Annotated in this window: 58 protein-coding genes (2 of these 58 only partly in view); 30 read left to right on the top strand and 28 right to left on the bottom strand. The window is 60.9% G+C overall.

What is annotated here, in order from left to right:
- Positions 1–527: the 3' portion of a hypothetical protein gene (locus tag VFO29_02295; protein ID HET9392344.1), read on the top strand. Its footprint begins 247 nt before the window's first position; 527 of the gene's 774 nt are visible here — the last part of the coding sequence; its start codon lies off the left edge, out of view; the stop codon is at positions 525–527.
- Positions 528–726: 199 nt separating this feature from the next.
- On the opposite strand, the gene VFO29_02290 is transcribed toward VFO29_02295, so the two are convergent.
- Positions 727–1,326 (bottom strand): hypothetical protein, encoded by a 600-nt coding sequence (locus VFO29_02290; protein HET9392343.1) that lies wholly within the window; start codon positions 1,324–1,326, stop codon positions 727–729.
- A 160-nt stretch (positions 1,327–1,486) separates the two neighbouring features.
- Positions 1,487–1,831 carry a hypothetical protein gene (locus tag VFO29_02285; GenBank protein HET9392342.1) on the bottom strand — a complete coding sequence of 115 codons (345 nt, stop codon included), beginning with the start codon at positions 1,829–1,831 and terminating at the stop codon, positions 1,487–1,489.
- A 195-nt stretch (positions 1,832–2,026) separates the two neighbouring features.
- Between VFO29_02285 and VFO29_02280 the strand changes: the two genes are divergently transcribed.
- From VFO29_02280 to VFO29_02250, 7 genes are all read left to right on the top strand, one after another.
- A complete protein-coding gene (locus VFO29_02280) occupies positions 2,027–2,683 on the top strand; it encodes a sigma-70 family RNA polymerase sigma factor (protein ID HET9392341.1) in 657 nt (218 codons plus the stop codon).
- Positions 2,670–3,407 carry an MGMT family protein gene (locus VFO29_02275; GenBank protein HET9392340.1) on the top strand — a complete coding sequence of 246 codons (738 nt, stop codon included), beginning with the start codon at positions 2,670–2,672 and terminating at the stop codon, positions 3,405–3,407. The genes VFO29_02280 and VFO29_02275 overlap by 14 nt, the downstream gene beginning before the upstream one ends.
- 213 nt (positions 3,408–3,620) lie before the next feature.
- Positions 3,621–4,286, top strand: a complete 666-nt coding sequence (gene pcp, locus VFO29_02270; protein ID HET9392339.1) for a pyroglutamyl-peptidase I — start codon at positions 3,621–3,623, stop codon at positions 4,284–4,286.
- Between the two features lie 112 nt (positions 4,287–4,398).
- Positions 4,399–5,697, top strand: a complete 1,299-nt coding sequence (locus VFO29_02265; protein ID HET9392338.1) for a hypothetical protein — start codon at positions 4,399–4,401, stop codon at positions 5,695–5,697.
- Positions 5,698–5,718: 21 nt separating this feature from the next.
- A complete protein-coding gene (locus tag VFO29_02260) occupies positions 5,719–7,758 on the top strand; it encodes an elongation factor G (GenBank protein ID HET9392337.1) in 2,040 nt (679 codons plus the stop codon).
- Between the two features lie 4 nt (positions 7,759–7,762).
- Positions 7,763–9,433, top strand: a complete 1,671-nt coding sequence (locus VFO29_02255) for a peptide ABC transporter substrate-binding protein (GenBank protein ID HET9392336.1) — start codon at positions 7,763–7,765, stop codon at positions 9,431–9,433.
- A complete protein-coding gene (locus VFO29_02250) occupies positions 9,421–9,972 on the top strand; it encodes a phosphoribosyltransferase family protein (GenBank protein ID HET9392335.1) in 552 nt (183 codons plus the stop codon). The genes VFO29_02255 and VFO29_02250 overlap by 13 nt, the downstream gene beginning before the upstream one ends.
- 552 nt (positions 9,973–10,524) lie before the next feature.
- On the opposite strand, the gene VFO29_02245 is transcribed toward VFO29_02250, so the two are convergent.
- On the bottom strand, positions 10,525–10,920 hold the full coding sequence (locus VFO29_02245; protein ID HET9392334.1) for a peroxiredoxin: 396 nt from the start codon (positions 10,918–10,920) through the stop codon (positions 10,525–10,527).
- A 48-nt stretch (positions 10,921–10,968) separates the two neighbouring features.
- Positions 10,969–12,564 carry an NAD-binding protein gene (locus tag VFO29_02240; protein ID HET9392333.1) on the bottom strand — a complete coding sequence of 532 codons (1,596 nt, stop codon included), beginning with the start codon at positions 12,562–12,564 and terminating at the stop codon, positions 10,969–10,971.
- Here VFO29_02240 and VFO29_02235 point away from each other — a divergent pair.
- Positions 12,563–13,141, top strand: coding sequence for a class I SAM-dependent methyltransferase (locus tag VFO29_02235; protein ID HET9392332.1), 579 nt, complete (start codon positions 12,563–12,565; stop codon positions 13,139–13,141). The two genes, VFO29_02240 and VFO29_02235, sit on opposite strands and share 2 nt — an antisense overlap.
- A gap of 3 nt (positions 13,142–13,144) precedes the next feature.
- Here VFO29_02235 and VFO29_02230 read toward each other — a convergent pair whose 3' ends face one another.
- Genes VFO29_02230 through VFO29_02220 form a run of 3 tightly spaced genes read right to left on the bottom strand, consistent with a single transcriptional unit; the run spans position 13,145 to position 15,799 of the window.
- Positions 13,145–13,933, bottom strand: a complete 789-nt coding sequence (locus VFO29_02230; GenBank protein ID HET9392331.1) for a thiazole synthase — start codon at positions 13,931–13,933, stop codon at positions 13,145–13,147.
- A 1-nt stretch (position 13,934) separates the two neighbouring features.
- Positions 13,935–14,135, bottom strand: coding sequence for a sulfur carrier protein ThiS (thiS, locus tag VFO29_02225; protein HET9392330.1), 201 nt, complete (start codon positions 14,133–14,135; stop codon positions 13,935–13,937).
- An 11-nt stretch (positions 14,136–14,146) separates the two neighbouring features.
- Positions 14,147–15,799, bottom strand: coding sequence for an electron transfer flavoprotein-ubiquinone oxidoreductase (locus tag VFO29_02220; GenBank protein HET9392329.1), 1,653 nt, complete (start codon positions 15,797–15,799; stop codon positions 14,147–14,149).
- 55 nt (positions 15,800–15,854) lie between these two features.
- Here VFO29_02220 and VFO29_02215 point away from each other — a divergent pair, with 55 nt between their 5' ends.
- Positions 15,855–16,484: a hypothetical protein gene (locus VFO29_02215; GenBank protein HET9392328.1), complete on the top strand. Its 630-nt coding sequence runs from the start codon at positions 15,855–15,857 to the stop codon at positions 16,482–16,484.
- A complete protein-coding gene (locus VFO29_02210) occupies positions 16,477–17,829 on the top strand; it encodes an MBL fold metallo-hydrolase (protein ID HET9392327.1) in 1,353 nt (450 codons plus the stop codon). Before VFO29_02215 ends, VFO29_02210 begins: the two co-directional genes overlap by 8 nt.
- 255 nt (positions 17,830–18,084) lie before the next feature.
- On the opposite strand, the gene sixA is transcribed toward VFO29_02210, so the two are convergent.
- Positions 18,085–18,561, bottom strand: coding sequence for a phosphohistidine phosphatase SixA (gene sixA, locus VFO29_02205; protein HET9392326.1), 477 nt, complete (start codon positions 18,559–18,561; stop codon positions 18,085–18,087).
- Positions 18,562–19,803, bottom strand: coding sequence for an FAD-dependent oxidoreductase (locus tag VFO29_02200; GenBank protein ID HET9392325.1), 1,242 nt, complete (start codon positions 19,801–19,803; stop codon positions 18,562–18,564).
- A gap of 41 nt (positions 19,804–19,844) precedes the next feature.
- On the opposite strand from VFO29_02200, the gene VFO29_02195 reads away from it, so the two are divergent.
- Both VFO29_02195 and VFO29_02190 read left to right on the top strand, forming a co-directional pair.
- On the top strand, positions 19,845–20,177 hold the full coding sequence (locus VFO29_02195) for a hypothetical protein (GenBank protein HET9392324.1): 333 nt from the start codon (positions 19,845–19,847) through the stop codon (positions 20,175–20,177).
- A complete protein-coding gene (locus tag VFO29_02190) occupies positions 20,174–20,359 on the top strand; it encodes a hypothetical protein (protein ID HET9392323.1) in 186 nt (61 codons plus the stop codon). Before VFO29_02195 ends, VFO29_02190 begins: the two co-directional genes overlap by 4 nt.
- A 6-nt stretch (positions 20,360–20,365) precedes the next feature.
- Here VFO29_02190 and VFO29_02185 read toward each other — a convergent pair whose 3' ends face one another.
- Complete coding sequence (locus VFO29_02185; protein ID HET9392322.1) at positions 20,366–21,193, bottom strand: energy transducer TonB; 828 nt, start codon at positions 21,191–21,193, stop codon at positions 20,366–20,368.
- Positions 21,190–21,999 carry an energy transducer TonB gene (locus VFO29_02180; GenBank protein ID HET9392321.1) on the bottom strand — a complete coding sequence of 270 codons (810 nt, stop codon included), beginning with the start codon at positions 21,997–21,999 and terminating at the stop codon, positions 21,190–21,192. The genes VFO29_02185 and VFO29_02180 overlap by 4 nt, the downstream gene beginning before the upstream one ends.
- Before the next feature lie 63 nt (positions 22,000–22,062).
- Between VFO29_02180 and VFO29_02175 the strand changes: the two genes are divergently transcribed.
- From VFO29_02175 to VFO29_02150, 6 genes are read left to right on the top strand one after another with little or no spacing between them, the layout of a single operon-like run.
- Positions 22,063–23,088 (top strand): thiamine pyrophosphate-dependent dehydrogenase E1 component subunit alpha, encoded by a 1,026-nt coding sequence (locus VFO29_02175; GenBank protein ID HET9392320.1) that lies wholly within the window; start codon positions 22,063–22,065, stop codon positions 23,086–23,088.
- A gap of 11 nt (positions 23,089–23,099) precedes the next feature.
- On the top strand, positions 23,100–24,128 hold the full coding sequence (locus VFO29_02170; GenBank protein ID HET9392319.1) for a thiamine pyrophosphate-dependent dehydrogenase E1 component subunit alpha: 1,029 nt from the start codon (positions 23,100–23,102) through the stop codon (positions 24,126–24,128).
- Positions 24,119–25,123 (top strand): alpha-ketoacid dehydrogenase subunit beta, encoded by a 1,005-nt coding sequence (locus VFO29_02165; protein ID HET9392318.1) that lies wholly within the window; start codon positions 24,119–24,121, stop codon positions 25,121–25,123. Before VFO29_02170 ends, VFO29_02165 begins: the two co-directional genes overlap by 10 nt.
- A 2-nt stretch (positions 25,124–25,125) precedes the next feature.
- On the top strand, positions 25,126–26,508 hold the full coding sequence (locus VFO29_02160; GenBank protein HET9392317.1) for a dihydrolipoamide acetyltransferase family protein: 1,383 nt from the start codon (positions 25,126–25,128) through the stop codon (positions 26,506–26,508).
- 1 nt (position 26,509) lies between these two features.
- Positions 26,510–26,926, top strand: a complete 417-nt coding sequence (locus VFO29_02155) for a VOC family protein (protein HET9392316.1) — start codon at positions 26,510–26,512, stop codon at positions 26,924–26,926.
- Entirely contained in the window at positions 26,908–27,408 is a 501-nt protein-coding gene (locus tag VFO29_02150) for a GNAT family N-acetyltransferase (GenBank protein ID HET9392315.1), read from the top strand. Before VFO29_02155 ends, VFO29_02150 begins: the two co-directional genes overlap by 19 nt.
- Before the next feature lie 2 nt (positions 27,409–27,410).
- On the opposite strand, the gene VFO29_02145 is transcribed toward VFO29_02150, so the two are convergent.
- Together VFO29_02145 and VFO29_02140 are read right to left on the bottom strand one after the other, a co-directional pair.
- Positions 27,411–28,871, bottom strand: a complete 1,461-nt coding sequence (locus VFO29_02145) for a hypothetical protein (protein HET9392314.1) — start codon at positions 28,869–28,871, stop codon at positions 27,411–27,413.
- A gap of 81 nt (positions 28,872–28,952) precedes the next feature.
- Positions 28,953–29,549, bottom strand: coding sequence for a hypothetical protein (locus tag VFO29_02140; GenBank protein ID HET9392313.1), 597 nt, complete (start codon positions 29,547–29,549; stop codon positions 28,953–28,955).
- 288 nt (positions 29,550–29,837) lie between these two features.
- Here VFO29_02140 and queD point away from each other — a divergent pair, with 288 nt between their 5' ends.
- The 9 genes from queD to VFO29_02095 are packed head-to-tail and all read left to right on the top strand — an operon-like array spanning position 29,838 to position 37,454.
- On the top strand, positions 29,838–30,203 hold the full coding sequence (queD, locus tag VFO29_02135) for a 6-carboxytetrahydropterin synthase QueD (GenBank protein HET9392312.1): 366 nt from the start codon (positions 29,838–29,840) through the stop codon (positions 30,201–30,203).
- The gene (locus VFO29_02130; protein HET9392311.1) at positions 30,204–30,779 is read left to right on the top strand and encodes a 7-carboxy-7-deazaguanine synthase QueE; all 576 of its coding nucleotides are present in this window, start codon (positions 30,204–30,206) and stop codon (positions 30,777–30,779) included. It abuts the gene before it with no gap.
- Entirely contained in the window at positions 30,776–31,384 is a 609-nt protein-coding gene (gene mqnB / locus VFO29_02125) for a futalosine hydrolase (protein ID HET9392310.1), read from the top strand. Before VFO29_02130 ends, mqnB begins: the two co-directional genes overlap by 4 nt.
- Entirely contained in the window at positions 31,377–32,213 is an 837-nt protein-coding gene (locus VFO29_02120; GenBank protein ID HET9392309.1) for a 1,4-dihydroxy-6-naphthoate synthase, read from the top strand. Before mqnB ends, VFO29_02120 begins: the two co-directional genes overlap by 8 nt.
- A complete protein-coding gene (locus VFO29_02115) occupies positions 32,206–33,411 on the top strand; it encodes a DUF1343 domain-containing protein (GenBank protein HET9392308.1) in 1,206 nt (401 codons plus the stop codon). Before VFO29_02120 ends, VFO29_02115 begins: the two co-directional genes overlap by 8 nt.
- Before the next feature lie 11 nt (positions 33,412–33,422).
- Positions 33,423–34,802: an FAD-linked oxidase C-terminal domain-containing protein gene (locus VFO29_02110; GenBank protein HET9392307.1), complete on the top strand. Its 1,380-nt coding sequence runs from the start codon at positions 33,423–33,425 to the stop codon at positions 34,800–34,802.
- Positions 34,799–36,001, top strand: coding sequence for an FAD-binding oxidoreductase (locus VFO29_02105; protein HET9392306.1), 1,203 nt, complete (start codon positions 34,799–34,801; stop codon positions 35,999–36,001). Before VFO29_02110 ends, VFO29_02105 begins: the two co-directional genes overlap by 4 nt.
- A complete protein-coding gene (locus tag VFO29_02100) occupies positions 36,001–36,846 on the top strand; it encodes a TIGR01777 family oxidoreductase (protein HET9392305.1) in 846 nt (281 codons plus the stop codon). The genes VFO29_02105 and VFO29_02100 overlap by 1 nt, the downstream gene beginning before the upstream one ends.
- Positions 36,847–36,896: 50 nt before the next feature.
- On the top strand, positions 36,897–37,454 hold the full coding sequence (locus VFO29_02095) for a hypothetical protein (protein HET9392304.1): 558 nt from the start codon (positions 36,897–36,899) through the stop codon (positions 37,452–37,454).
- A gap of 126 nt (positions 37,455–37,580) precedes the next feature.
- Here VFO29_02095 and trxB read toward each other — a convergent pair whose 3' ends face one another.
- Positions 37,581–38,519 (bottom strand): thioredoxin-disulfide reductase, encoded by a 939-nt coding sequence (trxB, locus tag VFO29_02090; protein ID HET9392303.1) that lies wholly within the window; start codon positions 38,517–38,519, stop codon positions 37,581–37,583.
- Between the two features lie 77 nt (positions 38,520–38,596).
- Between trxB and VFO29_02085 the strand changes: the two genes are divergently transcribed.
- Positions 38,597–39,424: an MBL fold metallo-hydrolase gene (locus VFO29_02085; protein HET9392302.1), complete on the top strand. Its 828-nt coding sequence runs from the start codon at positions 38,597–38,599 to the stop codon at positions 39,422–39,424.
- Position 39,425: 1 nt separating this feature from the next.
- The gene (locus VFO29_02080; protein HET9392301.1) at positions 39,426–40,163 is read left to right on the top strand and encodes a hypothetical protein; all 738 of its coding nucleotides are present in this window, start codon (positions 39,426–39,428) and stop codon (positions 40,161–40,163) included.
- 473 nt (positions 40,164–40,636) lie between these two features.
- Here VFO29_02080 and VFO29_02075 read toward each other — a convergent pair whose 3' ends face one another.
- The 14 genes from VFO29_02075 to VFO29_02010 all read right to left on the bottom strand — a co-directional run.
- Positions 40,637–41,398, bottom strand: a complete 762-nt coding sequence (locus VFO29_02075; GenBank protein HET9392300.1) for an ABC transporter permease — start codon at positions 41,396–41,398, stop codon at positions 40,637–40,639.
- Positions 41,395–42,156: an ABC transporter ATP-binding protein gene (locus VFO29_02070; GenBank protein ID HET9392299.1), complete on the bottom strand. Its 762-nt coding sequence runs from the start codon at positions 42,154–42,156 to the stop codon at positions 41,395–41,397. The genes VFO29_02075 and VFO29_02070 overlap by 4 nt, the downstream gene beginning before the upstream one ends.
- Positions 42,153–42,902, bottom strand: a complete 750-nt coding sequence (locus tag VFO29_02065; GenBank protein ID HET9392298.1) for a metallophosphoesterase family protein — start codon at positions 42,900–42,902, stop codon at positions 42,153–42,155. The genes VFO29_02070 and VFO29_02065 overlap by 4 nt, the downstream gene beginning before the upstream one ends.
- Positions 42,895–43,722 carry a hypothetical protein gene (locus VFO29_02060; GenBank protein HET9392297.1) on the bottom strand — a complete coding sequence of 276 codons (828 nt, stop codon included), beginning with the start codon at positions 43,720–43,722 and terminating at the stop codon, positions 42,895–42,897. The genes VFO29_02065 and VFO29_02060 overlap by 8 nt, the downstream gene beginning before the upstream one ends.
- Positions 43,719–46,499: a bifunctional YncE family protein/alkaline phosphatase family protein gene (locus tag VFO29_02055; protein ID HET9392296.1), complete on the bottom strand. Its 2,781-nt coding sequence runs from the start codon at positions 46,497–46,499 to the stop codon at positions 43,719–43,721. Before VFO29_02055 ends, VFO29_02060 begins: the two co-directional genes overlap by 4 nt.
- Positions 46,500–46,542: 43 nt before the next feature.
- Positions 46,543–48,006 (bottom strand): PLP-dependent aminotransferase family protein, encoded by a 1,464-nt coding sequence (locus VFO29_02050; GenBank protein HET9392295.1) that lies wholly within the window; start codon positions 48,004–48,006, stop codon positions 46,543–46,545.
- A complete protein-coding gene (locus VFO29_02045; GenBank protein ID HET9392294.1) occupies positions 47,981–48,673 on the bottom strand; it encodes a response regulator transcription factor in 693 nt (230 codons plus the stop codon). The genes VFO29_02050 and VFO29_02045 overlap by 26 nt, the downstream gene beginning before the upstream one ends.
- Entirely contained in the window at positions 48,664–50,091 is a 1,428-nt protein-coding gene (locus tag VFO29_02040; GenBank protein HET9392293.1) for an NAD-dependent malic enzyme, read from the bottom strand. The genes VFO29_02045 and VFO29_02040 overlap by 10 nt, the downstream gene beginning before the upstream one ends.
- A 36-nt stretch (positions 50,092–50,127) precedes the next feature.
- Positions 50,128–51,594: a D-alanyl-D-alanine carboxypeptidase/D-alanyl-D-alanine-endopeptidase gene (gene dacB / locus VFO29_02035; GenBank protein HET9392292.1), complete on the bottom strand. Its 1,467-nt coding sequence runs from the start codon at positions 51,592–51,594 to the stop codon at positions 50,128–50,130.
- Positions 51,542–54,034 (bottom strand): M1 family metallopeptidase, encoded by a 2,493-nt coding sequence (locus tag VFO29_02030; protein HET9392291.1) that lies wholly within the window; start codon positions 54,032–54,034, stop codon positions 51,542–51,544. Before VFO29_02030 ends, dacB begins: the two co-directional genes overlap by 53 nt.
- Positions 54,031–54,780: an SDR family oxidoreductase gene (locus tag VFO29_02025; GenBank protein HET9392290.1), complete on the bottom strand. Its 750-nt coding sequence runs from the start codon at positions 54,778–54,780 to the stop codon at positions 54,031–54,033. Before VFO29_02025 ends, VFO29_02030 begins: the two co-directional genes overlap by 4 nt.
- Positions 54,781–54,845: 65 nt before the next feature.
- Positions 54,846–55,886, bottom strand: coding sequence for a stalk domain-containing protein (locus tag VFO29_02020; GenBank protein HET9392289.1), 1,041 nt, complete (start codon positions 55,884–55,886; stop codon positions 54,846–54,848).
- A gap of 39 nt (positions 55,887–55,925) precedes the next feature.
- On the bottom strand, positions 55,926–56,693 hold the full coding sequence (locus VFO29_02015) for a copper amine oxidase N-terminal domain-containing protein (GenBank protein HET9392288.1): 768 nt from the start codon (positions 56,691–56,693) through the stop codon (positions 55,926–55,928).
- A 78-nt stretch (positions 56,694–56,771) separates the two neighbouring features.
- On the bottom strand, positions 56,772–57,346 hold the end of the coding sequence (locus tag VFO29_02010) for an efflux RND transporter permease subunit (protein HET9392287.1). The gene runs 2,938 nt beyond the window's last position; the window shows 575 of its 3,513 coding nt (coding positions 2,939–3,513); its start codon lies off the right edge, out of view — the gene reads right to left on this strand; the stop codon is at positions 56,772–56,774.

The following is a 57,346-nucleotide window of genomic DNA, read 5'->3' as shown; positions in this document are numbered from 1 at the left end:
AGAGCGGGAGCGTTCCGGTACACGCAACGTTCGCCCAGATCATGACGCCGCAAGGCGAGTTGCAAGATCTCAGCAACGGGGATCCGGACTATCTGACCGTCCTAAATCAGCCCTTCGCGATCGAGTTAGACCAGCAAACCTTGCGCGACCTGACGCGGCTAAACGGCCGCGTGCCCTTCGAATTTCCGGCACCCGTTATGGGTGGCACGTTACACGGCTACCTGCAGCGCGGCGGCAACAGTCTGGTCGCCGCCCAGCCAGCACTGGCAGTTAACTTTGACGCAACCGGACCGATGTCGGGCCCGCTGCCCGATCGCACTGCGATGACTATGCGCGGAACCATGCGCATGCGCGGCACAGCCTACTACGCGTTGCAAGGCGCGCCCATTCTCCTCGCTTTGCAAGAAACGCTTACAATTTCCGGAACGCTGCAAACCGGGGGCCGACGCTCGCCGGTAACGATCACCTACGAGCGCTCGATCAAAGCCGAGCCGCTACCTTCGTCGACCGAAGCCGACTCCCACTAACACTCGTGCGCGTGTGCGGCATTTAGGCGTCATGGCGCGCTCCAATGTGTCGTGGCGAGCCCAATGTGTCATGGTGAGCCCAATGTGTCATGGTGAGCCTGTCGAACCACGACCGAGCAGCGCGCTGTAGGCGCGCGTGACGAGGTCCGCGCGAGAAGCAGGACCGCCAAGTTTCACTGGGGCCCCGCCAATCGAACTCCTAAATGGGCAGTGGATCGAAAAGCAATTTCTGCATGAACGGTCTTGGAGTTCGAGAAACAAACCGTTTTGGCGCCTTTTCAATCATTCTACGGAGATCCTGAAATAGCTTTGCTGCTGCCGGGTCAATTAGGTCAGGCAGATTGGTGTTGTAAATCATTACTCTGGTTACAACCGCGCAACGTTTTACAGAAATAACGGCTTGGGACGAATCCGTGGGCATTAGATCCATCGGCGCGACACCAAAAAACCGATCCTTGCGCAGAAGTTCCTGGACGCTTGAGAGTGAGACCTCGATTTTATACGTTCCAATCTGACCGTCCAAGTCATATTGTACGTAGTCATTCAGAAGTTGCATCTGCTTGCCGTTTGGGCCCGAAAGCTCCCAAACAACCGCGTAGAATGACGAGCAATCGAATCTTGAAACGGTCATGGCGTTGCGTCGCAACGGATGGAGCGTGCTGCCGCAGCCATTTTGATTAAACATCACCGCCTGAATGTCCCTATAATCCGGCGGCAGACCCGAACCGCACTTGGCTGATGCCGCTGCTCCTATAGAAAATGCCAACGTGAGGGCTAAACTGGCGATTCTTAGTTGCATGAAATCCAAGCGCCCTCTCGGAAGGCTTCGTGACGGCGGCGCAACTGGCAACCACGCTGCCCTGCGGGTCTCGACTACGCTCGACCGCCCTTCGACTTCGCATTTCGCCAAGGCGAAATGCTACGCTCAGGATGACACTACTTCAAACGAAAGCGCGAACTTAGACGGCCGCTAGCAACTCCACTGTCATCGGGTGCGTAAACGGCACTTCGCGCATGTGCACGAGCGGCGTGAACGCTAGATGGTTTTGGTGACAGTCGATGAGCATCTCGATTCCGCGTTTAACGGAGCCGGTCTCTTCAATATATTTGTTGAGCTTCTTGACGATGTATCCGCACGGGTCGCGCAAGACTTTCGCGTAGTACGGATCGTCGGTGAGGCCTTGGCAGCTCACGCCTTCTTTGGGGACGAGCCACACGAACCACGGGTCTTCGTTTTTTCGGTAGCCGATCAGGACCAAAGGTACGGCTCGCGAGGAGTCGAGCGCCGGGAGGAAACTGCACATCGTATATGCATCGAATGAAACTTCCCGTGGCTCGATCGCTTCCATCAATCTCTCCCCCAACAAGCAAAAACCGCTCGCCGCGACACGCGACGAACGGTTAAGTTTTCTCTATGAACGCTTGAGGCGCCATGGCGGACGGGTTCGCCCAGCCCTATGTGAAACCTTCGCGGCAGGCCGCGGTGTTGGGACGCGTATATGAGCGCTCTCGCCCCGCTCCTGAGGGAGTACTACGTGCCGCCTCCGGCACAGAAAAAGGCGATCAAGCGCGTCGGCGCCCCGGGCACCGACCGTTTCGACACCATCGTTGACGAATACGAGCGCCGGCTCTACGGCTTCGCCTTGCGCATGACGGGCAATCGCGAAGACGCCGAAGAGATCGTGCAAGACGCGTTCGTCCGAGCGTACCGCGCCCTCGCGAAGATGTCGCCCGAACAGCGCGCCGAGCTGCGCCTGCAGCCCTGGCTGTACACGATTACCCTCAACGTCACTCGCAACCGGCTACGCGGAAAGCGGCCAACCAACGTCGCGCTCGACGCGCTGGCCGACCCCGACGCGCTGCTGCGCGGGTCGCGCCACGACGGGCCGGCCCAACCTGAGAACATCCTCGAGCGAAACGCCGACATGGCGCTGGTCGAGCGAGCGCTCCTCCAGCTCCCGATGCACCTGCGCGCCGCGGCCACGCTGCGGTTCATCGAAGGCCGCAGCCATCCGGAGATCGCCGAAATCCTCAACCAGCCGATTGGAACCGTGAAATCGCACGTGCATCGTGCCGTGCGCATTCTTCGGCGTATCCTCGGCCCGCAAATCGGCAGAGCCGTGCCGGAAGGAGACACTGTCCATGCGATGTCGTGAAGTTGAAGCGCTGTGGGACGATATCCGTGAGGGTATGCCACCGATGCGCGCCGCCGTCCACGATCATCTGCGCGCTTGCCAGCGATGCCAAGACCTCTACGAACAATACGAAGGCGTCGCGTACTGCCTCTCCTGTCTGCCCCAACCCGAGCCCTCGTGCAATCTAGCGAAGCGCGTAATCGAACACATCGCGACGCTGCAAAACAAGTACCGCAGCGATCCAATCATGCTGACCTGGGTGAACACGCGCATCGGCCGCGTCTACGTCGGCTACAAAGGGACGCGCATCGCCTTCATCGGCCTCGATCGAGGCGAAGGTCCCGAAAAAGTGCGCGAGCAGATCGAGCGCCGGCTGCACCGCCACGTCGATCAGGGGCAGACGCCGGACTGGCTGCGGAAGATTTTTGACGATTACTTCAAGACGTGGCACGTGGACGAAGACAAGATGGACATCAGCGATCTGACGCCCTTCGAGCAAGAAGCGCTCAAAGCTGCCTACAGCATCCCGCCCGGACAGGTTCGTTCCTACGCTTGGGTTGCGCAAGCGATTGGGCGGCCGAAGGCTGCGCGCGCGGTCGGCCAGGTTATGGCGCGCAATCCGCTGCCGCTCTTCTTCCCCTGCCATCGCGTCGTGGACTCGACCGGCGCGCTGCACAATTACGGCTACGGGATCGAGATGAAGGCGCGCTTGCTCACGATGGAGGGCTATCGCCCGCAGCGCTGAACGTCGATCAGCAAATTAGTCCGCAAGTTCCCTCAGATTACAGACCAGCGAGGGCTAACAGCCGGACGGAGGAGGTGGTCATCGTAAGCATCGATTGTAATAGGTTTTCTAAAGTTACGATGAACGGAGGTGCCGCCCCGTAAGGCGGCAATCACATGCCACTAATCCAGCCGGCTCAAGGAGCCGGCTTTTTTTCACCTAACCTTTTTAACGGTGTCTAATCCGGTTCTGGTAACGGGGTTCGAAGCGTTCGGCGGCAGGGACGTCAACCCGAGCGAACTCGTCGCACGCAGTCTCGAAGGGCGCCTCATCGCGGGGCGTCGCGTCGTCGTACGGATCTTTCCGGTCGAAACCTCGGGCGTCCCCGAGCGTCTGCAGCAAGCGATCGACGAAGAGCACCCGGACTTGGTCCTCTGTACGGGTCTGGCGCCGGGCCAGACCGCGGTCTCGCTGGAGCGCGTGGCGGTCAATATGCTCGACTTCGAGCATCCCGACAACGCCGGCGTCGTCCGCAAGAACGAACCGATCCTGCGCGGTGGCCCCGATGCGCGGCTCTCGCCCATGCCGATTGCCGAAATCGTCGACGCCTGGCAGCGCAACGGCGTCCCCGGTTATGTGTCGAACTCAGCCGGAACATTCTTGTGCAACCAAACCTTGTATGAAGCGCTGGGCATCGCCGAGTCGGTTTCTCCCCCGGTGACGGCGGGCTTTATTCACCTGCCCTATCTGCCGGAGCAAGCCATTGAGGCCGGAGCGGGAAATAGCCCATCGATGTCCCTGGAATTGATGAAACACGCCGTCGAACTGGCGATCGCCGCAACGGTCCCATGGATCGAAAGGCGCAACGCCGGCAGGCAAGCTGCGGCGGCCGGAGTCTAAGGAGCAGCATCTGAGCGACCCACGTACCGCCGCCATCCCCGACGTCCACGGGCACGCCAAAGGCGAGCACAAACCATTCGCCGAGGAGCGTCCCATCGCGTACTCCGCACGCATGCTCTTCTTGTGGTTCTATCATGCGTGCCAGCGCGGCTCACCGCGCTTCATGATGGTCTCCGACCATATCAACTATCTGACGTTCGAAGATCCCGGCGCCGTAAACACCGTCAGGCGCGCGCTCAAGCTCGCTGAAGCGGGCGATCTGTACGGCGCAGCCGAGACCGCCGGCGTTGACGTCGCGCACGCCGCCACAGTCTCCGAAGGCTTGCGCCGCGGGATGCGCTTTTCGATCGGCGCCGAGATCGACAACGATCCGCGCGCCAGACCCGACGCCCAAAACATCGTCGATGCAATGCGCCCCGACGGCATGATTCGCTCCGTACACTTCTTGACGATCGAGCATCCGGAAAAGGGTCCGGACTGGCAGTGGCCGTTTGACAATCCCGAGTTCAAGGATCTCTTCGCGGTCGTGGGCACGCAAAAAACGTGGGAGATGTACATTGCGAAGCTGATCGACGACATCGAAAAACTTCCGGGACAGATCGTCGGGCACATCTACGCGCCGGCCACATTCGGAAACTGGCCGGACATGAAGCGTCTCGAGCAATATGAGAACCGCGTGCTGGACGCATGCGCCGCGCGCGGCCTGGCGATCGAGATCAACACGCGCTTCCTCTACCGCGATCACCCGCACGATCAAAAACAAAAGTACCGCGAGTCGCTCGTGCGCCTGCTCAAGAAAGCCAAAGCCAAGGGCGTCGGAGTTGCAGTCGGCTCCGACGCGCACAGCCCCAAAGATCAGGGCGCCGGCTTTGAGATCGTCCTCAAATTGCTGGACGAAGCGAAGATCAACGAGCTCGTCTTTCCGGTCGCCGGTAGACTGGCGCGCGTTGCGCTCCGCGCCACCAAAGAGCATTTACAAAAAGTCATGTCGCGCGAGCCCAGCGTTCAGGCCGGCAGCAGCATCACCGGATATAGCCGCGCCGAATTGGGTTTGCCCGAACGCGACGAAGCCGAAGAGCGCGCGCTGCGCCGCAAACCGCGCCGTACCGCCGCCGCGAGCAAACGCGTCAGCCCGCCGGCCCGCGCAACAAAACGCCCCGTCAAACCGCCGCGCAAACTCGTCGCCGCCAAAGCCGCCAAGCCGCCGAAGCCGGCCAAAAAAGCCGTGCCGAAAAAGAAAGCTGTAAAGAAACCCGTTAAGCCCATCAAGAAAGCAAAAGTTACCAAGAAGCCTGCGCCAAAGATTGCGAAGGCCGCTCCCAAGAAGAAAGCTGCTGCTCCCAAGAAAGCGGCGCCAAAAAAAGCGGCGCCCAAAGGCAAGAAAAAAGCTCCCGCACGTAAACGACGTTAAGCTCCGAAGGAGACCTTCCCCATGACGGACATTTCGCGCGTTCGTAATATCGCCGTCGTCGGAACCCACCACGCCGGCAAAACTACGCTGGTCGAAGCCATTCTTTCGCACTGCGGCGCGATCGGCCGCAAGGGAGCCGTAACCGACGGAACCAGCACGACCGACCACGAGCCGGAGTGCATCGGTCACGCGCAGTCAACCACGGTCGGTTTCGCGCACTGCACGGCCGATGGCATCGACATGACGCTCGTCGACTGTCCCGGCTTCATCGATTTCTTCGAAGAAACGAAACTGGCGATCTCCGGCTGCGACGCCGCGGTCATCGTGCTGGACGGCGAACCGTTGCGCGTCCCGCAGACGCAGGCGCTGGTTGATTTCATCGAGTCGCGCAAGATGCCGCATCTGTTCGTCGTCAACAAGTTGGACCGCCCCGGTTCGGATTTCGCGCGCACGCTGGAGGCGCTGCAAAACGCTTATGGCCGCCACGTAGTTGCGGAGCAACTGCCGATCGGGACTGCGGAAAACTTCAAAGGCTACGTGGACTTGGCGGCGAGCAAGGCGTTCGCTTATGACGGAGCCGCCGAAAAGGACAGCGAGATCCCGCCCGACATGCAAGATCGCGTCGCGCAAGCGCACGTGCAGTTACTGGAAGCGATCGCCGACTTCGACGACCATTTGATGGAAGAGCTGCTCGAAGGCGTCGAGCCGCCGCTCGAAGAGGTCGAGAAAGACCTCTGCGTCGAGTGCGCGCACGATCAAATCATTCCGGTGCTGGTTGCGGCCGGACTTCCCGGCTACGGCGTTTCGGCGCTGGTGCGTGCGCTGGAAAAATGGTTCCCGTCGCCGGCCGATGCGCCGGTACTCGACGCCGAGGGACGTCCGATCGAACCAAAAGCCGACGGTCCGGTCATCGCACAAGTGTTTAAGACCTCGATCCATCCGCAGTCGGGCAAACTTTCGATCGTGCGAGTCGTTTCGGGCACGCTCAAATCCGATGCGACGCTGACGAACATCAGCAAGGGCAGCGAGAAAGTGCGCTCCGGCGGACTCTATCGGTTGCAAGGTAAAAAGGCGGAAGCCGTTCCCGAAGCGGGCCCGGGAAGCATCGTCGCGATCGCGCGCATGGAAAGCGTCGCCACCGGCGACACCCTGACGGAAAACAATTTCAAAGTGCTCTTGCCGCGCGTGCAAGCCGGCGAGCCGGTCTTCGCCGTTGCGATCCGTCCCAAAGAACGCATGGACGAAGCCAAGATCTCGCAGATGCTCGCGCGCATCGTGGACGAGGATCCGTCGCTGCGTTTGGATCGCGCTCCCATCACGAACGAACTCTTGCTGATGGGCAACGGCGAACAGCACGTCTCGATTGCGGTCGAGCGCCTTACGCGCAAGTACAAAGTCGAAGTGGTCACCGCACCCCCGATGATCCCGTACCAAGAGACGATTACGGCGGGTACTGAGGTGCACGCGCGCTACAAGCATCAGACCGGCGGACACGGACAGTTCGGCGACGTCTGGCTGCGCTTTGCGAACCAAGACCGCGGCCACGGCGTTACCTTCGAAGTGAAGATCGTCGGCGGCGTCGTTCCGCGCCAATTCTTCGGCGCGGTTGAAAAAGGCGTGCGCGAAGCGCTCATGCACGGCAGCGTGGGCGGCTATCCGGTCACGGATGTGCACGTCGTCTTATTCGATGGCGCGTACCACGACGTCGACTCGAGCGAACAGGCCTTTAAGACCGCGGCCGGCATGGGCGTACGCGACGCGCTGCCCAAATGCAACCCCGTGGTGCTCGAGCCGATCGTGCACGTCGCGGTAACCGTTCCATCGAACTACACGTCGTCGGTCATGCAGCAGCTGACCGGCAAACGTGGTCAAATTCTCGGAATGAATCCGGCCGACAAGCCGGGCTACGATACAGTTGAGGCCTACGTGCCGCAGGTCGAACTTGCGCGGTACATCACCGAATTGCGTACGGCGACCCAGGGTTTGGGAACATACTCCTGGCGCCACGAGCGCTTCGACCCCGTCCCAGGGAAGTGGACTGCTCCGAAAGCTGCGGTATAAACATATGAAACACTTTGTCGCCGGTCTTCTCGTTGTGGCGATGCTCGCCGGGTGCACGAAAACCAGCACCGGCGTCACTGCTAACAATTCGCTATCGTGCGGTGCGCCCGCCGATCCGCCCGCGCCCACCGCGACCCGCGGGACGCTGCGCATCTCGATTCAGCAAGACATCAAGAACCTCAACCCGCTGCTGAGTTCGAACACGACCGACGGCATGATTATGTTCCTGGCGTTTCTGCCGCTCTTGCACGCAAACCCGAAAGGGGAACCGGTCGCAACCGCGGGGCTGGCGTCGGAAGTGCCAACGCTCGAAAACGGCGGCATCAGCAAAGACGGCCTGACGATCACCTATCATCTGCGCAAGAACATCAAATGGACTGACGGCGTTCCGGTCACGAGTAAGGACGTCAAGTGGTCGTGGCAAGCGATCATGGACAACAATAACAACATCATCTCGCGCCACGGCTATGATTTCGTCAAGAGCGTCGACACGCCCGACGACTACACGGTCGTCGTGCACCTCAAGCGGAAATTTGCTCCGATCATCAATACGTTTTTCGCCGACAGCGACCAGCCGTATCCGGTCGTGCCCGCGCACGTGCTTTCGAAGTACCCGAATATCAATACGATTCCGTTTAATTCGGCTCCGACCGTCAGTGACGGACCGTTCAAGTTTGTACAGTGGGCGCACGGCGATCACATCACCTATGCGGCCAACGACAACTTCTTTGCAGGCAAACCCGGGCTGGCAAAGATCATCATAAGAGTGGTGCCCGACGAAAACACGATGCGGTCGATGCTGCAGACGCACGCGCTCGACTGGATGTTCGAGGCATCGCTCTCCAACTATCCGGAAGTCAAGAACATTCCCGGCGTCTGTTTGGCCTGGGTTGATGTGAACGGCTATGAAGACGTGCAGCTCAACGTCGAGAAAGGCAAGACGCTGAACGACATGCACGTCCGTCGCGCGGTCGCCTATGCGATCGACAAGCAGCGCATCGTCGACACGCTGACTTTTGGTCAGACGCGCGTCGCCGTGGAAGATCAGCCATTCTGGATGTGGTCCTACTATCCGGACGTGCAGAAATATCCGCCCAACGTCGACGCCGCCCGCAAAGAGCTCTTGGCTGCCGGCTATAAGCCGCGCGCCGACGGCATCATGATGAAAGGCGGGCAACCTCTACAGTTAACGCTGGTCAGCAACAACAGCAACGTCACCCGCCGCAAGAATAGTATCGAGATGCAGCAGATGCTGCGCAACGTCGGCATCGACGTCCAAATCAAGTACTATCCGGGCGACGTGCTCTTTGCGCCCGTCGGCGAAGGCGGCATCCTGCAAGGCGGCAAGTTCGACTTGAGTCTCGCGGGCTGGTATGCGGGAATCGATCCGGACGATGCCTCACAATACGCTTGCGCCAACGTGGCGCCGCTCGGGTACAACTATTCCCGCTACTGCAACCCGGATATGGAAGCCGCGCAAAAGATCGCGCTGAACAACTACGACCGGCCGACGCGTAAGAAGGCGTATGACTTGATTCAAACCTACCTGGCGCGCGATCTTCCGGAGATCTTCCTCTACGATCAGCGCGCCATGCATCCCATCAGCATCAACTTCAAAGGTTTTGCACCCAATCCGGTGACCGAATCCTGGAACGCCTGGCAGTGGAGTATCTAGGCTCCAGCGACTCGCTGGGGCGTCTCCCTGATCTCAACTGGCTGCGCAAGATCATCGTCGAGCGCGCGCTGACCCGCGGGGATTACCAGCTTTCGGGCGGCACGCGCAGCGACTACTACATCGACAAATTCCGCCTCTTCTCCGACCCGCACGTCCTGCGGCGGATCGCGCGGCTCTTCGTGCCGGTCATCGCTGACGTCAATCCGGATTTGATCGGCGGCACGGAACTGGGCGGCGTTGTGATTGCCACTGCGGTGTCGCAACTGGCGAATCTGCCGATGATCGCCGTACGCAAGAAACCAAAGGGCTACGGCGCGTTTGCCGGCGAGTATGTTGAAGGCGCATGGGAGCCGGGACAAAAGGTGCTGCTACTCGAGGACGTGGTCACAAGCGCGCGCGAGTTGCTAGCGGCCAAGGATCGCCTGGAAGAACTCAAACTGCAAGTGACCTGTTGCGCTGTCGTAAGCCGCGGCCTCGCTCCGGTGCGTGCATTATTGCAATTCTCACTTCCGCGGAGCGACGCTAAGACCGAGAACTAACGCCCCGGCGCAGCGAACGCATCGCTTGTCATCGTGAGGTATCGAACGACCCTGAGGTATCGAAGGGCGAGGGCTTCTTCATTTGCATATTTCGCCCGGTAGGCGCATACTCAGGGCTTGCTATACGCACTTTTATTCGCGATAGGCGCGATCGCCACAACCCTTCCGGTTGCTCACTACGGCTCGCAGTGTCCCGTTACGGGGCGCGACAGCATGTTCGTCGGGCAAGGCCTCGCTCAAGCAGGCCCGCGTATAGGCATCGTAGCCGATCTCAAATGGATTTCTCCCGCTGGCACATATCCTTCGCTCGTAGCGATGATCGGAACGCTCAAAACCGGCCAAACCTATGTCTTTCCTTACGAGGGGCAAATCATCTTCACGGTTCCGGGGTCGAGAGCGGGGGACATATTTGGTTATCTCGGCCAAAATGTTTCGACGTCAGTTGCTGTCACGCGCGCGATTCGGCGGCTTCAGATATTGAAGCCGGCTTATAAGAACGCGGCGTTCATTGTTCACAAGTGCTTCGACAAACCTTGGGACGGCAAGACGTACCTAAGGTAAAGAGTTGTAAACGTCCTCGGCGTGGCCGGCAACGCTAACCTTCGGCCACACTTTGCGGATCGTGCCGTCCGCGTTGATCAGAAACGTCGTGCGCGCGTCCACGCCAAACGCATCGTACATCTTGTGGTCCGTGTCTGCGATGAGCGGAAACGGCAACGAGTATTTGGCCTTGAATTTTTGATGGCTGGCGACGGAGTCTTTACTAACTCCGACAATCTGCGCGTTCTTCGCCTTGAACCGGTCGATGGCGTCGCGAAACTGCGAGCCCTCGCTCGTTCAACCCGGTGTGTCGTCTTTGGGATAAAACCATAAGACGAGCGGCTTGCCGAGCAGCTCGCGGGTGTTGAATTTTCTGCCCTCGTCGTCAACGACGTCGAGCTCCGGCATTTTGGCGCCTTCAGTTAGCATGGAGGAGATATTCCCAATTGCCAGCGGCTAGTCCGCCTTGAACTGCGAGAGGGGCACGATGTAGAGCAGCCGGTCGTCGGGCTCCATCTCGGCAAAGTCCCGAATCGGGCGCAGCCTTCCGGCTCCCCACGCGTATAGCGGAACTGTCCCTTCGGCGCGCGGAAGGCGGTCCGACGCGCTGCGCACACCGACGTTGAAGCTCTCGCCTGCAAAAGCCACGCGACCCCGCGTCCCAGGGAAACGCGCCAGGCCCGCGATCATCGGAGCCGTGAGTTCGCTCGCCGAGAACGATTTGGCAATATTGAAGTTTCGTTCGATGAGGCGCGAGAAATCCGGATCGTTAATTCGCACAACGACCGGAATCTGCGGATTTTGCACGAGCGCTCCGAGGGCAGCCTCGAGATTCGAAGTATCGCTGTCCGTAACGGCCACAAAACTCAGCGCCGAATCGAGGTCGCAGAACTCCAGGGTGTCGTCGCTTGTCGCATCGCCGGTAAGCAAGTCGATACGCCGCGTGCGAGCCAGTTCGAGCACCAGCGTATTCGGGCTTTGTTCGAGCACGACAACGCGCTGCTGCATGCCGAGCAAGAAGTCGACCACGCGCGTCCCTGTGTTGCCCGCACCGCACACAACGACGTGATCCTCGGCGCGAACGCGGCGCAAACCTTGCAGCGCGGTTTCCTGTGCGCGGCTGAACGCAGATGCGATCGATGCGATAAACACGCCGGCGATTGTGACGCCGCCGAGCATTACCGCCATCGCAACAAAGAGCGAGAGGGTTCCGCCGTGCCGATTATAGGGCGTGATGTCGCCATAGCCCACCGTGAACATCGTTGATGCCGTAAAGTACATCGCCTCGATGAACGAGAGGTGCAGTTGGAACGTGAAATATAGCGAGCCGGCCAGAAAGAGCAGAAAGGCAAACGCAAACGTGTAGATGAGCAGCGGCTCGTAGCGCGCCGCCGCGCGGAGCATGTCTGCGAGCCAAGCGCGCCGCCGGCGGAATTGCGGACGAGCGCTGCGCCGCCGCCGCCATGCGTGCTGGAGCGTCTCCATCGGACCGAAGGCCACGATGCGATCGTCGCGCGAGATCGCGACCGAGCGCTCCGGCGCGACGACGTCGTTCACCGTTACGACGCGCACTCCTAAGCGGCGCTCGACTTCGCCCACGGTCGTGTCGCGCAAGCCGAAGTCGCGCGCGAATCGCTCCGAAAACCCGAGCAGCGGTCCGTCCACGTCCGGAAACTGTAATGCGTAAACGCAAGCGGGATCGACCGACGCGCCCGCATACGTCGCGGCGGCGTGGGCCGCCGGGGATATCGCCGAGCAATCCGCAAGGTTCTGCTCGATCTTGTGCCCCAGCGCGCGATTGAACTGGCGCAGCACGATGCGGATCTTCGGGTTGATCTCGCGGGCCTTGAGCGCAATCTGCAAATTCAGCCGGTCGTCGCTGGAGACCGGGATAATACACACCGCTTCCGGCACGCCCGCCTCGCGCAGCGCATCGTCGCCGGCGGGCCAGAGCTGAACGACGTCGTGGCCGCGCGTCGCGCGCAGTTCGTCGCAGACGCGCAGGGCAAGGTCATCGCCGCCAACGACAATAATCAAAGGCAGCTCACGCATGAGCGAATCTTCGGCAGGCGACGAGAAGCTCCGCCGCGCACATCCGCTCGCGATCTCGCTGATCGCGCGACTGCGCACCGTTCCGCACGCGCGGATTTTGGAGATCGGCGCGGGCAGCGGCCGCAATACCGAAGCGTTACAGGCGGCCGGTTTTGAAGTCGAAGCCCTGGCCGACGACGCGCCGCTTACGGCTCGCGAGGAATACTACGACGGCGCGCTCAGCACCCACGCGCTGCTGCACGGAACTCCCGGGACTGTCGCCGCCACGCTCGATTCGGTGGCGCGCAGCCTAAAACGCGCCGCGCCCCTTCATGCCACGTTCGCCTCAACGCGCGACGCGCGATTCGGCAAGGGCATCCGAATCTCGAAACACGTCTTTGCCGCCGAGGACGGCGATGAGGCCGGCGTCCCGCACGTCTATTTTACAAACGAGGAATTACGCGCGCTTTTGGGGGGACGATTTAGCGTCGAATCCATTCAGGAAACTGCCGCCGATGACATCATCGGCCAATGGGCACACGCTCAGCCACTTCACGGCGTGATGCATTGGTTCGTGCGAGCTATTCGCAGTTCTTGAAACTTACGAGCTAGGTTCTACGCTGATTAAATCGCGCATCGGGCTCGACGCGTTGGCGTAGAGCCGCTTCTCCATCCGGCCGGCGAGAAATGCCAAGCGTCCCGCTTCAATTGCGCGTTTCATTGCTTCAGCCATGAGCACCGGCTCTTTGGCGGCGGCAATTCCGGTGTTCATGAGCACCGCATCGACGCCTAACTCCATCGCAATCGCCGCATCGCTGGCTGTTCCGACGCCGGCGTCCACGATTACCGGCACCTTCGCGCGCTCTTTGATGATGCGAATCGAATACGGATTGCAAACTCCAAGGCCGCTGCCGATCGGCGCTGCCAGCGGCATCACGGCGGCGCAGCCTTCTTCTTCAAGTTGCTTGCATGCGACCGGATCGTCGATCACGTACGGCAGCACGGTGAATCCGTCGCGGACGAGTTCTGCTGCGGCCGCGAGTGTTTCGCGTGTGTCGGGATAGAGTGTGTCGGCGTCGCCGATCACTTCAAGTTTAATCAAATCCGTTTCGACGAGCTCGCGCGCCAATTGGGCCGTCAGCACGGCCTCTTTCGCGCTATAACATCCCGCCGTATTCGGCAAGATTGTGTAACGCGTACGGTCGATGTAATCCAAAAGGGTCTTGCCGCTCTTGTCATCGAGGTTGATGCGGCGGATCGCAACGGTCACCATTTGCGTGCCGCTGGCGGCGTGCGCGGCCTGCATCACGTCCAGCGACGGGTACTTTCCCGAGCCGACAATGAGCCGCGACGTAAATTCGTGCTTTCCGATTCGCAGGATGTCTTGCATGCTATCCACCGGCCACCGCCCGGATGATCTCGATGCGATCGCCGTCTTGCACGACTTCTTCCGGAAACTCGGCGCGCCGCACGACGCGATCGTTCTTGGCAACCGCGATGCCGCGCTCCGGCGCCGAGATGTGCGCCAGCAAGGCCTTCACCGTCAGTCCGTCGGGAAGGTCGCGCGGCTCGCCGTTAATCGTCGCCTTCATCACTCGACCGTTTACATATTGGTGTAGACTGGGCCCTCCCCGCCTTGTGGGGGAACCCAAGTGATGATTTGGTACGGGTCCATAATGTCGCATGTCTTGCAGTGCACGCAATTCGTAAAGTTAATCTGCAGGCGGCCTTCAACGTGCCCGTCCTTCTTTTCGTAAAACGGCTCGTAGACTTGCGCCGGGCAGAAATACTGGCATGGATTCCCGTATTCGACCGTGCAGCGATCGCGGCAGATATCGAAATCCGCGACCTTCAAATGGCTGGGCTGATTCTCGTCGTGCGTTACGCCGCTGTTGTAGACGTCCGTCAGTTTTCCAAACGTCACAACGTTATCGATCTTCGCGCGCGGCGTCTCCTTAGGTTTGTAGCCGGCTTTTTCCATGCGCGCGTAGCCGGCAGTTCCGTGCAATTGGTTCTTGACGCCGAACCCGCGTCCGCCGGTCACCATGCCGAGGCTCACGTTCAGCATACCCGCAATCAGGCCGCCCTCGAAGCCTTGATGGAAATTGCGCGCGGCGAAGAGTTCTTTGTAGGCCCACGAGTCTTTGAATTTGCTTTCGATCGTAGAGAGCTGCTGAGCACTGTAATTTCCGGCTTGCACGGCCTCAAAGATCGTTTCGGCCGCAAGCATCCCCGATTTCATCGCCAAATGGATGCCCTTCAGTCGCATGCCGTTCAAGAACCCGGCCGAGTCGCCGATAATCAGCAGCCCGTCGCCGTACATACGCGGCATCGCAAAGAGTCCGCCCTCGGGAATTGCTTTGGCGCCGTAACGAACGAGTTTGGCGTCTTGCAGCAGCGCGCGAACCGCAGGGTGCAGTTTGAAACGCTGCAGTTCGTTTTGCGGGTCGGTGGTCGGGTTGCGGTAATCAAGTCCCGTCACGAAGCCGACGTCGAGAATGTCGTTCTGCATGCCGTAGATGAAGCCGCCGCCGAATGTCTCGGACGGCAGCGGGTAGCCCAGCGTATGAATCACGCTGCCGGGCTGCACGCGGCCGGGCGGACATTGCCAGAGTTCTTTGATACCAGCGGCGTACACTTGCGGTTCTTTTCCGGCATCGAGCTTCAAACGCGGCGTCGCCTGTTTTACCAACGTCCCGCGCGGACCTTCGCCCAGCACGACGATCTTCGCAAGGATGTCCGCGCCAGGTTCGTAGTTTGGTTTCGGATTGCCGTCCTTGTCCAAACCCTTGTCTCCGATGCGCACGCCGATCACGCGATCGCCGTCCCACAACAACTCTTGACCCGGAAACGCCGGAAAGACTTGTGCGCCGGCCGTTTCAGCCTTTGCGCCCAACCACTTGACCATCTTCTGCAGCGATGCAACGTACTTGCCGCGATTGTTGAGCATCGGCGGATTGATCGGCGCTCTGATCTTCGACTTTTCGGTAAGGAACCAGAGTTGATCGCTCGTGACTTCGGATTCAACCGGTGCTTCGCCGCGCCAATCCGGCAAAAGCTCGTCGAGCGCTTTCGGATCCATTACAGCGCCGGAGATCCCGTGACTGCCGATCTCGCCGCCCTTGTCGATTACGAGAACTTCCAACTCGCGGCCGGCAGCTTTCGCCAGCTGCATCAATCGAATCGCCCCCGCCAGACTGGCCGGGCCGGCGCCCACGAAGAGCACGTCTACTTCGAGCGATTCACGTTCCGGCATGGAATCGCGTTTCGCGGGCGGACGAGTCCATACCTTAGCCGAATCTGCGCGTCACGTGAAAATACAGATTGGCGTGATGGGGTCCGCCGGAGGCTCCATTACCGACGCCGAGCTGGCGCTTGCAGCCCGGCTCGGACGGCGAATCGCCGAACGCGACTGCACGATCGTCACGGGCGCCTGCCCGGGCTTGCCGCACGCAGCCGTGCTGGGCGCACATGAAGCCAACGGGATCAGCATGGGCGTTTCGCCGGCGCTCTCGCCCGAGGAGCACGTGAACGTCTACGGCTCGCCGCTGCAGCCGTACACCACGATCGTCTTCACCGGTTCGGGTTTGATGGGCCGTGAAACGCACAACATCCACAGCTCCGACTTTGTGCTTTTTGTCGGCGGCCGCAGCGGAACGCTCGGCGAGTTCTGCATCGCCTACGACGAAGGCAAACTCATCGGTGTGCTCACCAACTCCGGCGGCATCTCGAATGAATTCTTGCGCATCGCCGCTTTGGTGCAAAAAGACACCGGCTCGATTCTCATGTCCGACGACAATCCGGAGACGCTGGTCGACCGCTGCCTCGACCGGTATCGCAGCGAACCGATTCCGAGCGCGCAAGCCTTCGACCGCAACGCGCAAGTCGTCATGCCGCCGCCGCGTCCGCGTCTGCGCATCGTGCAGGAAACCAATGGCTGAGCTCACGTTTGTCGGCGCGGCGGGAACCGTTACCGGCAGCAAACATCTGCTCAGCAGCAATGGCAAAAGAATCTTCATCGACTGCGGCCTCTTCCAAGGGGCCTCCGACGTCGTCGCCCTCAACAGCGTGCCCCTGCCGGTTCCGCCGGCGCAACTCGACGCGGTCATCATCACGCACGGGCACATCGACCACGTCGGCTACCTGCCGAAGCTCGTACGCGACGGTTTCAGAGGGCCAATCTTTGCGGCCACGCCGACGCGGGCGCTGATGCGCATCGTCCTCGAAGACGCCGCGCATCTTCAGCGCCATTTGCACAAACGCGGTTTTCACCAAGAGCCGTACGCGCCGCCGCCGTTTTACGACGACTCAAACGTGCAGCAAACGATTCAGCAAACAAAAACGATGGAGATTGAAACGCCGTTTCAAGTCGCGGGCTTTAATGCGCTTTACAAAAATGCGGCGCACATCATCGGCTCGGCATTCGTCACCGTCGAGGTCGAAGGCAAGCGCGTGATCTTCTCAGGCGACATCGGGCGCTACAACCGAACGTTGCTGTACGATCCGGCGCCGATGGGCGCGGCCGACGTGCTGGTGTGCGAGTCCACCTACGGCGATCGCGTTCATCCGCCCGACGCGCTCGAACAGCTGGGGCAAATGCTTGTCGCGGGCGTCGCGCGCGGCGGGGCGATCGTCATTCCGGCTTTTGCCGTCGAGCGGTCGCAAGAAATCTTGCTTTCGATCGGACAACTGCAGCGCACAAACCCGCCGCTTGCCAAGGTGCCCGTCTTTCTCGATAGCCCGATGGCCGCAAAAGTGGATAAGCTCTTCGATGACTACCCGACGTGGCACAAACCGGTCGCGTTTGAAACGGATGGGAAGCCTTTTGGCTGTGACAATCTCACGGTCGCGGTGGAAACCGAGCAATCCAAAGCGATTAACGCCGTGAAGGGCCCGCATATCATCGTTTCAGCCAGCGGCATGGCCGCCGGCGGACGCGTGTTGCATCATCTGCACAACCACGTCTCCGATCCGAAGGCCACCGTGCTGTTCGTGGGATTTCAAAGCCCGGGCACACTTGGTTTCTTGATCACCAACGGCGCGAAGACGGTGAAAATTTACGGCGACGTGCTGCCGGTCTGCGCAACGACCGGCATCATTTCCGGCTACAGCGCGCACGCGGATCGCAACGAAATCCAACAATGGCTCGACACATGCACGAGTAAGCCAACTTACTACGCCGTCCACGGCGATCCGGTCTCCGCGCAGTCGCTAGCCGATCTGGTGAAAATGAAATACGGTTGGGATTCGCACGTGGCCGCCCGCGGCACAACAGTGCAGATTTAACGGAGCGCGCGAGCGCTCCCAGTTTGTACGAGCACCTTAAAGGTGTCATCCTGAGCGGCGTTCGCATCGCGAACGCCCGGTCGAAGGGCGCCCGAGCGCAGTCGAGGGCAAGCATGCGGGCTTCGACTACGCTCAGCCGTGGTTCGACAGGCTCACCATGACACTATTAGCGCTCACCATCACACTACTAGCGCTCACCATCACACTACTAGCGCTCACCATGACACTATTGGTGCGCGGCACCACAGTAAAGATTTAGAGCAGCAGTACTTTCGGAGGAATCAGCGCCAGCAATTCACCGACCATGGTTGAGCAGTCCGGCAGCTCGACGCATGCCAAACCACCCTTTTTGAGATTTACCCTGGCTTCACCGATTAACCGGCCAATCGTCGCGCTCATGCTCGGCTCGTGCCCAACAAGCATCAAAGCCTTTGCATCGGCGTGATCTTGCAGAATTTCGGCCAAGCTCGAAATGTCGAAATCGCCGGCGATTCGCTCGTCCTCTTTAATTGTCGTAATCTTGAGCGCGCTCGCCACGATTTCGGCCGTCGCTCTCGCACGAGCGAGCGGGCTCGTAACGATTGCGTCCAGATCCAGATCCAGCTCTCGAATCGCCTTGGCCTCGCGTCCCATCCGTTTGCGGCCATCGTCGGTCAGCGGCCGGTCGTAATCGGTGCCCTTCCAGTCGGCAGGCTCCGCAGCGATCCCGTGGCGTAAGAAATATACTTTCATTTAGTCGTGCGTCCATTCGAGCATCGGCGCCCACTCCGGTTTTGGATAACGCTTCTTGCCTTTAATTGCCTCGACGTACTTGCGCTTGCCGCTGCGGTTGCCTTTGCCAAGAAACAGGCCGCCGACCAAACGGTCTTCCCAGAAGTACAGCGCACGGTACCACTTCTTTTCTTCATCGACCGTGAAGACGGTTTCGATGTCGTCGCGATATTCCGGCGATAGGCCGAACTGCGTGATGGTCTGCCCTTTGAAAAGCAGGCTTGAGTACTCGGGAACGTCGTGGTATTTTTCGCTGCCGCCCATCATGTTTTGCGCCACGACCTTGCCGTGCGCGCCCGCGTTGTTCCAGGTTCCCATGCGATAGCGCATCTCCAGAATCGGATCGTAGAAATCGGCGATATCGCCGGCGGCGAAGATGCCTTTGACGTTTGTCTCCAGCCCGTCGTCGCAGAGGATCCCGTTCGCGCTCGTCTCCACGCCGCTGCCGTCGAGCACTTCGGTGTTCATGCGCAAACCTAGCCCGACTCCGTAGCACTGCGCCTCGATCTCCACGCCTTTTTTCGTGCGAATCTTCTTCACCACGCCGTTGTCGCGGACGAATTCCGAAATCTCGTCGCCGTAGTGCATGTGCACGCCGTCGGTCTTGGCCGCCTCGTCGATCAAGTTGCCTGCGATCCCATCGAGGATGCGCGACAGCGCGTAGGGGCCGCGCATGATCCAATGCGTCTCGACCTTGCGCGAAACGAACGCCTCAGCAAGTTCGTAGGCGATGAACGAGCCGCCGATCGCCACGCCCGCCTTGGCCGTCTCGAGCTCTTGCGAGATCGCCTTGGTGTCGGACATGTACTGAAAGTTGTAGACGTTGGCGCCGTCGTTTCCGGGCGCGGGATGCGGATTGGGGCGCCCGCCTGTCGCGACCAGCAACGCATCATACGGATACGATTTTCCGGCGGCCTCCACGACGTGCTCTTCTGAAACGACCCGCTCGACGCGGGTCTCCAGGTGCAATTCGATCTGGTGTTTTTCATGCCACTCGAGATCGCGCATGATCACTTTCTGCTCGGTGACCTGTTTGCGCAGCATCGGCGGCAGCGCGATGCGGTTGTAGAGCGTGTACGGCTCGTCGGTGAACAACGTGATAGAACACGACGGATCGTGTTTGCGCAGCTGCTCTGCCGCCGTTGTCCCGGCAAAACCGTTGCCGACGATCACGTAGCGTCGAAAATCTCCAACCGAACTCACTAAAGGCCGCCTTTCGCCCCTGAACGAAATCGCTCCCGTAGATGGAAGTGCGGCTCGTGCAGTTGCTGGCTTCATTTATAAGTGTAAGCGCGGACTACGCGCTGGCGCGCCTCGAATTCGCCATGCGCGAACCGGCCGCGCCCTCGCCGCCAATCATCGAACGGCTGCCCGATGCCTCCGAGGAGTCGCTCCGCAGCCGCTGGCCCGAGATCGAAGCCCAATTGGAAACAGCCCTGGCCTACACGAAACACCTTCCCCCCTCACGCAGTAACGACGATGAGAAAGGCGCAACCGGCTGGCTGCGGCGGACGGTCCGGGAATTGGACCAATACGCCCGCGCCATTCGTTGGGTGCTTACGGTGACGGAACGATGAACGACGAGACTCTGGAAAAAGCCAAGCAAAAAGTGAAAGAAGCGCTCGATCAGACGAAGCCGCAGCTCGAAGAAGCTGCCGATCAGCTGACCAAGCTCTTCAAGAAAGGCATCGTCAAAGCCAAGGAAGCTGCGGACGCCGCTTCGCAGTCGATCCGCGACGACATCAACAAACGTCCCTAGCGGACGCTACTGCACAAAGGTCGAGCGCAAGACGAAATAACCCGGCACGTTCTCGCAGAACGCCTTGCCGGGGGCGTATTTCGCTTTGCGCGCTTCGTCCACCACCGCCTGATCGAGCATCGGCGTGCCGATCGGTTCCCATACCCACGCGTCGACGACGCTGCCGTCTCGATCGACTGCGACCACAACGACCGTCGTTCCGGTCGGTCGCGCGGACGGATCGTCGCGTCCGAGAATCGCCGGATAGTGAAACGCTCCAGCTTTAATTGTAACCACGTCGCTGAACGGCTCGGCGCACGTCGCCAGCACCGGCGTGGCAACGGGCGTTGCGGTCAACACGATTGGATCCTTCGAAAGCGGCGGCATCGGCCGCGCCGGATTACGCTTGTCTTTCGGCGAGAAGGGCGTCGGCGAACACGCGACCGTTCCGTACCGGTCCCAATTCAAAAGTGTATCGCCTTTGGCTTCGGCCTGTACCACATACGAGTAGAGCACCGATGCAGCGGGCGGAAACTTAACGATAATATCGTTCGACAAGTAATCTTCGTGGCTGAACGTTGCGCCTTGGTCGCTGTAGTCTTGCTTCAATAGTGTCAGCGCAACGTCGTTAAACGAGATCGCGAACCAGCCTTTGGTGGTTTGCACGCGAATCACGCCGCTCACCGTGCGCGGGCCGATAGCGCCAAGTTTAAAGCGGTACGAAGTCGCGTCAACTTGCGCCGGTTCGCCGACGAGTGTTGCCGGACAGAACTCGGCCGCAGCTTGAGCTCGGGCCTCCGCGACCACGAAAAACGCCGCGAGCACGGCGCCGACGAGCAAGCCGCGGAGCGTCACGGCACTACCTCATAACCAAAATCGATGTCCACCGTACCTACGACGGGAACGCACCGGAAGATAGCCGGCGCATATTGCGCTTTGCTAGCGCTTACTACCGCAGCGGTATCCACCGCCGCGCTCCCGCTGGATTGAGTTACCCGGACATCCGCCACCTTGCCGTCGCTGTCAAGAGAAACGCGCAGCAGTAACTTTGCCTTCAGGCCCTGACTTGTGTCGAAATAGTCCGTCTCCTTGGGTCCCGACTTCGTCTGCCTCGCCCGGCGGTACGGTGTGGCGCAATCTGTTGGCGGTAGATTCATCTTGAAGGTTGCCGGTATGACGTTAATGAGATTCAGCGCAGCTGGAACTGAGGGAAATGGAATCGGAGCGAGGTTTCCGTTTCCGAAGACTGCATCGAATGGGTTGGTCGGGCAAGCGTGCGGCGCGGCGCCGTTCATTCCGATATCGTCGACCCACGCGTACGTAACGTTTAGCGGTTGCGAGAATCCGATCAACAGCGGTTTGGTGATGTTCGGCTGCCCCGCGGACTGCGATTTAGCCGCTACAACGTTTTCAAAATGCACGTTGTAAGCCGCGTCCGGCGTTAAGAGGATTACGTCCCCATTCAATGTTCCCGCGTCGTTCGACCCTAAGATTAGCGCCAATCGCGGCTGGGCGACACGAGGATTCTCCGGCCTGACTGCATCCAGCGAGGCGACGCCTACAATATCCGCATCGCAGAACACCGACGCCGCTGCTTTTCCGTGCGCAAGCATTCCCAGCAAAATACACGCCAGCGCCGCGAGAAGTGCCCTCCCGTTCATTCGCAAACCGTTCGCAGCACCGCGCAGGATTTCCCTAGCGACGCAGGCGAGTACGACCCGTCCATGACTGCGAAAACGGGCGCCGAATCGAAATTCGAACGGCACGGGTTGACCGACGAACAGCTCGTCGCGATGCTGCGTGTGATGATTTTACATCGCACGCTGGAGAATCGCGGCTTCGCGCTCAACCGGCAAGGAAAAATTCCGTTCGCTTCGGCCAGCGAAGGGCACGAAGCAGTGCAAGCGGGCGCGGCGATGGCGTTCGTGCGCGGCAAGGACATTCTGGTTCCGTACTATCGCGATCTCGGGCTGGATCTCGGCATCGGCTTAACGTCATACGAAGTGATGCTCTCGCTCTTCGCGCGCGTCGAAGACCACAGCGCCGGGCGGCAGTTTCCGCACCATTACGCAAGCCGGAAGCTCGGCCTGTATACGATTAGTTCGGTGATTGCGGCGCAAACGTCGCATGCGGTCGGCGCTGCTTACGCCTTGAAGTTAGAAAAAGAACACGGCCGCGCGGTTCTCACTACGTTCGGCGACGGCGCAACCAGCGAAGGCGAGTGGCACGAGTCGGTCAATTTCGCGGCGGTGCACAAACTGCCGATCGTTTTCCTGTGCGAAAATAACGAGTGGGCGATCAGCACGCCGCTTTCGGCGCAAATGGGTCAGCCCGACGTTTGGAAGCGCGCCGCCGGCTACGGCATGCCAGGCGTTAAGGTTGACGGCTTCGACCCCATCGCATGTTATGCGGTCACGAAGGAAGCGCTGGATCGCGCGCGGCACGGCGGCGGCCCGACGCTGATCGAGGCCAAATGCTACCGCTTTCTCTCGCACACCACCGACGACGACGACCGCGCCTACCGCACGCGCGAGGAGGTCGAAGAGCGGCGCAAGGACGACCCGGTTCCGAAGTTCGAGCGGCTGCTGGTCGAGCAGGACGTGCTCACACCGCAGGGCCTCGAGGACCTCAAAGCCTCGATTCTGGCGGAAACCAACGAAGCAACCGACCGGGCCGAGGCCGTCGCCTACCCCCGCCCTGAGGACCTGCTCAGCCGGGTTTACGAGGGTCCGTGGGAGCCGTGGCAATAACTTAAGGTGTGATGGCCAACACCCCAACGCAGACGCGCAAATCGCTGGAACGCCACGGGCTTTCCGACGAGCAACTGAAGACCATCTTCCGCACGATGCTGTTGCAGCGGCAGCTCGACAATCGCGGTTTTCAGCTGAACCGTCAGGGCAAGGTGCCGTTCGCGCTCGGCAGCGAGGGCCACGAAGCGCTGCAAGCCGGCGCGGCCATGGCATTCGCGCGCGGCAAAGATATTCTGGCGCCGTATTATCGCGATCTCGGTTTGTCGATCGGCATCGGCTTAACGCCGTACGAAATCATGCTTTCGATCTTCGCGCGCGCAGCCGATCATAACGGCGGCCGGCAGTTTCCGAATCACTATTCTTCCAAGCGCGCGGGGCTGATGTCGTTCTCGTCGATTTTGGCCGCGCACATTCCGCATGCCGTTGGTGCGGCGTATGCATTGCAATATCGCAAGGAAAACGGACGCGCCGTTCTAGTGACGTTCGGCGACGGCACTACCAGCGAAGGCGAGTGGCACGAGTCGATGAACTTCGCGGCCGTGCACAAACTGCCGATCGTCTTTTTGTGCGAGAACAATCAGTGGGCGATCTCGACGCCGCTTTCGCTGCAGATGGGCCAACCCGACATCTACAAACGCGCCGAAGGCTACGGCATGCCGGGCGAGCAGTTCGACGGATTCGATCCGCTGGCGACTTACGACGCGGTCAAGCGCGCAATGGACCGGGCGCGCAACGGCGGCGGCCCGACGTTGCTCGAAGGCGTCTGCTATCGCTTCCTCGCGCACTCAACCGACGACAACGACTTAACCTATCGCACGCGCGAGGACGTCGACGAGCATCGCAAGGACGATCCGCTGCCGCGCTTTGAGAACTTGCTGCTGGATTCCGGCGTGATTACGGCCGACGAAGTCGCCGCGTTCAAGAAAGACGTGCTGCGCGAAACCAACGAAGCGACCGACAAAGCCGAAGCGATGCCGTTTCCGACGGCCGACGATCTTTACAAACATGTTTACGAAGGGGCCTGGGAACCGTGGCAGTAGCGACTTCTTCCTCGAAGGTGCTCAACAACGTTGAGGCCGTGCGCGACACGCTCTATGAAGCGCTAAAGAACGACGATCGGGTTGTCATTTTGGGCGAAGACGTCGGCGCGCGCGGCAACGTCTTTTTGATTACCAAAGATTTCGCCAAAGAATTCGGCACAGAACGCATCATCGACACGCCGATTGCCGAGGCGTCGATCGTCGGCATCGCGGTCGGCATGGCCATGGAAGGCCTGCGCCCGATCGCCGAGATTCAGTTCGCCGACTTCATCTATCCGTCGTTCAATCAGATCGTCGGTGAAGCCGCCAAGACGCGCTATCGTTCCAACGGGGAGTACACGTGTCCGATGGTCATCCGCACGCCGTACGGCGGCGGCGTGCGCGGCGCGCTTTCGCACTCGGTTTCGGTCGAAGCCCTCTTTTATCACGTCCCCGGCTTAAAAATTGTTGTGCCGTCATTTCCGGCCGACGTCAAAGGCTTGCTCAACGCGGCGATCGACGACCCCGATCCAGTGTTGTTCCTCGAGCACAAGAAAACGTATCGCTTGATCAAGGGCGAGGTGCCCGATGGGCATTACGTCATTCCGATCGGCAAAGCGGACGTGAAGAAAGAGGGCTCGCAGCTGACGGTCGTGTCGTACGGATTGTACGTACACTGGGCGCTCGAAGCCGCGAATCAGCTCGAAAGTGAAGGCATGTCGGTCGAAGTGATCGATCTGCGTTCGGTCCGTCCGATGGATCGGACGTTGATTTTGCAGAGCGTGCGCAAGACGCGCAAGCTGCTGGTCATTCACGAGGACAACAAATTCGGCGGCATCGGCGCGGAGATCAGCGCGATGGTTGCCGAGGAAGCGCTCTTCGATTTGGATGCGCCGATTCGCCGGCTAGCCGCGCCCGACGTTCCCGCGATGGGCTACGCCATGCCGCTCGAGGAAGCGTACATGAGTTCGCCCGCGAAAATGGCCGACGCGATGCGCGACATGGTGAAGTTCTAACGATGCCGACGACGATCACGATGCCCCAACTCGGCGAGACGGTCACCGAAGGTACCGTCGAGCGCTGGCTCAAGAAAGCCGGCGAGCCCGTTGAAAAATACGAAGCGTTTCTGGAAGTTTCGACCGACAAGGTGAACTCCGAAGTTCCCTCACCGATTACCGGGACGATTCGCGAACTGTTGGTGCAAGAAGGCACGACCGTTGCGGTAGGCACGCCGATTGCGGTTATCGACGACGTCGGAGCAGCAAGTAAAGCTGCGCCGGCCACAAAGCCGCCGGAGACGAAGGAAGACCGCGACACCGCGCCGCCCAAGTCGCGCGACGCGATGGCGGAAAGCGCCAACCAAGAACCCGTGCCCGGCTTCAACATTCCGCAACTCGAGGTGAAGTCGGCCGCCGCTTCATCCGGCGCGCCAGCGATGGTCCCACCGCGCAGCAACGGCCAGCGCGAAGAAGCCGCTTTGCGCGGCGTCTCGCCGGCTGTTCGCCGTTTGGCGCGCGAGCATCATATCGACGTTCGCAACGTGCGCGGCTCGGGCGCGAACGGGCGTGTTACTGCGGACGACGTATTAGCAGCTGCGAAGCTCGTTCCGAGCGGTGCCGTTTCCGCGCCGCCGGCCGAAACGCCGCGAACGCCCGCCAAACCGGGCCCCGGCAACACCAGCACGTACGCGGATCCGATTCCGGGAACGACGATTCACCTCAGCAGCATGCGCCGCATCATCGCCGAGCGCATGGTCGAATCGCGCCGTACGGCGCCGCATGCGTGGTCGATGGTCGAGGTTGACGTCACCAATGTCTGGGAGTGGCGCAAGCGCGAGAAAGATCGCTTCGAACGCGACACCGGCGTCAAGCTGACGCTTCTTCCGTTCTTCATCCGCGCGGTAGTCGAATCGCTCGCCGTCTTTCCGTTGATGAATGCAAAGTTCGTGAGCGAAGGCCCGTCGATTTACGTCGAAAAGGACGTCAACATCGGTATCGCAATCGGCTTGCCGGCCAATCTCGTCGTGCCGGTCATCAAGCACGCGGACAAGCTTTCGATCAAGGGCATTGCGCTGGCCGCCGGCGATCTCATCGAGCGCGCGCGAAAGAATAAACTTTCGACCGACGATCTTAAAGAGGGAACGTTCACGGTCAACAACACCGGGGCCAATGGGTCGGTGGCCTCTGCGCCGATCATTAATGCGGGCCAAGCCGGGATCGTTACGATGGAAACCGTCGTAAAGCGCCCCATGGTGCAGGACGATGATTCGATCGCTATCCGCTACATGATGAACTCTTGCTTATCGTTGGATCATCGGGTTGTGGACGGTTACGTCGCGAGCGGCTTCTTAGCGGATCTCAAGAAGCGCCTCGAATCAATGGGACCGCGCGGCGCCCTCTAACATGGCGGCTCCGCCATTTACCATTGAGCGGATCGATCACGTACTGCTCCATGTTAACGGCATGACCGATTCGCTGAAATTCTACGAAACGGTGCTAGGTTGCGCTTTAGAGGGGCGCATGCCGCAGTTCGGCATGGCCGAATTGCGCGCAGGCGCGTCTCATATCGGCCTTGTTGATGTCGACTCAAGTGAGGGAGCGTGGGCCAAAGAGTCCGCAGGCAAAGGACGCAACGTCGATCATGTTGCGCTCGCGGTTGCGCCTAGCGACGTGCGCGCGCTGCGTGAGCACCTCGCCTCAAACAATGTTTCGATCGTCGAAGAGCGCGACGAGGATGGCCCGCAAGGCAAGTCACTGTCGCTCTACGTGCGCGACCCCTCAGGGAATACTATCGAGCTCCTTTGCCAAGCGGCTCGATAGCGTTAAGCGTCTTAAGCGCCGACGACTGGCGCTTATGGCGCGACCTTCGCTTAGAAGCGCTGCGCGAGGCGCCTTATGCGTTCGGTGCGCCACTAAGCGACTGGCAAGGAGCGGGTGACACCGAAGCCCGCTGGAGAGAACGCTTCACTAACGTTCCGCTTAACATAATCGCGCTACTTGATAGCACGCCGGCAGGGATGGTCGGCGCTTTAGTTGCCGATGGGAATACTGTCGAACTTATATCGATGTGGGTTGCGCCGTTTGCGCGGGGACGCGGTGTCGGCGACGCGCTAATTCAAGCAATAGTCCCGTGGGCGGAAAAACAGCACGCCGACCGGCTCGTACTCTCTGTCAGGAATGACAACGCGCGCGCAATCGCGCTTTATGCTCGCCATGGATTCATCGACGCCGGCCCGGATCCGACTATCGCCGGAGGCGAGCCGCCGGAGCGGCGAATGATCAAGTCTCTAACTTTGGGCTAAGCCTAATATCCGACAACGACCGACGCGACCGCAGCGCCGTCAATGCCGAAATGCGAATTCGGCGTCACGTCGCCCTCTATCGGTTTGTAGTTACAGGAAACATAGCCCGTCGTAGAAATCGACGTCTCCTGCAAGTACCGGATAGGGGCTCCATGAAGCCCTTCGATTGCATCGCCCGTTGCGCGCAATAGTGCGGCATCTGTAGCATGCCGGCAGTCATCTCGGCTGTAGTAGAATTGCAAGCCAGGATGCTTTCCCACTCGTGCAGCTAACCGCGTTATGTATTCCTGAAACTCGGAGACGCGTTTCTGAAGTTTTGCCGTGGTTGCCGCGCGCAGCACGACGGCCGGTTGCAACGGATCCGTTACAAGGCTCACGGACGTCCTGTAGTGAGAATTCCGCAATGCACCGTAAGCCCAATCCGGAGTCAGAATCGTCACGCGATCGGGAACGATTCCATCCGGCGGAGATACCGCATCCGCATGCGCCCGCTGACCGTCCGCGAGAAATGCCGGTCCCTGAGCAGTTCCATCCCACAACCCGTTGAAGTCTGGCTGCTCGTTCCACGGCTGCCCCGCGGGATTTGGCGGTAATCTTAGCCGCCACGCAACGTGGACTGAACGAACGACCGTCGCCCCTAATCCCCCATTGGCAAACCGAACGTCCGGGGAAGCATTCACGATATCTGCAAGCTGCTTCGCCGATGCATCAGCGCCCAGGTCGCACCTCGCGTCAAGAACATAGCCGCCCGGATCGACGACGCCCAGAGGCGTGCCCAGCGCAGTCCGCGCAGCTCGCGCCATAAGGCTCGCCCGGTCGCGCGCTACGCCGAGAGCGAGGCCGGTCAGCGTGGCGATTTTATCGTCGCAATTCCGGACAAATGCCGTTTTCGTTCTGACGTAGGAGTTTATAGGGCTCTGCCGGGCAATTCGCGCAATCTTCAACACCTGCGCAATGTTTAGCGGGCGAACACGGATGTATAACGCTCCCTCATCCGAACGCTCGGCTACCATGTCGTTACGAGAGATCCCCGCGTTCTCAAGAGCGAAGGCAGCCGGCAACGGATTGTTTGTTGGAATTTCAAGCAGGAGCGCGTCGGTTTTTACCCATGCAACTATTTCGCCGGAAGTGGAAACCCACGGAATGTCGGCCGGCACTCGAAACGTTGTTGCGATGGTCGGCGGAGAAAACGATCGCGGCTCCGCAATACTGTAGCCGATCAGAGTAGGTACCGACGCCGCGAGAGGCGCATGCGCTCCGTAGAGCGTCGCGCGCGCCGTACCTCCCATGCACGTTACGCGAGCTTGCGAAAAACCCAACCCTTGCGCGATGCGATTCGCGTTCTGCTGCGCGACTGCGCAATCAATCTTCAGAATCACCACGCCCGACGCATCCACCGGCAGCACTTGCGGGAATACGGGCATAGACGCCACCACGAGCAGCGCCAGGAGGAATTCGCGCATGACGCCCTAGCGTTTCGCCAGCTCTCGACGTGACCCCGCACTCCTAACTAAAGGAGCGCAAGCTCGCTGCCGACGATTGGATCATGCGCCGGCCATGACGACCGTAGTCCATTGAGTTCTGGTCGCGACCAGCCAGCGGCCTATAAGCAGCGCTGCACACAGGCCGGGTATCAACACCAGAGCGGGAGATGGGTGTTCTTGCTCGGCCAAGTACCATAGCGATACGATAGCCGACGCAGCAAGCGCCAGATGCAGGCTTATCGTAACCGGGTGCATTCCAATTGGGAAATATCCTTCGCGAACATAACGCAACGGCCCGGCGCAGATTGCGGCAAGCGCGAATGTGAGTATGATAAGGAAGTCGCCGTACGTCGAGATAAACCGCGGCAGGTCAGGTTCAACGAGCACCGTTGACGGCTGCGTTAAGCCGAGTGAGTTGTGGTAAGCATAAAGCTTATTCCAGTCTCGGCCATAAATGTCAATGCGTCGCTCGATCCGATAGCTAACTTGTAACGTTTTCGGGTTGACAAGCCGCGTAAGACTGATTCCAGTGATGCGTACCTTGCTTGCATATAACGGATGCCGAGCCATAAATTGTTGGGTAAACGCCCAGGAGTTCTTAAACTGCGCTCGAGCAGCAGTCAAATTGGGGTCGTAGCCAAGGACGTGAATGCTCAAACTCGAATTTTCCGAGTGAAAGAGATATTTTCTATTCACGCCCACGACAGCCACGAGAATAATCAGAGCGCTAGTTGCGATTATGATCGTCGCTCGTATCACCCGAACTGAACTTGGGGTCAATCCCGCTTGCACTCGAGGGCCTTGCTAGGCACCTTCGCTAACCCCTTTGATTCCGAATCTGCGGCCCTCGACAAGCTCGGGCGCCCTTCGACGGGGCGTTCGCCTTGCGAACGCTGCTCAGGATGACACGTGAGGGCGCATAGCCAAGCCCACGATTCCTGTATTATGCAAATCCGGAAGAGTTTTAGATTTGAGGCTGCGCACACGCTGCCGTTCCACTTGGGAAAATGCGCACGGCCGCACGGCCATTCGTACCGGCTTGAGGTAGCCGTGCGCGGGCCGCTGCAGACCGAGGGCGCAGCTCGCGGAATGATTGAGGATTTCGACGTGCTCGAGGCCATCGTCAACCGGCACGTCATCGACGCGCTCGACCATACGTCGCTCAACGACACGATCGAAAACCCAACGTGCGAGCATATCATCATGTGGATTTGGAAGCGCCTGCATCCCGTACTACCGGCGCTCGACGAACTCGTTCTATGGGAAACCGACACGGCGCGCGCCATCTTGCGCAAGAGCGACTTTTCATAAATGCTGCAACTCGCGGAGATCTTCTACAGCATTCAAGGCGAAGGCGAGTTCACCGGAACGCCCGCCGTTTTCGTACGCCTGGCGGGTTGCAATCTCTCATGCGATTTCTGCGATACGGATTATTCGCTCAAGTTCTTCGCGAGCGTCGACGAAGTCGTCGCGAAGGTGCGCGAGCTGGGCAAAGATTGTCCGATGGTCGTACTCACGGGCGGTGAACCGCTCGCGCAGCGCGAGGCAGCCAATCTAATCGAAGCGCTCCGGCGTGACGGACGCCGCGTGCACATAGAATCGAACGGAACGATAGCGACAGAACTTCCGGCCGACGTCTGGCTCTGCGTCTCCCCCAAGGAACGGGTTGATGCGCGCATGGCCAAACGCGCAAACGAGGTAAAGCTTATCGTAGACGGCGGCGTGCCGGAACAGTGGCTCGAACTTTTTGCCGACAAGCCGCGCGTGTTATTGCAGCCCGAAGGCAACAAGCCGAAAAATGTCGCGCTTGCGCTCGAATACGCGAAAGCGCACCCAGGCCGCTTCCGCCTCTCCCTCCAGACGCATAAGTTCATCGGTGTTCCGTGATCCTGGTAACCTGCGCGGTCAATAAAGAGCTGGCGTTCTTCGAGTCGCGGCCGCACGTCGAGATGCTGGTGACCGGCGTCGGACCGGTTGAAGCCGCCGCATCGGTCTCGCGCGCGCTCGCGCAAAGCCGCCCGGAGCTCGTCATCAACGCCGGCATTGCGGGCGCATTCAAGGACTGCGCGGAGATCGGCGAGGGTGTCGTCGTTTCGGACGACTCGCTCGCCTTGTGTTTGGAAACCGGCGCGCCAATCGGTTTGCCCGACGGCGCCAGTGTCGTCGATCGCGCGAGTTCGGATTTAGCGCTCGTCGATCGCCTCGTCGAACTCGGATTTCGCAGCGTGCGGGGCGTGACGGTCACGCAAGTAACCGCGATCGACGGAACGGCAGCTCGCCTTGCTTCGCAAGGCGTCGCCATCGAAACGATGGAGGGTTTTGCCGTGCTGCGCGCCGCTGAAATCGCAGGCGTGCCGGCCATCGAAGTTCGGGGTATATCCAATATTGCCGGCGATCGCAGCCGTAGCGGCTGGGATTTTGATGCCGGCGTGCTCGGGCTGCAGCGCGTTTTAAACGCGTTGCTTTCGCTGGTAGGAACGAAGGATGGATAACAAACCGCTTACACTTGCCTACTCGCCATGCCCGAACGATACCTACATCTTTGCCGCGCTGACGAATGGGCTCCTAAAAGACGTGCCCGAGGTTCGCGTGGCACTCGAAGATATCGAGAATCTCAACAATTCTGCGATGCAAGGCGACTACGAATTGACGAAGGTCAGCTACGGCGCTGTTCCCGATCTTTACGACAAGTATCGCGTACTGCGCGCCGGCGGCGCGCTCGGTCATGGCTGCGGCCCACTCTTGGTGGCGCGTCCCGGGACGGGCAAAACGCTGGAAGATTTCAAAGACAAGATCATCGCCATTCCGGGTGAACGCACGACCGCGTTCATGCTGCTGAACCTCGCGATGGGAGCTCGTCCGCAAACGCTCTCGATGCGTTTCGATAAGATCATCGAGTCGGTTGCCAGCGGCACGGCAGACGCGGGCCTCATCATTCACGAATCGCGCTTCACGTACAAAGAATCGGACCTGGTGAGCATCGCCGATTTGGGCGAATGGTGGGAGGCCGAAACGCAATTGCCGGTACCACTGGGCGCGATCTTGATACGCGAAGATCTCGCCGAGCGCGCGCCCGAGCTCAATGAGGCCATCCGGCGCAGTCTCGGCTACGCCCGCGAGAACGAAAAAGACGTCATGAAATACGTTCGCGAACACGCCGACGAGATGGACGAGACGATCATGCGCAAGCACATCGAACTCTATGTGAACGAATTCACCGACGAGGTCGGCGACGAAGGCATCGCGGCCGTCAGCGAGCTTTTTAAGCGCGCTCGAGCACAAAAAATAATCCCCGAGGCCGCCGAGGCCCGTTTTGTTTAAGGCGCTCGGCGGCGCACTGCTCGCCTCCGTTTTACTCGGCGCATCACTACCGCCCGCGCGCGTGACGCTCGGCGACGAAGTCTTCCTGCAATCGGCCTGGCATGACCTGAACGGCCGCTGCGTCGGCGTAGTCACGAATCAAACCGGCGTGACGTCGCGCCTAGTACACATCGTCGACGCGATTCGCGAGAATCCGGGCATTTGCATAAAAGCGCTCTACTCGCCGGAGCACGGCTTGCGCGGCGATCGGCCGGCCGGAGCGTACGTGGCGTCGTACACCGACTCGCGCACCGGCTTGCCGGTCTACAGTTTATACGGCCCGCAACGTCATCCGACCGCGGCGATGCTGGCGGGCGTTGACGTGCTGCTTTTCGACATCCAAGACGTCGGCGCGCGGCCGTACACCTACGTCTCCACGATGGCGTACGCCATGCAAGCTGCCAAACAATTCGGCAAAGAGATCTGGGTGCTCGACCGCCCGAATCCGATCGGCGGCGCGATGGTCGAGGGTCCGGTGCTCGATCCGAAATTCAAATCGTTTATCGGCCTCTATCCGATACCAATGCGCCACGGCATGACCGTCGGCGAACTTGCGCGCCTCTTCAACAATCAGTTCGGCATCGGCGCGAACTTGCGCGTCATTAAAATGGTCGGCTGGAAGCGTTCGATGGTGTGGCCGGACACCGGCCTGCAGTGGGTGCAAACCTCGCCGAATATTCCGGAGTGGAGCACGACCGTCGTCTATCCGTGCACGGGACTGCTTGACAGTATCGGATTGAACGGCGGGATCGGAACGACTAAGCCCTTCAAATATGTCGGCGGACAAAACGTCGACGCCTACGGCCTGGCGGACGAATTAAACGGGCGCAACATTCCCGGCGTGTACTTCCGGCCCGCGTATTGGACGCCGTTTTTCGGCGGCCTATCGGGCGACCAATTGTCAGGCGTCGAGCTCGACGTCTTCGATCCGAAAGCATTCCCGTCGGTGCGAACCGCAGTCGAGATTGCCACCGCTGTGCGCATGGTTTCACCGCGCACGTTGAAATTGTCCGAAAAAACCACGGCCACCGATTGGGGAACCGACACATTCGCGAACGCGCTGCAAGCCGGCCGTTCCGCACAGCAGATCGAGGCGCAATGGGCGCCCGCGGTACAGCGCTTTCTGGCCATCCGGCAGAAGTATTTGCTCTATCGTTGAAAGTCCAGCCGATGCTGCAGCAACGGCTGATTGAGGCCCTCGGCACGGATGCCGTCAAAACCGCGCCCGAAGATCTCGCCGTCTACGCCTTCGACGCATACTCGCAGGGCGTGATGCCGGCCGCTGTTGTACTGCCGGCTTCGACGCGAGAAGTCGCTGCGGCCGTGAAAATCGCCAACGATTGCGGCGAACCGGTTATTCCGCGCGGCGCCGGCACCGGTTTGTGCGGCGGCGCGATTCCCGCGCGCGGTGGCGTCATCTTCAGCTTTGCGCGAATGAATCGCGTCCTTGAAGTGGACGCGCGTAATCGCCGCGCCCGCGTGCAGCCGGGTCTCATCAACCTTGACCTTTCAAAACATGTTGCGAAGGCCGGCATGTTCTACGCGCCCGATCCGTCCTCGCAAAAAGTCTCAACGATCGGCGGCAACATCGGCACGAACGCCGGCGGTCCGCACTGTCTTTCGTACGGCACAACCGTAAATCACGTCCTCGAGCTCGAGATTGTCGACGAAAACGGCGATGTGATTCTCACGTCGCTGGATGACATCGGCTACGACCTCACCGGCGTGCTGGTCGGCAGCGAAGGTACGCTCGGCATCGTGACGTCCGCCTGGGTGCGTTTGCTGCGCCAGCCGGAAACCGTCCGTGTGTGGCTCGCCGCCTTCGACGACGTCCACGCCGCCTCGGCCGCCGTCACGGGAATCATCGGAGCCGGCATTATTCCGACTGCGCTCGAGATGATGGATCAAGTCATGCTGCCCGCGATCGAAGCTGCCTTTCACGCCGGCTATCCCACGGACGCGGCCGCGGTTCTGTTAATTGAAAGCGCCGGCTTCGAAGACGAGATGAACTTACACGAGAGTGAGATTAGCCGCGTCGTGAAGGAGCATCACGCAACCACGTGGCGCGCCGCAAAATCCGAAGCCGAGCGAGACGCGCTTTGGGCCGGGCGCAAGGGCGCGTTGGGCGCAACCGGGCGCATTGCGCCGAACTACTACATTCAAGACGTCGTCGTGCCGCGCACCAAACTGCCGCAGGCGCTGCAAGCGGTCGCGGATGCCTGCGAACCGCAAGGGATTATCGCCGGCAACGTCTTCCACGCCGGCGACGGCAACCTGCATCCGCTCCTGATGTACGATCGTGGCGATCCCAAGCAAGTCGCGGCGGTAATCGAGGCGGGCAATCAGATATTGGGAGCGGCGGTCGACCTCGGCGGCACCATTAGTGGCGAGCACGGCATCGGCTACGAGAAACGCGATACGCTGCGGCGCATCTTCTCCACCGACGATCTCGCGACAATGTCGCGCGTGCGCGAAGTCTTCGATCCCAAGCGGCGGCTCAATCCTGAGAAGATCTTCCCGGCCGGTATCGGCTGCGCGGAGGTCCAATGATCGTCAAATCGATTGACGCCTTGCGCGAAACGCTCGAGCGTTGCGATCGCGAGGGATTGAAAGTTCTGATCGAGGGCGGCAAGACGCTGGCAGGAATGGGACCTGCCTTGCCGCGCGCGGACGTCTCTATCGCTACCACCGGACTCAACAAAATGCTTGCGCACGAATCCGCCGACCTTACCTGTTCGGCGCAAAGCGGAATGCGCGTCGCGCATCTCAACGAGGCGCTAGCCAAGCACGGTCAGTTTGTTCCGATCGACGTTCCGCTGCGTAAGAAAGCGACCATTGGCGGATCGCTCGCCGCAGGCTGGCCCGGGCCGCGCCGCCATTTCTATGGACGCGCGCGTGACTTCGTAATCGGTTCGCAAGTCTGCCTCGCGGACGGCACGCTGGCATCCGCAGGCGGCATGGTCGTGAAAAACGTCAGCGGCTACAACATGGACAAACTCTACATCGGTTCGTTCGGAACACTTGCGGTCTTCACGCACCTGAATTTTAAGACGCTTCCCATTCCAAAGAAGCGGCGCGCTCTCATCGCCCCGCTGCCTGAAGCCACGCGCCCGCGCGCGATTGCCCAGATCGCGTCGATGGCCGTTGTACCTGCCGCAGCGTTCTGTGTGGAAGGCTTCGGAAAAAACGTCGATGGGTCCGACGACATCGACGGTCGCGTCCTTCTGTACTTCGAAGGAACCGAAGAGCTGCTGGAGCGCGCCACGCTCGACGCGCGTTCGGCGCTCGGAAAAGCCGGCGTGCCCGAAACCACGATCATCGATACCGGCGCGTCTGAGAGTTTCGACCGTACACTGGACGCATGCATCGCCAATAAACGCGGACGCTCCATCACCTACCGGCTCTTCGGTTTGCCCGGCACGGTTGAGGAGCGCGCCGTCAGACTGCGCGACGCATGCAACCGCCACGAGCTCTTCACCGACGTGTTGTTCGACGTGATGAACGGCGACGTGTTCGTGCGAGCGAGCGAGCGCGACGCGACCCGCTTCAGCGAAAAGATTGCTACGTGCCATGCCGAGCTGCGCGAACTCGAGCCGCGCTGCGCCATCGTGGCCGGCGACTCGGCGGCGCGTGCTTCGTTCGAACCGTGGGGCGCCGTCCCGCCGGGTATCGAAAAAATGCGCGCGTTGAAGGCGCGCTTCGACCCTCATGGAACGCTTAATCCCGGGAGATTTATAGGCGGTATTTGATGCGCATCGCCGTCTTCGGCGCTAGCGGCTTCATCGGCAGCCACTTGGTGGCCGCCTTACGAGCGCGCGGCGACGACGTGCGGGCGGCATCAATGCGCGAGCCGCATGCCGCCGCGGCGGCGGCGGGCGGGATGGACGCGATCGTCAACCTGGCGGGTGAACCGATCGCACAGCGCTGGAATTCCGACGTCAAACGCAAGATCCGCGAGAGCCGCACCACGCTTCCTTCGAAATTCTTCGATGCGCTCGAGCACGTCGAACCAAAGCCCCAAGCCTACATTTCGGCCTCCGCCATCGGCTATTACGGAACGAGCGAGGACGGTACGTTCACCGAAAGCAGCCCGTGCGGCATGGATTTTCTGGCGCAGGTCTGCGAAGAGTGGGAGAGTGTGGCGAAACGCGGTCGGGATTACGGAATGCGCGTGGCCTGCGTTCGCAACGGCCTGGCGCTCGGGCGCGACGGCGGTGTGTTCGCGAAGATTCTGCCGATCTTCAAGAGCGGGACCGGCGGGCGCTTGGGAAGCGGCAACCAATGGTACTCGTGGATTCATATCGACGATCTCGTCGGTATCTATCTGCTTGCCATCGACAAACTCGACGGCGCGGCCAACGGAACCGCACCCAATCCCGTGCGCAATAAGGACTTCACCGAGGCTCTCGGAAGTGGGCTGCACCGTCCGGCCGCTCTGCCGGTGCCGAATTTTGCGTTGAAAATGATGCTGGGGGAAGGTGCCGAGGTAGCGCTTCAGGGCCAGCGCGTGCTTCCCGAACGCGCGCAGGCAGAAGGCTTTACTTTCAAGTATCCGACACTCGAATCAGCGCTTAAGGAATTATTGTCATCCTGAGGTATCGAAGGACCCCGAGGTAACGAGGGGACGCACTAAGAGGAAATCGCATGAAATACGTACTCGCGGCCGCAATCGTTCTTGTAGTAGCGCTCCTGGCGTTTCACCTCGCCGGCGCCTCGCCGGCAAAAACGCAGATGATAACTTATAAAGCCGCCGGCATGAAGGCCTCAGGCAAAGCCGTTAATGGTTATTGCTGGACCGGGTCAATCGCGTCGTCGAGCGCGAACGCGTATCGCTGCATGGTCGGCAACAACATCATGGATCCGTGTTTCTTTGTCTCGAACAAAGTCGTGAACTGTCCGCAAGATCTTGCGGCCAATACCGGCACGGTCATTAACCTGACCAAACCCTTACCCATGAACAAAGGGTGGAAGGGCAACAAGCCGTGGCGCTATCAGGTCGCGGGCGGCAGCGGAATCATGTGCAGCGCCGGTACCGGAACGGTCATCGCGAATTACCCGTACTACTGCGACGGCAACATCGTGTGCTCGGCACCGCAGCCTTCAAAATTGCCGGGAGCCTACGTCGTGCAGTGCGGTACGCCGACCGGCCCAATGAGCGTCAAGAACAAGCGCACGTTTTTTGTCATGACAGCCTGGAACTAACCAACTGTCATCGTGAGGCAACGTGTCATCCTGAGGCAACGTGTCATCGTGAGGCAACGTGTCATCCTGAGGTATCGAAGGACCGCGAGCGTAAGCGAGCGGCCCTGAGGCGCAGCCGAAGGGCTCTTAGGCGATCGCTTCTTCTATCGGAAACTCGAGCGCTTCCAGGTATTTCTCGGCGTCCATGGCCGCGCGGCATCCGGCACCCGCCGCGGTGACGGCCTGTTTGTAGCGGATATCGTTGACATCGCCCGCTACAAAGACGCCTTCGACGTTAGTTGATACGCCGTCGGCCGCGACGATGTAGCCCATTTTGTCGAGATCGAGCTGACCCTTGAAAATCTCGGTATTCGGATCGTGTCCGATCGCGATGAACAGCGCGTCCGCCTCGAGTTCGGTGCGCGTTCCGTCCACTAGGTTCTTCAGTTTCAGCGCACGTAATTTTTCGTCGCCAATCGCTTCCTCTACCGCCGTGTTCCAAATGAACGAAATCTTATCGTGCCCGAAAGCGCGATCGGCCATGATTTTGCTCGCACGCAGCGTGTCGCGCCGATGGATGACGGTGACTTTGTAACCGAAGCGCGTTAGGAACAGCGCTTCTTCCATCGCCGAGTCGCCGCCGCCGACCACAACGATATGCTTCTCGCGAAAGAAAGCGCCGTCACACGTGGCGCATGTGGATATCCCGCGCCCGCGCAGTTTTTCTTCGCCCGGAATGTTCAGCCAGCGCGCGTTCGCGCCGGTCGCGACGATAACGCTCTTGGCTTTGAATTCGGCCTCCGCGGTGCGCACGATGAGCGGACGCGACTGAAAATCGACCGAAATCACGTCGACGTTTTCGATCCGCGCGCCAAAGCGTTCGGCCTGTTCGCGGAACTTGATCATCAAGTCCGGACCCATGATGCCGTCGGGGAAGCCTGGATAATTCTCGACGTCGGTCGTCAGCATCAGCTGGCCGCCGTACATGCCGCCCGCGAGCACCAGCGGGCGCAGATTCGCGCGCGCCGCGTAAATGGCGGCCGTGAGCCCGGCCGGGCCCGATCCGATGATGATGACGCGTTCCATGCCGCTCGTTTCGACCGCCCGCTTGTGGCCTCCGGTTGCGACGGGCGCCGGGCCCCGGCGCGCAGAAGCCGATTTCCATGCCGCTCGAGGACGAATTCTGCGACGTCCTGACCAAGGCGATGCGCGGAACGCGAGCCAGCGCCTCCGGATTGGCCCGCGCGACGGGCTTGCAGGCCGCCGAGATTGACGCATGGCGCCGCGGGCAGGGCGTGCCCACCGACGAGCAAGCCCGCGCGCTGGCGGCACCTTTAAAGCTCGATCCCGGAAAGCTGGCCGACGCGGCGGCGGTGCGCTGGCACCCCGATCCCATCATGCTGCCGGACGTGCGTCACCATCCGCAGCACCCGCATCCCAGCAATGGCTACGTCTTCTTTTTGGACGGCGGAAAGCGCGCTGCGCTGGTCGACCCGGCCGGCTTGCCGGCAAACCTGCTCCGCATTCTGCGCGACGGCGCGTACCATTTGGAATACATTTTCGTCACGCACAAGCACGCGGATCATTGCGACGCGACCGCCGACGTCGCCGCAAGTTTTCCGCGCGCAAAAATCGTCATGCACAAAGCGGACGTCCACGCGATCGGCTCGCTCGCGAGCACGGCGCTGTTAGTGAAGGACGGCGAGGAGTTGCCCTTCGGCGACGTGCGTATTCGGCTACTCCACACGCCGGGCCATACCGACGGCTCGTCGTCGTATCTCTTCAAATCGACGCTCTTCACGGGAGACACACTTTTTGCGGGTAGCGTCGGCGGCGCGTACGGCGACGCTTCGACCTACGAGGACATCCTCAACAGCGTGCGCTCGAAGATCTTTACGCTACCGGATGACACCGTCCTCATGCCGGGACACGGGCCGCCGAGCAAAGTGCAATGGGAGAAAGCGCACAACCCGTTTTTCGAAAATACCTAGAATGCGTACTACGGCTCTATTGTTGATCGTACTGTCATTGTCTAGTGGTCACGCGAGAGGCGCGGCAGTAGCGAGCGAGCCATTAGCGCATCTGGTTCTTTCTTTCTCGTGTTCATTTCCAGCGAACACTACCGTCAAGCTGAACGTCTCGGGGCATCAGGTTGACGGCCCTGGGGTTTTTTCTGTTTCCGTAAGCGGCTCATCCGCAGCTATTGCCAAGCGCAAGTTTCATTTCGATATTCCCAACGGTGCATATCATTACGGGGTTAGCATCTCCGATATGCGACGCGCCACCTGTGGGTGGAATTCCTACGTGGTTCTTTTGCCGGGTCTCCAACGACAACTCCATGACGACCTCCAAATGGTGATTGGCGACCCGCTCACACCCATGCTCGTCGCCGGGTTTAAACCAAAAGGCTTTGCTGTCACATTTTTCCGCGTTGTAGGCTCACTGAACTGCGGCGCTGCTGTTGACCTCCAAAAGGTTGAAGCGACGACAACTACCGTCGAAGATGATGGGACAGCATACTACGCTAGCAATTACGAGTACGAAAACCCTAATCCGCCAAATCTGTTAAAGGTGGTTTGGCCTTCGGGTGCCGCACGTTTCGTCCAAGTTACGTTGCGGGTTCCGGAGGAAACGCTTTCCGGAGACCCGACCTACTTGCGTCTGGACCTCACGCCTCAGGTTCTCGCTAAGTTACTGCTAGCCGCACCTGATAGCCTAAACTGTATCTGAGCGATTCAGCTCAGCGTGAGGCGTGTGCGACGGCTCGGTTATTCGCCCGAATCGTAACCTTCGTGTGAGGCGGAGCCTTTCGATCCGAGCGGACGAGGTCGAATTGCAGGCGTGCCGATCCATGGCTGTCAAGCACTAACGTTTTTCTAAACGGTGCGCATAGGGTTGGCGTACAAAAAGCAGCGATCCAGCCTTTCGAAACGCCATCGGCTCGCAAGTCAACTCGCTCGTTAGGAACGCCATGGACGCTCATAGACCATGACGCAACATAATTGCCGATCGGGGCGGAAGGCAACGCGGGGCCATGCCAGGCTGAGAGCAAGACGGTAATAAGCGCAAATAGCATTTAGTGGTTTCCCTTCGCTTCGCTCAGGGCCGCTCGCTGCGGCTCGCGCCCCTTCGACCCGGGCTCAGGACTCGATACCTCACGATGACAATCATATTCACGATGACAATCATATTCACGATGACAACTATGTTCGTAGTTTGTACCCAACAAGTGCCATCCGTAATGCAATCGATAGCGCAAGAACTGCCAGGCCCGTTATAACCGTGAGGGAGAGCCACAGCGGCAAGTAGCCCGCATTCGTATAGCTGTAACGGAACGCATCGATCGCGTAAAACATCGGATTGAAGTATTCGAAGCGCAAGATGCTCGGCGGCAAGAACTGCGCCGGCGTGAACGCGCTTCCCACAAAGACGAGCGGCGTAATCGCAAACGTCGTTAGCACGGCCAGATGGTCGAACTTCTCGGCCATGAGTCCGAAGATCACTCCGAGCGCCGAGAACAACAACCCTACGTCGATAATCACGCCGAAATACAGCGGCCAGTCATGCGGCAGCGTGTGCACTAACGCAAACCCGAGCCCCATAATGAGGCACGCGATCAACAACGCGCGCACGATGCTGCCCAAGATATAGCCGAAGACGATCTCATACGCCGACATCGGCGCGATGAGCATCTCCTGGATCCAATTCATGAATCGCGCTTGGAAGACCGAACTGCTGCACTCGCCGTAAGACGAGTCGATGACTTGCAGCATGATGAGCCCCGGAATAAGGAAGACCGAATACGACATGCCATGCGGCGCCTTCACGCGGCTGCCCAGCGCCACGCCGAACACGAAAACGTAGAGCGCCGTGGTGATCATCGGCGGCCAAATTACCTGATTGATGATCTTGAGGCTGCGCACCATCTCGCGCTTCATCAGCGTGAACATCCCGACGGTGTTCATAGCACGGGCTCCGTCGAGCCGGATCGTGTCAGATCCAGGAAAACCTCTTGCAAGCCCTTGCCCTTACGGGCGAGCAGCTCGTGCGTCGGCTCCAGCGCAACCAGTTTTCCTGCGCGAATGATCCCGACGTCGCGGCAGAGCGCTTCGGCCTCCTCCAAGTAATGCGTCGTCAGGAAAACCGTCATGCCCTCGCCGTTGAGCTTGCGCAAGAGGTCCCAGAGCTCCAAACGCAACTCGACGTCGACGCCCGCGGTAGGTTCGTCTAAAATCAGCAGCCGCGGCGAATTGATCAGCGCTCGCGCCAGCGTCAGGCGTCGCTTCTGACCGCCCGAGAGCTTCATGTAATCCAGTTTCGCCTTGGAAGCGAGGCCGAACCGATCGAGCAGCTCGTCCGCACGCTCCGTAACCTCTCGCGCGCGAATGCCGAAATACCCCGCTTGGTATATCAAAATATCGCGAATCGAGAGATAGCGATCGAAGTTGTATTCCTGCGGAGCAAGGCCGATACAGCGCCGCGCTTCGCGCCACTGCGTGGCGTTGTCGTAGCCGAAGACGCGAATCGAGCCGGCGTTCAGCCGCGCCAATCCGACGATTGCGTTGATCGTCGTCGTCTTGCCGGCGCCGTTCGGGCCCAAGAATCCAAAGAAATCGCCGGCGCGCACCTGCAGCGACACGCCGTCGACGGCGGTGAAGTCCCCATAGCGCTTGACGATGCCCGAAATCTCGAGCGCGAATTCTTGGTTAGGCGCGCCGTTCAAGGAATCAGCGATTTTAACCGTTTGTAACGGTGGCGGCGCAAAGTCGAGATTAAATCCGAACTCCCGGGAATGCCGCAGTCAGCCAGCGCCGTCGCGACTTTCTTCACATCAAACGCGGCGCGACGGTGCCGCACTTCCCAGCCTCCGGTGCGTTCGGTGAGAATGGCGTAACCCGCGCGCGGATCGCCGTCTTTCGGCAAACCCGCGGACGAAACGTTTACGAGCGTCTTGCCGCGCCACGCCCGCACGTACGGAATGTGCAGATGGCCGAACGCAATGGTTCCCGCGCCTTCCTTGCCGATGAGCCGTTTAAGAACGTCATCCTCGGCGCCGGGCCAGAGATGTTCGTCGTCGTTGGTCGGATTCGCGTGCACGACCAGCAGTTGGTTGTGTTTCTCTCCAAAGCGAAGCGAAAACGGCAACTCGCGCAGCCATGAGACCCATTTTTCGCCGATCTCTTTGCGCTGCCACTCGACTTGCTTGCGATCCGCCGGGTCGGCGCCGTGCATGTCTTCTTCCGTTTGCGCGCCGATGTAACGATCGGTGTTACCGCGCACGCACTGCGCACCGATCTCTTGGAGCCGCTGCAACACCTTCTTCGGCTTCGGGCCGTCCATGCACAAATCGCCCGCGGCTACATGAATGTCGGCGCCGCCCTGCGCTTGCAGATCGGCCAAGCATGCATCGAGCCCCGCGAGGTTCCCGTGGATGTCCGAAAAGATCGCGATCCGCAGTTGCTTAGACACGTTTGAGATCGACCGCCAGCGTTGAGGGAGTGAGTCCGATGCGTTCGAAATCGTAGACATCGATCGCTTCGACGCGCGTGCCCGAGTCGCGCAGCGCGTTGATAACGCGCGGAAAACGAACGTCGGCAATCACATGGTGCGGGCCAACATTGAGTACGCCGGCGCCCAGCTCGTCGCCGCGCTCGACCGCGATCGTCTTGAAGCCGGCGAAAGCGGCGCGGTCGAGACGCTCCGGCGCGATCACGAGTGCGTCGTCCGAAAGAACGCCGCAGACCGAGCGCAGCGATGGGACGTTTGCAGCCAACCGTACCTCGACAGCCGCAAAGCCGTGCGCTTTGGCGATGCGCGCGAAGCCCTCGCGTCCGAGCGCATTGCTGCGAGCGCTGACGCCGATGAATGCCGTCGTGCCCACCAGCACAACGTCGCTGCCGTCGAGCAGACCCGGCGCCGAAATGTGCGCGGCAATCGGAACATCGTGCTTTTCGAACTCTTTTTCGAGCCAGGCCACGTCGGAACGGCGACCCGGCGATGACGGGCGCAACATTGCGGCGCCGCTCTCGAAGACGATGGCCGCATCCACGACCGCGCTCGCGAACGGGTCGGCGGAATGACTCTGCAGTTCGATCACATCGCAGCCGATGAAGCGCAACGTCTTCGCCAGAACACGCAACTCGGCGCACGCGCGCGAATGAATCGCACTCGGTTCGCCTTGAATGGGGGCGGCGTTTTCGATCGCCGGCGGCGGCATCACGATCACCGCGCGCCGCAGCATGCCGGCGGGGCTGGAGATCAAGTGCGGGCCAAAATGTACGGCGCTCATTTCACGACTCGCAAGGCGGCCGCGTAGAGTGCTTGCTGCGCGGCTTCATAGTATTTGGGAGACAGCATCGCTCGCCGCAAGGCCAAGTTGTCGGCTTGGCGTGAGAGATCGATGAGCCGTGCAGAGCGCTGCACGTCCGCATCCGGCCCGCTCTGATCGGTGTATGCCAGCAGCGCGGCGATGCGCCGCCCTTCCACGCTGGCAGTCTGCGTAGGCACTGGAATGGCATTGTACGGCGCCGCGTCGGCTGCACTTGTCGTAAAGAAATCCGCCATGTCCGTGGCCAGTAGGTCCCCCAGCGAGAGCGCCGGCAAACCGAGCAACTCTTCTTCCGTCTTCAAGATGCTGACGGTTGATAGGTGCGCCGAGCCGGTGAAATGTCGGCGCGCGAACGGAGAAACGACGATCGTGTACGTACGATGCTCGCTGACGTGGTCGCGCGAACTCTGCGCGTCGTCCGGCGTAATAAAGATCGCGGTCGAATCCCATTCGGGCTGATGGCTCAAGAACTCGACGATCGCGCCCAGCGCGCGGTCACCGTCAGCCACCTCTTCGGGCAGCGGCGGGATGTCGGGACCTGCTCCGCCGTGGTTGGCCGGCAGCCATATGTAGGTGAAGTCGGGCATCGGGTGATTGCGAAAATCGCTGATATATTCGTTGGCGCGACGGACGTCGCGAATTCGAAGATTCCAGCCGGGATAGTTGAGATCGATATGATCGCGCAAAACTGCGGGCGCGACGACGTTCAGCGAGTACAATCCGCCGAGGCCGCTGGTGGGCGCCGTTTGATCGTTCACGTCGCGAAAGTTGGGATCGTCGGCGCGCGGGTCGGATGCGTTGCCTTCGTCGTAGCCTGAGAGACGAACCAGGTCGCCGTAGTCGCGATAGGTCAAGCCGGCGCGCGCGGCATTGTTGAAAATGTAGCCGGCACGCGGATAGTCTTCGGCGTCTTCATTCTTGTTGACCATCGGATACCGCCCGCCTTTGACGAGCAGCGTCTTTTCGGAGTACGCCGTGGCAATACCGGCGGCGGCGAATTGATGACCCGCATCGGATTCGTCGGAGTCGGCGTACATGTTCACGGCCAAACCGAATTCGCGTGCGAGCGCGTGCAGATTCGGCGTGATGTCCTGACCGAACGATACGAGCGACGGATCGCCCTTGCCGTACGGCTGACCTTGCGCGTCAGTCAGATCGCCGAGCATCGAATCGTACGTTTTGTTCTCTTGCAGAATGAAGACCACGTGCTTGATGTACGTGCTGCGTGTCAGGGAGCGCAGCGGCGGCACCATCTCGTTGGCGGGCGCGCGCATCGGCACGCGGGTGTATTTCAGCGTCGAAAGCGTCGTGGCTTTCAGCGGCAGCTTGAGCAGATCGATCTTCTGCAGCGTGGCCCAGATGACGTTGCTGTCCTCGCCAACCTGGAAGACGTGTCCGTTCGCGCCGGTTCGTGAAGGCATCGAACCCTCGAATCCCGGTTCTTGGCCAAATCCTTTGGCATTCGTAACAAACAGGTAGCGCCCGTCGCGCGAGATTGCAAGCGCCGTGGGATACCAGCCGGTTTGAATCAATCCGAGGCGGTGTAACTGCGCGGGCTTACGAGCATCCAGCACCGCGATCGCGTTGACTCCCGCCAAAGCGACGTACGCGCGTTTTCCATCCGGGCTCAGCACGATAGCGTTGGGCTGCATCCCATACGGCGACTTGTCGAAGAGGCGCAGATCGACGCCGCCCACGGCATGCGGAGTGCCCAACAGATCCACTATCGACAGGCGGTCGACATTCGTCATGCAGATGTACGCGTACCGGCCGTTCTTGGAGATCGCAATTGCGCTGGGCCCGGCGCCGCCGATGTTTTGCACGCCATCGGGCGTTGCGTCCAGGCTCAGCGAAGGCGTGGCCGGCGGAGCGAGATCACCTGACGGCATGAAGCTGAGGATGCTCAGCGACGATGCATTTTCCGGCGACGACGCGACGGCTGCAAACTCCGGATAGCGCACCGGCTGCGGCAGATTTTGATAGAGCGCCAAGCCAGGATTCGTCACGTAAAGCCGGCGGCCGGCGATGGCCGCAGCATACGGAAAGTATCCGACTGAAGTGTTATGCAAGAGCGAGCGGGTCACAAGATCGACGGCCGACACCGCGTTACCGAGATTATTAACGACGTACGCTTTGCGCTGGTCGGCTGACAACGCAATCCAGCCCGGAAACGCATGATTCGCGTTAGCGTTCAGCGGATGCGACGGCAGCGGTACGGGCGGCATCGTCTGCAGCGGCGGCGGCTCTTGCTTCAGCTTTCCGGACGCGTCCAGCTGAAAGAAATAGATAACGTCGCTGCCGCCGCCGGCTGCGATCACGAGCGTCTGTCCGGCGTGCGCCGGATCGCGCACCGCCGCCACGCCGATAAAAAATTTGGCATTGTTGGCGGTAAAGTTATCGGTGACACGCATCGTCGCGGTGTTGACCACGGTTAACGAGTAGCCGCCGTGCACCGGCGAGTAGCGGCTCGTCGCAACGCCCTCGCGTTCGTCGTCGTTGCTAACGATCGCGTATTTTCCGTCAGGAGACAGCGCAACGCCCAGCGCATTCATGCCGACCACGACGCTCTTTCCGAACGGCGAAACGGTCCGGCCGTTCGGCAGAATCACATTGTATGGGTTATTCGAATTCGGCGCGCCGGCGATGCGATTGCCGGCGGGCGAGGAGTATACGGTGAGTGCGGGCGCCGCGCCGACCAGGGTGAGGGTCAGCGCCAAGGCTAGGAGTCGCAGGGGCACCTGACTTGGGTTACGGCGCTTGACTGCCGCTCCCCTCGACCGGTTAGACCCGTTCCAGCGCCACGCCGAGGCGGCGCACGCCCTCTGTGGCGAGCTCGCTGGGAATATGCCCGAACGATAGGCGCAACGCGGACGGCCCCTGCCGCGTGGGATAAAAGGGCTCCGCCGGCATCACCAGCACGCCTTGACGGGCACACGCGTCAAAGGCGGCTTGCGTCGAGATGCGGGGCGGCAGCCGCAGCCAAACGTTCATCCCGGCTGCGGGCGGACGCGACTCCGACCAGGGCACCGCTTGCGTGAGCGCGTCGACGAATGCATCGCGGCGTTCGCGGTACAGCGCGCGCGCCGACCGAAGATGCCGCGCATAGGCCGGCCCGTTCATGAAACGCCAGAGCGCGCGTTGCGTGAGCGTCGACGTAAAGACATCGGTGCGAGCTTTGGCGAGTTCGAGCGCCTCCGCCACCGCGCCCTTGCAGTACAGATACCCGATCCGTAGCGCCGGGAAGATCGATTTCGACAGACTCTCCATGAGAATCACGCGGCCATCCGTGTCGAATGCGGCCAGCGGCGACGGAGCGGGTGCGTCATACGTCAGCTGCCAGCCGGTTTGATCTTCGAGGATCACGACGTCGTAACGCCGCGCCAGCGCGACGACTTGTTTCGCACGCCGCACCGGAAGCACGGCGCCCGTCGGATTCTGCGCGATCGGATTGACGTACAACAGGCGCGGTCGGTACTCGGCAAAAACGCGCTCGACGTCGTCGGGCCGCACGCCGTCCGCGTCGCCGGCAACTTCAACATATGAAACGCCGCGCGCATCAAAAACGCCGAGCGTGCCGGAGTAGGTCGGGCTTTCCGCCGCGACGACGCTGCGATCTTCCAACAAAACCGTACCGGCCAAGTCCGCGGCTTGCTGCGCACCCGAGCAAACGATGATGTCGTCCGCCGTCGCGGCGCAGCCCCGCGTGCGCAACGCGGCCGCCAGCGTTTCACAGAGATCGGGATCGCCGCTCGCCGCGCGGTACTGCATTAAGTCGGGCGGATCTTCAACCAGCGTGCGATGAAAGGCGCGCGCGAAGTCTTGCAGCGGAAAGGTTTCCGGCGCGGGATGTCCGGTCGCCAGCGTGATGGCGCCGGGCGCGGAAGCGCGGGTCAATTGCTCCATCACGCCTTCCATGCGTTCGGCGCGCGTCAGTCGCCCGAGGTCGGGCTCCCAGCGGCGTGCGAACGGTTCGCGGCGATCGACCGGCTCCGCAACGAATGTGCCCTTGCCGACGCGCGCGTGCGCGCGGCCGCGGGCCGTCAGTAATTCGTAGGCTTGGGAAACGGTGACAAGTGCGCAGCCCAGCTCGCGCGCCAGGTCGCGCATCGCCGGCAACCGGTCTCCCGGACGCAGGCGCTCGTCTTCGATGGCATCGGCAAGTTGGTCCGCAATCTGCACGTAGAGCGGACGCGTGTCATTCGGTTCGAGCTTGAGCCCGTTACTTCGTGTCGAGCCGGTAGCCAATGCCCCGGACGCTCGCGATCTCTACCGGAGCACCGACCTCCGAAAGTTTTTTGCGCAGTGCCGCGATGTGCACGTCCACGACGCGCGTCGGCACGCCCGACGTATCGTTCCACACTTGTTCTAGAATCTGCGCGCGCGTCAGCAAGCGTCCCTCGCCTTCCGCCAAGAACCACAGCAGCCGGAATTCGAGCGCGGTCAGCGTAACGGTGATGCCCTCGTTATTCAGCGTGTGGAAGTCGCGCACCAATTGCGCTTTGCCGACTTGCAGAACGCCGGCCTCGTCTTTTTTCTGTAAGTACTTTTCGCGGCGCCGCAAGAACGACGCGACCCGCGCCACCAGTTCGTTGCCGGAAAACGGTTTGGTAATGTAATCGTCCGCACCTAAACCCAAGCCGAGCAGCACGTCTTGCTCGCGCGAGTGACCGCTGACCATAAGGATGAATGCGCTGGTCGAATTCGAGAGCGTGGTGCAAACGTCGAGCCCGGAGATGTCCGGCAAGCCGATGTCCAGGATCACGACGTCCGGCTTGTACGAGTCCGCCAGCTCCAGACCTTCGGCGCCGCTGCGCGTCGAGCGCACTTCATAGCCCGCGCGTTCCAGCACCGTCGTTTCAAGTTTTGAGACGTCCTCGTCGTCTTCGATGACGAGCATCTTCGCTAATGCCACTGCGCCGGTTCCCCTTCGCTCACGACGTGCCGCCGGGCCACCCCGTCTTCCATAGCGGCGGCTGATACCGCTTTGGCCACCGCCTCTACCACCCGCACGTCGAAGACGCTTGGCAGAATGTACTCCGCACTGCATTCTTCCCCAACAATCGACGCAATCGCATGCGCCGCCGCCAATTTCATTCGATCCGTAATGCGCCGCGCGCGCGAATCGAGCGCCCCGCGGAAGATTCCGGGAAACGCCAGCAGATTGTTCACTTGATTCGGAAAATCCGATCGTCCGGTCGCGATCACGCCGACGAACGGAGCGGCCACGTCGGGCATGATCTCCGGCGTCGGGTTGGCCATGGCCAGCACAATCGGATCGCGCGCCATCCCTTGAATGTCTTCCGGCTTCAGAATGCCGGGAGCCGAAACGCCGATGAAGACGTCCGAGCCCTTGAGCACCTCCGCCAGCGTCCCGCGCCGGTTTTCGCGGTTCGTATGTTCGGCAAGCCAGCGCCAGTGCGAATTCTCATAGCGGTCGGTGCGGTTCAGCGCGCCGGGCCGATCGACCGGAATCACGTCGCGCACGCCGGCCTCGAGCAGCATCTTGATCGTCGCAGTGCCCGCGGCGCCGCTGCCGGCGACGACGACTTGCAGTTCGCTGAGTTCTTTACCGACTACGCGCGACGCGTTGATAAGCGCGGCCAGAATCACGACCGCGGTGCCGTGTTGATCGTCGTGCATAACCGGAATATCCAACGCTTCGATTAGACGCTCTTCCACGTCGAAGCAGCGTGGCGCGGAGATGTCTTCTAAATTGATGCCGCCGAAAACCGGCGCGATGTGGATGACGGTCTCGACGATCTCGTCCACGTCTTTGGTGTCCAAGCAGATCGGAAACGCATCGATGCCGGCGAACTGCTTGAACAGCATCGCCTTGCCTTCCATCACCGGGAGCGCGCCGAATGGACCGATGTCTCCCAATCCCAGAACCGCAGTGCCGTCCGAGACGACGGCGACTGAATTCCGCTTGATCGTAAGATTGAACGCCTTGCTCGGATCGGCGGCAATCGCCATCGAGACGCGCGCAACGCCCGGCGTGTAGACGGTCGAAAGATCTTGGCGCGTCTTCACCGGAAACTTCGGGTCGATCGAGATCTTGCCGCCGAGGTGCGCCAAAAACGTGCTGTCCGAAACGAAGACGAGGTTGACGCCCTCGATCGCCTCCACCGCTTCGCGCACCGCTCTGCCGATCGATTCGGAGCTGACGTTGACGGTGACGTCGCGCACCACCGTAGACTTGCCCGGCGGACGCATGTCAACCGCGGCGATAACGCCGCCGGCGTCGCCGATGGCCGCCGCGAGCTGGCTGAAGGCGCCCGGACTCTTCGGCATCTCAACCCGCATGATGAGGGTGAAACTAATCGGGACCATCGGAGCCGCTTCTTCCTTGCGCCGGGCGCACCCCGCTCACCGCTGCGCTATACGATCGACGGCCGCGACGATGGCCCGATCGGATGGGTCGGGTGGCCCATTGATCAGGAATGCGAAGACGACGCGCCCGTGGCGGCGCGTGTTGACGTAGCCCGCGAGCGACGAGACCGACGAAAGGTGGCCGCTCTTGGCGCGCACGCGCCCATTTGCTTGCGCGAAGTGATACCACTTCAGGGTTCCGTCCAGACCGCCGCGAGCGAGCATCGGATAGAGATCGTCCATTGCCAGAATGCGCGCCAAGGTGATCGCTGCAACGCGGTTTGCATCCGAGAGACCGCTGCCGTCGACGAGGTGCAGCCCCGGAGTTGGAATGCCTTTCCCGCGCAAAACGGCACGTTCGGTTGCCAATCCGGTCGCGTCGTCGGCGGGGCCGCCGGCCGATGCGCCGAGCGCGCGCAAGAACTGCTCGGCAAAATGGTTATCGGAAAAGATCATCATGTGATGGACGAGCTGCATCAGCTCGGGCGACGGATGATCCCACAGGATCGCCGCGTCTTGCGGAACGCGCCGAACGGACGGGCCGCGCGCAACCGTAATTTGCGCGTCGCGCAAAAAACGTGTCAAGACCGTTCCCGCATAATGCGGGATGCCGTGCACCGGCAAGTAAAAAATCTCTCGCACACCTGGTGGAATGGTGCCGGCCAAACGAAAGACGTTGGGCGTACCCGTAGCCGCGACAATGACGTCATCGGCATTACCGGTCGCAATCGACCCGTAATAGATAACGGCCGCACTTTGGGGTTTGATGCGCACCTGCGCCGGCTGTCCGGCCGACGTGCCCGCAATCCTGAACTCGACGGTGTCTTCGTCGATCGAAACGCCGCTGATCGCAGCCATAAAATCCTCGTTGGCGTCGCCGGGATTCCAATGCGGATTGAGCTCGGCGCCGGCGAGCGCGCTGCCGTCAACTGCGACGCCGCCCGTAACGGCGCGCAGTCCGGCCGACTGCATCTTTGTCACGCCGCGGCGCAAGTCGTCGCTGCGCAGCGATGGATCGCCCGAGCCGACGAGCCACAAGTCGCCGCCGATGGTTCCGTCGCGCGGCGCCTCCGCGGCAGCAAGCAACGTGTGAAAGCGATAGTGGGGACGCAGGCGCGTCAACACAACGTCGCCGACGATCAACTTCTGAGCCGAAGCCGGCACGACAGCACGCGTGCTGTGGTCGTCATACAGCAGCGTTCCGTCTTCAGCAATGACGGCGCAGCTCCAGTCGTAGGCGCGCGCGAGCGCGGGCGAAAGAGCCTGGCGGATCGTGTTTTGCAGATCGCTTTTAGCGGCGCTGCCCCACGCCGGCGCGGGAGTGCGCTGCGGAGCCGCGACCGGGGGCTTTGACGGCGCGCTCGCGTGACCGCAGGCCGCCAGCAGCGCTACAAAAACGGCCGGCGCGCAACTAAGCGCGCGAGAGGGTTTCGAGCTTCTCCTGGAGCCGGCGGTGTTCTGCACGAAGCGCGTCGAGGTCGGTGCGCAAGCCGGTGACTTGCGCGGGCGTTTTTTGTGATTCGCGGATGCGCAGCGCGGCTTCGGCCGCGTCCCGCCGCAGCCGGCCGTCGAATGCATTTTCGGCCGAGCGGTCCAGCGCGGGGAGAAAATGCTTGTCATCCAAATGCTCGGCAGCGTCAATAGCGCCGCGCAAGATTGCAAAGCTTTCATCATCCAGCGCACGCGCGATCGTGTCGACGGCGGCGGCGCGTTCGGACTCCAGCACTTGGGCTTGACGCGCCAACGCAAGCAGAGCGGCAGCGCGTATCGCATCGTTCTTTCCCGGCTTGGTCAATTCGATAAGCACGGCGGTGGCACGCGCATCGCCCAGCTCGCCAAGTCCCGCAGCCGCGCCCGATTCAACGACGCCGTTCCACGACGTGCCTTTGGCTGCGTCGCTTAAAATCTTAAACGCGCGCTTATCACGCGTTTTTCCCAGCGCGTGCAGCGCCGCCCGCCGGACGAAATACGATTCATCATCCTTTGCCGGACCAGTAAGCGCTTCCGCGGCTTCGTCTTTGAACTCACCCAGCGCGGCCGCAGCCGCGCGCCGCACCTTGGGATGCTTGTGTTTCATCGCGCCGAGGAGCACGTCGCGCGCCCACGCGGCGTGCGATTTTCCGAGCGCCTCGGCCAGCTCGGCCAGTACGCCCCAGAAGGATTCGCGTTCGAACGCCGCTGCGATCGCGGATCGCGCCTGCGCTGAGCCTTCCTTTACAAGCTCTCGTCCCGCGCGGATGCGCGCTATGACGGACGGATCGTCCGCGAGCGACGCGGACGCCAAACGAACGCCGAATGCGTAGGCAACGTCTGCCAAAATGAATGCGCCGGGATCGAACCGCACGAGAGCAGGTTCGGAATCGAGCGGGATCGTCACCGTTTCATGCTCGCGCTCGACGTGAACGCGAATGCGACGGCCGTCTACTTCGATGTCAACGTCAAATGCAAAAGCCCGATTCTCTGCATCGACTTTTTGGAGCTGATCCATAGTTACCGTCAAGACGCGGCGCGTGCCGTCATATTCGGCGCCGACCTTCAGTTGCGGATGCCCGGCTCCGAAGACCCAACGGTCGAAAAACGCGCGCATGTTGCGGCCGGTGGCCTGCTCGATCGCGCGAATCAGATCGATCGTCTCTACGCTACGGCCGTTGTTATCGCGCACGTAACGGCGCATCGACCGCCAAAACCGCGCCTCGCCGAGTTCGCCGCGCAACATGTGTAAGACGGCGCCGCCCTTTTCATAAAGATGGCGATCGAAGAGTTCGACGGGGTCGCGATAGTCGTTGCAGACGATCGGGCGCCGGTAGCGTTCCTTATCCTCTTCGAGATAACGTTTGACCCACTCGAAGACGTCGTACACGTATTCGTCATAGCCGAGATCGGCTTCGCGAAATACGCCCTCGAAAAACGTGGCGAAGCTTTCGTTCAGCCACGCCTGCGACCAGTCGCGGCAGGTAAGCAGGTCGCCGAACCACTGGTGCGCGAGTTCGTGCGCCACCAGCGGGTCGGAAGAAAAATCGAGATGCGCGCGCTCGTCGTGCAGCGTGCGATCCGTCTGCGTCGTGGCCGTTGTGTTTTCCATCCCGCCGAAGATAAAATCCGAGACCGCGATCTGCGAGTACCGCGGGTACGGGTACGGCGCCGCCAGGCGCTCTTCGAAAACGTTCACCATCTGCGGCGTTTTGCCGAACGATCGTTCGCCGTCGGCTTCGCGGCCCGGCAGCACGTAATAATAAACCGGAACGCTCGCACCCGCCTGTTCGACTTCCACAAATGGTCCGGCGACCATCGTCACCAGATAGGTCGAATGCGGCGTGTCATGTTTGTAGCGAAAGATCGTTTTCGCGCCGTCGTCTCGCCGTTCGACGAGCGTCCCATTCGACAACGCGAACTGCCCTTTCGGAACGGTGATGGTGGCCGACGTCGTCTGTTTTTCGTCCGGATAGTCAAGACACGGAAACCAATAGCGCGCGTTTTGATCCTGGCACTGGGTCCAGGCGTGGGGGACTTTGTCCGGATATTCAGCCGACGGCTCGACGAAAAAGAGTCCATGGCGTGGCTTGGTGGCGCTGTACGTAATTGCGAACGTCGCCTGCTGCTCGGCGGCAATCGGCGGCTCGAAAGAAACGTCGAGCCGGCCGCCCCGCGGCGTGAAGCGCAGCGCCTTGCCGTCGCGCTCGACCGACGTGACGTCCAGATCCACCGCGTCCAGCGACAGAATGCTCACCGGTTCGTCGAGCGCGCGCACTGTCGTCGTGCACACGGCGTCAAGGCGGCGCTGCTCGAGATCCGGAGTTAATCGAAGGTCGATGTGCTCGACGTCAACGGTTTTGTCGGGGCCGTAGTGCAGCGTCGAGCCGGGCAGCGCGAAGGCGCGGCGCCCGTTCGCATCGTCGTGGATCATGAGGGTTTGGCGGTTCGCTCGTACGGTTCGGTCAACCCGCCTGTAACCGCGAGGACCGCGCCGGTGACAAAATCATTTGCCGGTTCCAGAAAAAATCGCACCGCACCGGCTACGTCATCGGCGGTGCCGGGGCGGCCGCGCGGATTTTGGGCCGTCATCGTCAGCGCTTCTTGCCGCGTAATTGTCTTCTGCCGGATGTCGCCGAGCTCGATGACGTTGACAGTGATTGCCCGCTTGGCTTCCTCGACGGCGAGCGAACGCGCGAAGGCAACCAAGCCCGCTTTCGCCGCGACGTGAAGCGACAAGCCGCGCACCGGACGCGTGACGCTCGAGCCATTGAGGGCGAAGAAAACTAACCGGCCGAAGCCGCGTTCGCGCATCTCGGGCAGAACGGCACGGGAAGCGATCACCGCGCTGCGTAGATTGCCGTCGATCATCTCGCGATATTCTTGCGGCGTTGACTCTTCGAAACGCTTGATGACCATCGGACCGACGGCGTGCACGAGCGCGTCCACCGGCTCCTTCAGCGCGGCGCGCATCGCGGCATCGACCGTTTCTTCCTCGCCCAAAAACTCGACCGGATACGCGACGGCATCGCGGCCCGCCGCGCGCAGCAATTCGAGCGTCCGGTCGGGCGGCGTACCCTCCGGGCGAAACGTGAAAACGATGTCGTGGCCGTCCTCGGCCAGGGTCACCGCGATCCGCTGGGCGAGTCCCGCCGCGGCGCCGGTGATCAAAATCCGCATGCGAACCACTTAAGGAAAAAGGCGCCGGTTCCCCGGCGCCTTCCGCGCATCAGACGCGTTCCAGTTTAGCCGGCCGTGTAGTTCAGCGTTCGCGAGACCGAGGCGCCGTTGCTCTGGGTCGATGTAATGATGACCGTGACGCGTCCGCCCGACGTCGTATTGATGTTGACGGGAACGCTGAAGTTGCCGGCCCCGTCTGCGGTGACGTCGGTTTGGAAGGTGCCGGTGCCGACCGGAATGATTCCGAACGCCGTCGCGCTGGCCGTCGCGGCGATATGCACGGCCGCACCTGCGCGCGTGTGTCCGGTTAGCGTGAACGAACTACCGACCGTGCTGCCGTTGGGCGGAGTGATTCCGTTCAGGATGTTGCTCGTTGCGGTCGCGCTTGTCGTAAACGACCAGCCCGTATCGAACGACGCCCCGGCCACCGTCGTTCCGGTAACGCGCACCGTGTGCGTTCCCGAATTCAGCGCGAAGCTTGGCGTTACGTTGAAGCTGCTCGCGCTCGCTTCGGTCGAGCCGCTGACATCCTGCCCATCAACGTACACGTGCAGCGTGTCGCGATTGACCGGCTCGCTGAAGGACGCACGAATATTCGGCTCCGTCGTGTTCGAATTCGTCGCCGGTCGCTTGTTCGTGAGCGAGAACGAACCGTTCGTAGGCGGGATTACCGTTGAGGCTCCGCTGCCCTGGATGTAGACGGTATTGTTCGATTGGTTCCAGTTTACGCTGGCGCCCAAGGCCTGCGCGACAAAGCGCAGCGGTACGAGCGTGCGCGCGCCGACCAGGAATGGAGCAACGTCCATAAAGACGGCTTGTCCGTTTACGGTTGCCTGTGTCGACCCGATGTGCAGATGAACGCTGCGGCCGTTGCCTTGCGCATTGATGTCGTTATTGGCGAACACGACGCTGGCGCCGAGCCGCTCGAAGACGCCGCGCAGCGGAACGAAGACGCGGCCCGCGCGCTCGATCGGCGGCTGGTCGAAAGTAATGGTTGCGCCGTTTACCACGACGTTAACCCCTTGGGCTTGCACGGGGGCCATAACGAAACCGGCGGCCAGGGCCGCGGTCAGCACCCATGCGCCGAAGCGCTTTGCAATAATCATAGTTCTTTTAGCTCCTCCGAGGCACAACAACTGTGCCCGCTACGTCGAGTATGCGACAGTTCTTTGTGCGACTGCGCCGGTGGGTGAGGTTGACGTTATCGCAATCCGCAACGAGCCACCCGAAACCGCGTTGATGCTCACCGGGACGCTGAAATTGCCGCTCGCGTTGGCGACCGCGTCGTAATTGTTGGTTCCGGTGGCGACACCGATCACACCGCCAAGCACGCTTGCGGTCGCGGTCACCACCACGTGCACGGCCGAGCCGGGACGAGTGTGGCCGGAGAGCGTGAAGGTTCCGCCGACATGCGTGTTCGGCGCAGGATTCAACCGGTTAATGACGTTGGTGGCGGGATTACCATTCGGCGGAGGCACAACCGCGCTGCCGTTCCCCTGAATGTAGACGGTATTGTTGGACTGACTCCAGTTCACAGCCGCGCCAAGCGACTGCGCCACAAAGCGCAATGGCACCAGCGTGCGCGCGCCGATCACAAACGGCGCGACGTCCATGGTGAGCGTCTGCCCGTTGACCGTCGCCTGCGTCGAACCGATCTGCAAGTGAACGCTGCGGCCATTGCCCTGCGCGTTAATGACGCCGTTGGCATATACCACGCTGGCACCTAAACGTTCGAAGACGCCGCGTAACGGAACGAAAACGCGTCCTGCCCGTTCGACCGGCGGCTGATCGAACGTAACCGTCGCACCGTTCACCACAACGCTCACGTTCTGCGCGGATACGGGCATAATTGCGAAGCCCGCAAGAAGGGACGCGGCTAACGCTGCTGCGGCGAGCCGTCTGGCGATGATCATTTTTGCAACCTCCGAGAATTTGTCTCAACAGGTTGCTTACCCAGAGTGCAGGCGCCTAACGGCGGAGCGCCCGCCAGGTTACGAGGCGGGAACTCCCGCGCCGACGCCCTGCGGCCGCAATTCTTCCCGGACCGCCTTTGCATCGGCGAGCCGCTCGAAGTAACCCATCCAGGTGTTGTAGATCATCGGAACGATGAAGATCGTCAGCGCGAGCGAGCTCAGCAGCCCTCCGATAATGACCGTGCCCATCGCTTGGCGCCACTCGCCACCCTCGGCATATCCCAAAGAGAGCGGCAGCATGCCGAAGATCATCGCAGCGGTGGTCATCAAAATCGGACGGAATCGCGTCGCAGCCGCACGGAGCACCGCATCGCGCACACGCATGCCGCGCTTGACCAGCGTGTTCGAATAATCGACGAGCAATATTCCGTTCTTGGCGACCAAGCCGAAGAGCATGATGACACCGAGCAGCGAGATGATGTTCAGCGACTGTCCTTGCTCCGGCTGAATGCGGCCCATCAAACCCAGGAACAAGAGCGCACCGATCAGCGCCAGCGGCACCGAGAACATGACGATCAGCGGTTCTACGAACGAACCGTACAGGATCACCATCAGCGCGTAAATGAGGACGGCCGAAGTTATAACCGCGATTC

Origin of the sequence: Candidatus Rubrimentiphilum sp. (genome assembly GCA_035710515.1) — a bacterium.
Classification (GTDB): Bacteria; Vulcanimicrobiota; Vulcanimicrobiia; order Vulcanimicrobiales; family Vulcanimicrobiaceae; genus Rubrimentiphilum.
This window is presented reverse-complemented; position numbering and strand designations above follow the sequence as displayed.

Excerpts from the sequence above, each read along its gene's own strand:
- VFO29_02290 (HET9392343.1), bottom strand. The coding sequence starts at position 1,326 with ATGCAACTAAGAATCGCCAGTTTAGCCCTCACGTTGGCATTTTCTATA.
- VFO29_02285 (HET9392342.1), bottom strand. The coding sequence starts at position 1,831 with ATGTGCAGTTTCCTCCCGGCGCTCGACTCCTCGCGAGCCGTACCTTTG.
- VFO29_02280 (HET9392341.1), top strand. The coding sequence starts at position 2,027 with ATGAGCGCTCTCGCCCCGCTCCTGAGGGAGTACTACGTGCCGCCTCCG.
- VFO29_02275 (HET9392340.1), top strand. The coding sequence starts at position 2,670 with ATGCGATGTCGTGAAGTTGAAGCGCTGTGGGACGATATCCGTGAGGGT.
- VFO29_02265 (HET9392338.1), top strand. The coding sequence starts at position 4,399 with ATGCTCTTCTTGTGGTTCTATCATGCGTGCCAGCGCGGCTCACCGCGC.
- VFO29_02260 (HET9392337.1), top strand. The coding sequence starts at position 5,719 with ATGACGGACATTTCGCGCGTTCGTAATATCGCCGTCGTCGGAACCCAC.
- VFO29_02255 (HET9392336.1), top strand. The coding sequence starts at position 7,763 with ATGAAACACTTTGTCGCCGGTCTTCTCGTTGTGGCGATGCTCGCCGGG.
- VFO29_02235 (HET9392332.1), top strand. The coding sequence starts at position 12,563 with ATGAGCGAATCTTCGGCAGGCGACGAGAAGCTCCGCCGCGCACATCCG.
- VFO29_02240 (HET9392333.1), bottom strand. The coding sequence starts at position 12,564 with ATGCGTGAGCTGCCTTTGATTATTGTCGTTGGCGGCGATGACCTTGCC.
- VFO29_02230 (HET9392331.1), bottom strand. The coding sequence starts at position 13,933 with ATGCAAGACATCCTGCGAATCGGAAAGCACGAATTTACGTCGCGGCTC.
- thiS (HET9392330.1), bottom strand. The coding sequence starts at position 14,135 with ATGAAGGCGACGATTAACGGCGAGCCGCGCGACCTTCCCGACGGACTG.
- VFO29_02220 (HET9392329.1), bottom strand. The coding sequence starts at position 15,799 with ATGCCGGAACGTGAATCGCTCGAAGTAGACGTGCTCTTCGTGGGCGCC.
- VFO29_02210 (HET9392327.1), top strand. The coding sequence starts at position 16,477 with ATGGCTGAGCTCACGTTTGTCGGCGCGGCGGGAACCGTTACCGGCAGC.
- sixA (HET9392326.1), bottom strand. The coding sequence starts at position 18,561 with ATGAAAGTATATTTCTTACGCCACGGGATCGCTGCGGAGCCTGCCGAC.
- VFO29_02195 (HET9392324.1), top strand. The coding sequence starts at position 19,845 with ATGGAAGTGCGGCTCGTGCAGTTGCTGGCTTCATTTATAAGTGTAAGC.
- VFO29_02190 (HET9392323.1), top strand. The coding sequence starts at position 20,174 with ATGAACGACGAGACTCTGGAAAAAGCCAAGCAAAAAGTGAAAGAAGCG.
- VFO29_02180 (HET9392321.1), bottom strand. The coding sequence starts at position 21,999 with ATGAACGGGAGGGCACTTCTCGCGGCGCTGGCGTGTATTTTGCTGGGA.
- VFO29_02175 (HET9392320.1), top strand. The coding sequence starts at position 22,063 with ATGACTGCGAAAACGGGCGCCGAATCGAAATTCGAACGGCACGGGTTG.
- VFO29_02170 (HET9392319.1), top strand. The coding sequence starts at position 23,100 with ATGGCCAACACCCCAACGCAGACGCGCAAATCGCTGGAACGCCACGGG.
- VFO29_02160 (HET9392317.1), top strand. The coding sequence starts at position 25,126 with ATGCCGACGACGATCACGATGCCCCAACTCGGCGAGACGGTCACCGAA.
- VFO29_02155 (HET9392316.1), top strand. The coding sequence starts at position 26,510 with ATGGCGGCTCCGCCATTTACCATTGAGCGGATCGATCACGTACTGCTC.
- VFO29_02145 (HET9392314.1), bottom strand. The coding sequence starts at position 28,871 with ATGCGCGAATTCCTCCTGGCGCTGCTCGTGGTGGCGTCTATGCCCGTA.
- queD (HET9392312.1), top strand. The coding sequence starts at position 29,838 with ATGCAAATCCGGAAGAGTTTTAGATTTGAGGCTGCGCACACGCTGCCG.
- VFO29_02130 (HET9392311.1), top strand. The coding sequence starts at position 30,204 with ATGCTGCAACTCGCGGAGATCTTCTACAGCATTCAAGGCGAAGGCGAG.
- VFO29_02120 (HET9392309.1), top strand. The coding sequence starts at position 31,377 with ATGGATAACAAACCGCTTACACTTGCCTACTCGCCATGCCCGAACGAT.
- VFO29_02110 (HET9392307.1), top strand. The coding sequence starts at position 33,423 with ATGCTGCAGCAACGGCTGATTGAGGCCCTCGGCACGGATGCCGTCAAA.
- VFO29_02105 (HET9392306.1), top strand. The coding sequence starts at position 34,799 with ATGATCGTCAAATCGATTGACGCCTTGCGCGAAACGCTCGAGCGTTGC.
- VFO29_02100 (HET9392305.1), top strand. The coding sequence starts at position 36,001 with ATGCGCATCGCCGTCTTCGGCGCTAGCGGCTTCATCGGCAGCCACTTG.
- VFO29_02095 (HET9392304.1), top strand. The coding sequence starts at position 36,897 with ATGAAATACGTACTCGCGGCCGCAATCGTTCTTGTAGTAGCGCTCCTG.
- trxB (HET9392303.1), bottom strand. The coding sequence starts at position 38,519 with ATGGAACGCGTCATCATCATCGGATCGGGCCCGGCCGGGCTCACGGCC.
- VFO29_02085 (HET9392302.1), top strand. The coding sequence starts at position 38,597 with ATGCCGCTCGAGGACGAATTCTGCGACGTCCTGACCAAGGCGATGCGC.
- VFO29_02080 (HET9392301.1), top strand. The coding sequence starts at position 39,426 with ATGCGTACTACGGCTCTATTGTTGATCGTACTGTCATTGTCTAGTGGT.
- VFO29_02075 (HET9392300.1), bottom strand. The coding sequence starts at position 41,398 with ATGAACACCGTCGGGATGTTCACGCTGATGAAGCGCGAGATGGTGCGC.
- VFO29_02060 (HET9392297.1), bottom strand. The coding sequence starts at position 43,722 with ATGAGCGCCGTACATTTTGGCCCGCACTTGATCTCCAGCCCCGCCGGC.
- VFO29_02040 (HET9392293.1), bottom strand. The coding sequence starts at position 50,091 with ATGGTCCCGATTAGTTTCACCCTCATCATGCGGGTTGAGATGCCGAAG.
- VFO29_02030 (HET9392291.1), bottom strand. The coding sequence starts at position 54,034 with ATGATCCACGACGATGCGAACGGGCGCCGCGCCTTCGCGCTGCCCGGC.
- VFO29_02025 (HET9392290.1), bottom strand. The coding sequence starts at position 54,780 with ATGCGGATTTTGATCACCGGCGCCGCGGCGGGACTCGCCCAGCGGATC.
- VFO29_02020 (HET9392289.1), bottom strand. The coding sequence starts at position 55,886 with ATGATTATTGCAAAGCGCTTCGGCGCATGGGTGCTGACCGCGGCCCTG.
- VFO29_02015 (HET9392288.1), bottom strand. The coding sequence starts at position 56,693 with ATGATCATCGCCAGACGGCTCGCCGCAGCAGCGTTAGCCGCGTCCCTT.